At 62.0% G+C, this 57671-nt stretch carries 41 protein-coding genes and 3 pseudogenes (2 of these 44 cut by a window edge); 31 read left to right on the top strand and 13 right to left on the bottom strand.

Annotated features, from left to right (window positions below; all coding sequences use genetic code 11):
• The 13 genes from glgA to K1567_RS02445 form a co-directional block, all read left to right on the top strand.
• Positions 1 to 192 carry the 3' end of a glycogen synthase GlgA gene (gene glgA / locus K1567_RS02505; RefSeq protein WP_080758739.1) on the top strand. It extends 1362 nt beyond the left edge of the window, so 192 of the gene's 1554 nt are visible here — the last part of the coding sequence; the start codon falls outside the window, past its left edge; it ends in the stop codon at positions 190 to 192.
• A gap of 19 nt (positions 193 to 211) precedes the next feature.
• Positions 212 to 1960 carry a malto-oligosyltrehalose trehalohydrolase gene (treZ, locus tag K1567_RS02500; protein ID WP_034113834.1) on the top strand — a complete coding sequence of 583 codons (1749 nt, stop codon included), beginning with the start codon at positions 212 to 214 and terminating at the stop codon, positions 1958 to 1960.
• Positions 1957 to 4041 (top strand): 4-alpha-glucanotransferase, encoded by a 2085-nt coding sequence (malQ, locus tag K1567_RS02495; protein WP_220698086.1) that lies wholly within the window; start codon positions 1957 to 1959, stop codon positions 4039 to 4041. Before treZ ends, malQ begins: the two co-directional genes overlap by 4 nt.
• Entirely contained in the window at positions 4038 to 6794 is a 2757-nt protein-coding gene (locus K1567_RS02490; protein ID WP_220698085.1) for a malto-oligosyltrehalose synthase, read from the top strand. The genes malQ and K1567_RS02490 overlap by 4 nt, the downstream gene beginning before the upstream one ends.
• 24 nt (positions 6795 to 6818) lie before the next feature.
• Positions 6819 to 7085, top strand: coding sequence for a DUF2934 domain-containing protein (locus tag K1567_RS02485; protein ID WP_034098099.1), 267 nt, complete (start codon positions 6819 to 6821; stop codon positions 7083 to 7085).
• Positions 7086 to 7219: 134 nt separating this feature from the next.
• Positions 7220 to 9379: a glycogen debranching protein GlgX gene (glgX, locus tag K1567_RS02480; protein WP_047883020.1), complete on the top strand. Its 2160-nt coding sequence runs from the start codon at positions 7220 to 7222 to the stop codon at positions 9377 to 9379.
• Position 9380: 1 nt separating this feature from the next.
• A complete protein-coding gene (locus tag K1567_RS02475; RefSeq protein WP_220698084.1) occupies positions 9381 to 10379 on the top strand; it encodes an acyl-CoA dehydrogenase family protein in 999 nt (332 codons plus the stop codon).
• The gene (locus K1567_RS02470) at positions 10376 to 11134 is read left to right on the top strand and encodes a PIG-L deacetylase family protein (RefSeq protein WP_220698083.1); all 759 of its coding nucleotides are present in this window, start codon (positions 10376 to 10378) and stop codon (positions 11132 to 11134) included. Before K1567_RS02475 ends, K1567_RS02470 begins: the two co-directional genes overlap by 4 nt.
• Positions 11131 to 11730 (top strand): SAM-dependent methyltransferase, encoded by a 600-nt coding sequence (locus K1567_RS02465; protein WP_220698082.1) that lies wholly within the window; start codon positions 11131 to 11133, stop codon positions 11728 to 11730. The genes K1567_RS02470 and K1567_RS02465 overlap by 4 nt, the downstream gene beginning before the upstream one ends.
• Positions 11727 to 12386, top strand: coding sequence for a glycosyltransferase family 2 protein (locus K1567_RS02460; protein WP_047883016.1), 660 nt, complete (start codon positions 11727 to 11729; stop codon positions 12384 to 12386). Before K1567_RS02465 ends, K1567_RS02460 begins: the two co-directional genes overlap by 4 nt.
• Positions 12387 to 12563: 177 nt before the next feature.
• Complete coding sequence (locus tag K1567_RS02455; RefSeq protein WP_034098109.1) at positions 12564 to 13325, top strand: PIG-L deacetylase family protein; 762 nt, start codon at positions 12564 to 12566, stop codon at positions 13323 to 13325.
• A gap of 244 nt (positions 13326 to 13569) precedes the next feature.
• Positions 13570 to 16131, top strand: coding sequence for an autotransporter outer membrane beta-barrel domain-containing protein (locus K1567_RS02450; protein ID WP_169902635.1), 2562 nt, complete (start codon positions 13570 to 13572; stop codon positions 16129 to 16131).
• Positions 16132 to 16384: 253 nt separating this feature from the next.
• Positions 16385 to 18544: a TonB-dependent siderophore receptor gene (locus K1567_RS02445; protein WP_220698081.1), complete on the top strand. Its 2160-nt coding sequence runs from the start codon at positions 16385 to 16387 to the stop codon at positions 18542 to 18544.
• 41 nt (positions 18545 to 18585) lie between these two features.
• On the opposite strand, the gene K1567_RS02440 is transcribed toward K1567_RS02445, so the two are convergent.
• Positions 18586 to 19083: a DUF2867 domain-containing protein gene (locus K1567_RS02440; RefSeq protein ID WP_220698080.1), complete on the bottom strand. Its 498-nt coding sequence runs from the start codon at positions 19081 to 19083 to the stop codon at positions 18586 to 18588.
• Between the two features lie 94 nt (positions 19084 to 19177).
• A complete protein-coding gene (locus tag K1567_RS02435; protein ID WP_371264013.1) occupies positions 19178 to 20029 on the bottom strand; it encodes an SPFH domain-containing protein in 852 nt (283 codons plus the stop codon).
• Positions 20030 to 20255: 226 nt separating this feature from the next.
• Between K1567_RS02435 and K1567_RS02430 the strand changes: the two genes are divergently transcribed.
• The 4 genes and pseudogenes from K1567_RS02430 (at position 20256) to K1567_RS02420 (ending at position 22896) form a co-directional block, all read left to right on the top strand.
• Positions 20256 to 20777: a GNAT family N-acetyltransferase gene (locus K1567_RS02430; protein ID WP_034113855.1), complete on the top strand. Its 522-nt coding sequence runs from the start codon at positions 20256 to 20258 to the stop codon at positions 20775 to 20777.
• A gap of 16 nt (positions 20778 to 20793) precedes the next feature.
• A pseudogene (locus K1567_RS27845) lies at positions 20794 to 20910 on the top strand (LysE family translocator); the annotation flags it as partial.
• A 53-nt stretch (positions 20911 to 20963) separates the two neighbouring features.
• The gene (locus tag K1567_RS02425; protein ID WP_169902637.1) at positions 20964 to 21446 is read left to right on the top strand and encodes a VOC family protein; all 483 of its coding nucleotides are present in this window, start codon (positions 20964 to 20966) and stop codon (positions 21444 to 21446) included.
• Between the two features lie 58 nt (positions 21447 to 21504).
• Entirely contained in the window at positions 21505 to 22896 is a 1392-nt protein-coding gene (locus tag K1567_RS02420; protein ID WP_220698079.1) for a hypothetical protein, read from the top strand.
• Between the two features lie 923 nt (positions 22897 to 23819).
• Here the strand turns inward: K1567_RS02420 and K1567_RS02415 are convergent.
• Entirely contained in the window at positions 23820 to 26018 is a 2199-nt protein-coding gene (locus K1567_RS02415) for an OsmC domain/YcaO domain-containing protein (protein WP_034098122.1), read from the bottom strand.
• A 163-nt stretch (positions 26019 to 26181) separates the two neighbouring features.
• Here K1567_RS02415 and K1567_RS02410 point away from each other — a divergent pair, with 163 nt between their 5' ends.
• Positions 26182 to 27747: a PAS domain-containing methyl-accepting chemotaxis protein gene (locus K1567_RS02410; RefSeq protein WP_169902640.1), complete on the top strand. Its 1566-nt coding sequence runs from the start codon at positions 26182 to 26184 to the stop codon at positions 27745 to 27747.
• Between the two features lie 42 nt (positions 27748 to 27789).
• Here the strand turns inward: K1567_RS02410 and K1567_RS02405 are convergent, their stop codons facing one another.
• From K1567_RS02405 to nirB, 3 genes are all read right to left on the bottom strand, one after another.
• A complete protein-coding gene (locus K1567_RS02405) occupies positions 27790 to 29193 on the bottom strand; it encodes an XAC2610-related protein (RefSeq protein WP_220698078.1) in 1404 nt (467 codons plus the stop codon).
• An 817-nt stretch (positions 29194 to 30010) separates the two neighbouring features.
• On the bottom strand, positions 30011 to 30376 hold the full coding sequence (gene nirD / locus K1567_RS02400) for a nitrite reductase small subunit NirD (protein ID WP_034113864.1): 366 nt from the start codon (positions 30374 to 30376) through the stop codon (positions 30011 to 30013).
• A complete protein-coding gene (gene nirB, locus K1567_RS02395) occupies positions 30376 to 32937 on the bottom strand; it encodes a nitrite reductase large subunit NirB (RefSeq protein ID WP_220698077.1) in 2562 nt (853 codons plus the stop codon). Before nirB ends, nirD begins: the two co-directional genes overlap by 1 nt.
• A gap of 507 nt (positions 32938 to 33444) precedes the next feature.
• Between nirB and K1567_RS02390 the strand changes: the two genes are divergently transcribed.
• From K1567_RS02390 to K1567_RS27835, 3 genes and pseudogenes are all read left to right on the top strand, one after another.
• Positions 33445 to 37452: a bifunctional nitrate reductase/sulfite reductase flavoprotein subunit alpha gene (locus tag K1567_RS02390; RefSeq protein WP_220698076.1), complete on the top strand. Its 4008-nt coding sequence runs from the start codon at positions 33445 to 33447 to the stop codon at positions 37450 to 37452.
• Positions 37453 to 37589: 137 nt separating this feature from the next.
• Positions 37590 to 38687 (top strand): annotated as a pseudogene (locus K1567_RS27840) (cache domain-containing protein); the annotation flags it as partial.
• A gap of 87 nt (positions 38688 to 38774) precedes the next feature.
• Positions 38775 to 39542: a methyl-accepting chemotaxis protein gene (locus K1567_RS27835; protein WP_371263998.1), complete on the top strand. Its 768-nt coding sequence runs from the start codon at positions 38775 to 38777 to the stop codon at positions 39540 to 39542.
• Positions 39543 to 40158: 616 nt separating this feature from the next.
• Here K1567_RS27835 and K1567_RS02380 read toward each other — a convergent pair.
• The gene (locus K1567_RS02380; RefSeq protein ID WP_220698074.1) at positions 40159 to 40311 is read right to left on the bottom strand and encodes a hypothetical protein; all 153 of its coding nucleotides are present in this window, start codon (positions 40309 to 40311) and stop codon (positions 40159 to 40161) included.
• Between the two features lie 178 nt (positions 40312 to 40489).
• On the opposite strand from K1567_RS02380, the pseudogene K1567_RS27830 reads away from it, so the two are divergent.
• A pseudogene (locus K1567_RS27830) lies at positions 40490 to 40699 on the top strand (methyl-accepting chemotaxis protein); the annotation flags it as partial.
• A 273-nt stretch (positions 40700 to 40972) separates the two neighbouring features.
• On the opposite strand, the gene K1567_RS02370 reads toward K1567_RS27830, so the two are convergent.
• Genes K1567_RS02370 through uvsE form a run of 3 tightly spaced genes read right to left on the bottom strand, consistent with a single transcriptional unit; the run spans position 40973 to position 43289 of the window.
• Complete coding sequence (locus tag K1567_RS02370; protein ID WP_310794490.1) at positions 40973 to 41764, bottom strand: nucleotidyltransferase domain-containing protein; 792 nt, start codon at positions 41762 to 41764, stop codon at positions 40973 to 40975.
• Positions 41761 to 42240: an ATP-binding protein gene (locus K1567_RS02365; protein WP_169867746.1), complete on the bottom strand. Its 480-nt coding sequence runs from the start codon at positions 42238 to 42240 to the stop codon at positions 41761 to 41763. The genes K1567_RS02370 and K1567_RS02365 overlap by 4 nt, the downstream gene beginning before the upstream one ends.
• A gap of 20 nt (positions 42241 to 42260) precedes the next feature.
• Positions 42261 to 43289, bottom strand: coding sequence for a UV DNA damage repair endonuclease UvsE (gene uvsE, locus K1567_RS02360; protein WP_220698073.1), 1029 nt, complete (start codon positions 43287 to 43289; stop codon positions 42261 to 42263).
• Positions 43290 to 43485: 196 nt separating this feature from the next.
• Between uvsE and K1567_RS02355 the strand changes: the two genes are divergently transcribed.
• Together K1567_RS02355 and K1567_RS02350 are read left to right on the top strand one after the other, a co-directional pair.
• Positions 43486 to 43902 carry a DUF2231 domain-containing protein gene (locus K1567_RS02355; protein WP_220698072.1) on the top strand — a complete coding sequence of 139 codons (417 nt, stop codon included), beginning with the start codon at positions 43486 to 43488 and terminating at the stop codon, positions 43900 to 43902.
• Complete coding sequence (locus K1567_RS02350; protein WP_034098150.1) at positions 43899 to 45191, top strand: sorbosone dehydrogenase family protein; 1293 nt, start codon at positions 43899 to 43901, stop codon at positions 45189 to 45191. Before K1567_RS02355 ends, K1567_RS02350 begins: the two co-directional genes overlap by 4 nt.
• Before the next feature lie 42 nt (positions 45192 to 45233).
• On the opposite strand, the gene K1567_RS02345 is transcribed toward K1567_RS02350, so the two are convergent.
• On the bottom strand, positions 45234 to 46631 hold the full coding sequence (locus K1567_RS02345; protein ID WP_220698071.1) for an MFS transporter: 1398 nt from the start codon (positions 46629 to 46631) through the stop codon (positions 45234 to 45236).
• Between the two features lie 789 nt (positions 46632 to 47420).
• On the opposite strand from K1567_RS02345, the gene proP reads away from it, so the two are divergent.
• The 3 genes from proP (at position 47421) to K1567_RS02330 (ending at position 52124) form a co-directional block, all read left to right on the top strand.
• The gene (gene proP / locus K1567_RS02340; protein ID WP_034098154.1) at positions 47421 to 48923 is read left to right on the top strand and encodes a glycine betaine/L-proline transporter ProP; all 1503 of its coding nucleotides are present in this window, start codon (positions 47421 to 47423) and stop codon (positions 48921 to 48923) included.
• A 51-nt stretch (positions 48924 to 48974) separates the two neighbouring features.
• Positions 48975 to 49481: a GAF domain-containing protein gene (locus tag K1567_RS02335; RefSeq protein ID WP_034098156.1), complete on the top strand. Its 507-nt coding sequence runs from the start codon at positions 48975 to 48977 to the stop codon at positions 49479 to 49481.
• A 90-nt stretch (positions 49482 to 49571) separates the two neighbouring features.
• Positions 49572 to 52124, top strand: a complete 2553-nt coding sequence (locus K1567_RS02330; protein WP_220698070.1) for an EAL domain-containing protein — start codon at positions 49572 to 49574, stop codon at positions 52122 to 52124.
• 9 nt (positions 52125 to 52133) lie between these two features.
• On the opposite strand, the gene K1567_RS02325 is transcribed toward K1567_RS02330, so the two are convergent.
• Positions 52134 to 52955 (bottom strand): helix-turn-helix domain-containing protein, encoded by an 822-nt coding sequence (locus K1567_RS02325; RefSeq protein ID WP_169902649.1) that lies wholly within the window; start codon positions 52953 to 52955, stop codon positions 52134 to 52136.
• A gap of 101 nt (positions 52956 to 53056) precedes the next feature.
• Here K1567_RS02325 and K1567_RS02320 point away from each other — a divergent pair, with 101 nt between their 5' ends.
• Positions 53057 to 54268, top strand: a complete 1212-nt coding sequence (locus K1567_RS02320; protein WP_034098162.1) for an MFS transporter — start codon at positions 53057 to 53059, stop codon at positions 54266 to 54268.
• Positions 54269 to 54374: 106 nt separating this feature from the next.
• Positions 54375 to 55535 (top strand): GGDEF domain-containing protein, encoded by a 1161-nt coding sequence (locus K1567_RS02315; RefSeq protein WP_034098163.1) that lies wholly within the window; start codon positions 54375 to 54377, stop codon positions 55533 to 55535.
• Positions 55536 to 55594: 59 nt separating this feature from the next.
• Here K1567_RS02315 and K1567_RS02310 read toward each other — a convergent pair whose 3' ends face one another.
• Positions 55595 to 55909 carry a DUF2834 domain-containing protein gene (locus K1567_RS02310; RefSeq protein ID WP_034113880.1) on the bottom strand — a complete coding sequence of 105 codons (315 nt, stop codon included), beginning with the start codon at positions 55907 to 55909 and terminating at the stop codon, positions 55595 to 55597.
• 83 nt (positions 55910 to 55992) lie between these two features.
• Here K1567_RS02310 and K1567_RS02305 point away from each other — a divergent pair, with 83 nt between their 5' ends.
• Both K1567_RS02305 and K1567_RS02300 read left to right on the top strand, forming a co-directional pair.
• On the top strand, positions 55993 to 56781 hold the full coding sequence (locus tag K1567_RS02305) for a helix-turn-helix domain-containing protein (RefSeq protein WP_220698069.1): 789 nt from the start codon (positions 55993 to 55995) through the stop codon (positions 56779 to 56781).
• 54 nt (positions 56782 to 56835) lie between these two features.
• Positions 56836 to 57671: the 5' end (the start) of an amidase gene (locus K1567_RS02300; protein ID WP_034113882.1), read on the top strand. It continues 874 nt past the right edge of the window; 836 of the gene's 1710 nt are visible here — the first part of the coding sequence; it begins with the start codon at positions 56836 to 56838; the stop codon falls past the right edge of the window.

The raw sequence follows: 57671 nt of genomic DNA, 5'->3' as shown, positions 1-57671 counted from the left end.
AACGAATCCACGGTGGACAGCTACAAAGCCGCCCTCACCCGCGCCTTCAACGTGTTCGCCTACCCCGGCCTGCTCAACGCCATGCGCTGCCGCGCCATGACCCAGCCGTTCAACTGGACCCAGGCGGTCGAACCCTACGCCGAGCTTTACGAACAACTGGTGGCCAAGGCCCTGGGGAAATCAGCTAAATAATCAAGGGAGGTCTCTATAGATGCCGTTACGGACTCTGGAAACCTGGCCCCACGGCGCAATCATGCTGGACGCGCAACACACGCGTTTCGCCTTGTGGGCGCCAGACGCGTTTTATGTCAGCGTTGAATTGGAAAACGGTAAATCCATCGCCATGCTGCCCCAGGCCGATGGATGGTTCGAAGTTGAACTCAAGTGCCCGGCGGGCACCCGGTATCGCTACAACATCGACGGGGAGCAGGATGTGCCCGATCCAGCGTCCAGGGCCCAGGCCTCGGACGTTCATGGTTGGAGCCTGGTGGTCGACCCGCTGGCCTACCACTGGCGCCAGCCCAACTGGCAAGGCCGCCCCTGGCACGAGGCGGTGATCTACGAATTGCACGTCGGCGCCCTGGGGGGGTACGCCAACGTCGAGCAACACCTGCCGCGCCTGGCCGAGATGGGCGTGACCGCCATTGAACTGATGCCCTTGGCGCAGTTCCCTGGCGAACGTAACTGGGGCTATGACGGCGTACTGCCGTATGCCCCGCACTCGTCCTACGGCACCCCGGAACAACTCAAACACCTGATCGACAGCGCCCACGAACACGGCCTGGCGGTGATCCTCGACGTGGTCTACAACCACTTCGGCCCCGATGGCAACTATCTGGGGCAGTACGCGGCAAGTTTCTTCCAGGAAGACGTGCACACCCCGTGGGGCGCTGGCATTGATTTCGAGCGCCGTGAAGTGCGGGATTTCTTTCTTGATAACGCCTTGATGTGGTTGCTCGAATACCGTTTCGACGGCCTGCGCCTGGACGCCGTGCACGCCATCGACAACCCCGGTTTCTTGCAGGAACTGGCGCAGCGCGTGCGCCAGCAGGTCGATACCGGCCGTCATGTGTGGCTGGTGCTGGAAAACGAACTGAACCAGGCCAGCCTGCTCAAGCACGACTTCGATGCGCAGTGGAATGACGACTTCCACAACGTGTTGCACGTCCTGCTGACCGGCGAAACCGATGCCTACTACAGCGACTTTGCCCAAGACCCTACCGCCAAACTGGCAAGGTGCCTGGGTGAAGGATTTATCTACCAGGGCGACACCACTCGCCATGGCCATGCCCGCGGCGAGCCGAGCGGTGGTCTGCCGCCGACTGCTTTTGTTGCGTTTCTGCAAAACCACGACCAGATCGGCAATCGCGCCCTCGGCGAACGTCTGCACCAGCTTTGCCCGCCCCAGGCGCTCAAGGCCGCGACCGCCCTGCTGCTGCTGTCGCCAATGATTCCGTTGATGTTTATGGGCGACGAAGCCAACGCCGCCGAGCCGTTCCTGTTCTTCACCGACCATCACGGCGAGCTGGCCGAAGCGGTGCGTGAAGGTCGGCGCAATGAATTTGCCGACTTTGCCGCGTTCCAGGACCCTGAACGCCGCGAACACATCCCGGACCCGAATGCGCTGTCGACCTTGCAACAGTCCATGCCAACCCTGGCCGACCAAGACCACGTGGCGTTTTACCGCGAGCTGTTAAGCCTGCGTCATCGCCATATCGTCCCGCACCTGCCTGGCAGTGTGGCGCTGGGTGCCCAGGTACTTGGCGACGCAGCGGTCAGCGCGCGTTGGCGTCTGGGTAACGGCAGTGTGTTGCAGATCGATCTGAACCTCAGTGCCACTGCCTTGGAACATTCCACGCCGCCGCACCCGATTATTTTTGAAACGCCCGCCGGCGACGGCACACGCCTGCCGCCGTACAGCGCACGCGTCACCCTATCCCCTGCTGGAGAACACCCTTGAGCGAAGCGAAACTGGAAATCCTCGCCAGCCGCGCGGGCCTGGCCGTCGATTGGATCGACGCCAACGGCCGTCCGCAACACGTACAACCCGACGCCCTGCGCGCGGTGCTCAAAGGTCTTGGCCACCCGGCCGACACTGATGCAGAAATCGAAGCCAGCCTGGTCGAACTGGAACAGGCCCAGCAGAGCATACATCTGCCGCCATTGTTGACCGTCGACAGCGGCGCGAGCTTGGATCTGGCGCGCTACTTCGAACCAGACACCCTGTGCCGCGTGCACTTGGAGCAAGGCGAAACCCTGGAGCTGCGGCTGGACGGCAACGCCGTGCTGCCCGGCGTGATTGCCTTGGGTTATCACCAAGTGCAGATCAACGACCAGACGTTCACCCTGGCCGTGGCCCCCACCCACTGCTACAGCGTGGCCGAAGCGGTGGACAGCCAACCCGCCCGCGCTTGGGGCATCAGTGCGCAGCTCTACGGCTTGCGCCGCCTTAACGATGGCGGTTTCGGCGACACCCTGGCCCTGGAACACCTGGCCCGCGCAGCCGCCGAGCGGGGCGCCGATGCCCTGGCCATCAGCCCGATGCACGCGATGTTCAGCGCCGACCCGCAGCGTTACAGCCCGTATTCGCCGTCGAGTCGGCTGTTTCTTAACAGCCTGTACGCTTCACCGGCTTGCATCCTCGGCGAGCGCGAAGTGCGCAATGCCATCGAAGCCCTGGGCATCGCCGATCAGTTGCACGACCTCGAACAGCTCGACCTGATCGACTGGCCTGCCGCCGCCCAGGCCAAGCAGCGTTTGCTGCGTGCGCTGTATGAAGATTTCCGCCACGGCCATCACCCGCAACATGCTGACTTCCTGAGTTTCCGTCAGACCGGCGGCGAGGCCCTGGAAAACCATTGCCGCTTCGAAGCAGTGCAAGCCATGCGCGCCGCCGCTGGTGAAAGCCTCGACTGGCGCCACTGGCCCGAAGAGTGGCGCACCCCGCAAAGCCCGGCATTGGCAAAATTTGCCGAGGAACACCGTGAGGAGATCGGCTTCTACGCCTTTGCCCAATGGCTGATCGCGCGGTGCCTGGAGCGCGCCCAACAAGCGGCCCGTGGCAGTGGCATGGGGGTTGGCCTGATCGCTGACCTGGCGGTGGGCGCCGACGGCGGCGGCAGCCAGGCCTGGAGTCGCCAGGACGAGTTGCTGGCCGACCTCACAGTGGGGGCGCCGCCCGACATCCTCAACCGTGCTGGCCAGGGCTGGGGGATTTCCGCGTTCTCCCCCGAGGGTCTCAAGCGCCATGGCTTCCGTGCGTTTATCGAAATGCTGCGGGCCAACTTCGCCCATGCCGGCGGCTTGCGCATCGACCATGTCATGGGCCTGCAACGCCTGTGGGTGATCCCCATGGACGCCTCGCCCAAAGAAGGTGCGTACCTGTATTACCCTGTGGACGACATGCTGCGTCTGCTTGCGCTGGAGTCCCATCGTCACCAGGCCATTGTGCTAGGCGAAGACTTGGGCACCGTGCCGGACGGCCTACGCGAAAAACTCATCGGCCGCTCCATACTCGGTATGCGCGTGCTGCTGTTCGAACAAGGCCACGATGGCCAGTTCAAGCCGATTCTCGACTGGCCCGACAACGCCCTCGCCACCACCAGCACCCACGACCTGCCGACCCTCAACGGTTGGTGGCACAGCCGCGACATCGACTGGAATATCCAGCTCGGCCTGATCGACGCGCCCACCGTGGAGCAATGGAGCGAACATCGCCTGCGCGAACGCCAGGCGCTGCGCCAAGCCCTTAGCCAGGACCCGCAGAACTTCGTCGATGAGATCCGCAACGAAACCGACCATATGATCGACGCCAGCGTGCGCTACCTGGGCCACACCCGCGCGCCGCTGGTGCTGTTGCCGCTGGAGGATGCCCTGGGCATCGAAGAACAAGCCAACCTGCCCGGCACCACCGATACCCATCCCAATTGGCGCCGCCGCCTGCCGGGCGAGGCCGCGAGCCTGCTCGACAACGCCGACGCCGCGCGCCGCCTCGAACTGCTGGCGGTCGCGCGTAACCAAGCCTATGAGCGTGACCGATGAAAGCACTGCCCTTGCGCGCCACTCAGCGCCTGCAATTCCATAAAGGTTTCACCCTGGACGACGCGGTGCCGCTGGTGCCGTATTTTGCCCAACTGGGTATCAGCCACCTGTATGCCTCGCCGTTGCTCAGCGCGCGCGCCGGCTCCATGCACGGTTACGACGTGGTCGACCCGACCCGGGTGAACCCTGAACTGGGCGGTGAGGACGCGTTGCGCCGCCTGGTCGCGGCCCTGCGTGAACACGACATGGGCCTGATCCTGGATATCGTTTCTAACCACATGGCCGTGGGCGGCGCCGATAACCCTTGGTGGCTGGACCTGCTGGAATGGGGGCGTCTGAGCCCCTACAGCGAATTTTTCGATATCCAGTGGCACTCTCCCGACCCGCTGCTCAAAGGCCAATTGCTGATGCCGTTCCTGGGCAGCGACTACGGCGAAGCCCTGCAAAGCGGCACCTTGACCCTGCACTTCGATGCTGACCACGGATCGTTCTACGTCGAGCATTACGAACATCGCTTCCCGATCTGCCCACGGGATTACGCGTTGATCCTGGGCAACGACGAACCGCTCAAACCACTGGCGGACCGTTTCGCTGCCCTGGCCTATCAGGACGATGCCTACGCCGAAGCCGCCTGGCTCAAACAGGCCCTGGCCGAGCGCGCCACCGAGGTACTGCCGGCCATTGAGCAGCGCTTGGCCCAGTTTGACGGTCGCCAAGCCGAGGGCTTCGAACGCCTGCATCAACTCTTAGAGCAGCAAGCCTATCGCCTGGCCAGCTGGCGCACGGCGGCGGACGATATCAACTGGCGGCGCTTCTTCGACGTCAATGAATTGGGCGGCCTGCGCGTAGAGCGCAGCGCGGTGTTCGAAGCCACCCATGGCAAGATTTTCGAGCTGATCAGCCAAGGCCTGGTGGATGGCCTGCGCATCGACCATATCGATGGCCTGGCCGACCCGCGCGGTTATTGCCGCAAGCTGCGCCGCCGGGTCGATACGTTGTCCCCCGAGCGGCACCTGCCGTTTTTTGTCGAGAAGATCCTCGGCGAAGGCGAAACCCTGCGCGAAGACTGGCAAGTGGACGGCACCACGGGCTACGAATTCATGAATCAGCTGTCGCTGTTGCAGCACCAGCCCGAAGGCTTTGAGCCCCTGGCCGAGCTGTGGACGCGCCTGAGCGAGCGGCCTTCGGCCTTTATCGAAGAGGCCCGCCTGGCGCGCCAACAGATCCTCAACGGCTCCCTGGGCGGCGATTTCGAAAGCGTGGCCCAGGCGCTGCTGCAAGTGGCGCGCGACGACGTGATGACCCGCGACCTGACCCTCGGCGCCATCCGCCGTGCATTGCAGGAGTTGATCGTGCACTTCCCGGTGTACCGCACCTACATCAGCGCCCGTGGCCGTAGCGCCGCCGATGACAAGGTGTTCCAACAGGCCATGGACGGCGCGCGCAGCACGTTGAGCGAAGGCGACTGGCCAGTGCTCGACCACCTGCAAAAATGGCTCGGCGGCCAGCCTTGGCGTGATCGCCCAGTGGGGCGCGAGCGCAAGATTCTCAAACATGCCTGCGTGCGCTTCCAGCAGCTCACTTCCCCGGCCGCCGCCAAGGCCGTGGAAGACACCGCGTTCTATCGCTCGGCGGTGCTGCTGTCGCGTAACGATGTGGGTTTCAGCACCGAGCAATTCAGTGCGCCGTTGGCCGACTTCCATCAGGTCAACCAACAGCGCCTGCTGGCGTTCCCGGACAACCTGCTGGCCACCGCGACCCATGACCACAAACGCGGCGAAGACACCCGCGCGCGCCTGGCGGTGCTCAGTGAATGCGCGCCGTGGTATGTGGCTCAAGTTGAACAGTGGCGTAGTCTGGCCGCCCCGCTGCGCGACGATGCCTGCGCGCCGTCGGCCGGTGATGAGCTGATCCTCTATCAAGTGCTGGTGGGCAGTTGGCCGCTGGATCTGGACCCTGGCGCGTCGCTGGAGACTTACCAGCAACGCCTGTGGCAGTGGCAGCAAAAAGCCCTGCGCGAAGCCAAGTTGCAAAGCAGCTGGAGCGCGCCCAACGAAGCTTATGAACAAGCGGTCGAAGCCTTCCTGTCGCGCCTGCTGTTGATCGAAGCCGGTCGCCCGTTGCGCACCGCGATTGCCGCCGCAGCCCAAGCCATCGCTCCGGCCGGCGCCCTGAATGGACTGGCGCAAACCTTGCTTCGCATGACGGTGCCGGGTGTACCGGACTTGTACCAGGGCGCCGAGTTCTGGGACTTCAGCCTGGTGGACCCGGACAACCGTCGTCCGGTGGACTTCAACGCACGGCAACAAGCGCTGAACACCCCGCCGGGCACCGATCAACTGCTGACCCACTGGCACGACGGGCGCATCAAACAGGCGTTGATTGCCCAGGTGTTGGGCTTGCGCAGCGCCCAGCCCGAACTGTTCCGCCACGGCAGCTACACACCGCTGGAGGTACTCGGTCAACACGCCGACCGCGTGGTTGCATTCAGCCGCGAACACCAGGGCAAACAGCTGGTGGTGGTGGTACCACGCTGGTCCCATGCGCTGCTTGAAAACGGTGTGCAGCCTCTGATTCCTGCGCAGGTTTGGGGCGATACCCGGGTGAAATTACCGTTCGCCGCGTCAACGCAAAACTGGAAGGGACTTTTTCAAACAGGCGCAGTCACACCAAACAAGGAGCTGTTGATCAGCACTGCCCTGGGGGAATTCCCGGTCAATGTCTTTATCAATTCTGATGATCAAGAAAGCTGAACATTTTCTGTGAGGAGCATTGCGATGAGCACTGAAGACAAACGTATCCGCGAATTGGCGCATCAGATCTGGGAGTCCGAGGGTAAGCCCCATGGTCAGGACGCACGTCATTGGGAGATGGCGCGCAAGCTGGCCGAATCCGAAGCCTTGACGCCGAGCAAGCCCAAGCCGGCCGCCAAGCCTAAAGCCACCGCCAAGCCTGCGGCAAAGCCCAAGCCCGCTGCGGCAGCAAGCAAGCCCGCCGCACCGGCGACCAAGAAACCTGCGGCGCCGAAAAAGCCCAAGCCGTAACCAGCCTTTCGACGCCCAACCCTCCCGCCGACGCTGTCGGCGGGGGTTTAACTTCACACTCGATCTCGTTCGCTGAAAATTCGTCAGCACGGCCGCTCTCGGCCCGAAAAAAGACCCCTTGCAGGAGCAACACCATGAGCAAACCGGATAAAACCCCATCGACGCCGGGCAATGAGCCGTCGCGGATTCGTGAAGGTTTGCCCTTCCCCCTCGGCGCCACCTGGGATGGCCTGGGCGTCAACTTTGCGCTGTTCTCGGCCAACGCCACCAAGGTCGAACTGTGCCTATTCGACGACAGCGGCGAAGTCGAACTGGAGCGCATCGAGCTGCCGGAATACACCGATGAAATCTTCCACGGTTACCTGCCCGACGCCCACCCTGGGCTGATTTACGGCTACCGCGTATACGGCCCTTACGATCCGGCCAACGGTCACCGCTTCAACCACCACAAATTGCTGATCGACCCCTACGCCAAGCAGTTGGTGGGCGAACTCAAATGGTCCGAAGCGCTGTTCGGCTACACCATCGGCCACCCGGATGACGACCTGAGTTTCGACGAACGCGACAGTGCGCCCTTCGTGCCCAAGTGCAAGGTGATCGACCCGGCCCATACCTGGGGCAACGACCAGCCGGTGCGGGTGCCATGGGACCGCACGATCATTTATGAAACCCACCTGCGCGGCATCAGCATGCGTCATCCCTCCGTGGGCGAATCGGTGCGTGGCACCTGCGCCGGCCTGATGGAAGACGATGTGCTCAAGCACATTCGCCAACTGGGGATCTCCTCGGTCGAGCTGCTGCCGGTACACGCCTTCGTCAATGACCAGCATCTGCTGGAAAAAGGCATGACCAACTATTGGGGTTACAACAGCATCGCGTTCTTTGCCCCCGACCCACGCTACCTGGCCAGCGGCAAAATTGCCGAGTTCAAGGAGATGGTCGCGCACCTGCACGAGCAGAAGCTGGAAGTGATCCTCGACGTGGTCTACAACCACACCGCCGAAGGCAACGAGCGTGGCCCGACCCTGTCCATGCGCGGCATCGACAACGCCTCCTACTATCGCTTGATGCCCGATGACAAGCGCTTCTACATCAATGATTCCGGCACCGGCAACACCCTCGACCTCAGCCACCCATGCGTGCTGCAAATGGTCACCGACTCCCTGCGCTACTGGGCCACGGAAATGCATGTGGACGGTTTCCGCTTCGACCTGGCGACGATTCTCGGGCGTTATCGCGACGGTTTCGACGAGCGCCACAGCTTCCTTGTGGCCTGCCGTCAGGACCCGATACTGCGCCAGCTGAAAATGATTGCCGAACCCTGGGACTGCGGCCCCGGCGGCTACCAAGTGGGCAACTTCCCACCGGGCTGGGTGGAATGGAACGACCGTTTCCGCGATACCGTGCGCGCCTTCTGGAAAGGCGATGACGGCCAATTGGCGGACTTCGCCGGGCGTATGACGGCGTCGGGCGAAATGTTCAACCATCGCGGGCGCCGGCCGTACAGCTCGGTGAACTTCATCACCGCCCACGACGGTTTCACCCTGCACGATTTGGTGTCGTACAACGACAAGCACAACGAAGCCAACGACGAAAACAACCAGGACGGCAGCAATAACAACCTGTCCTGGAACCATGGCGTCGAAGGCCCTACCGACGACCCGGAAATCAACGCCCTGCGCCTGCGCCAGATGCGTAACTTCTTCGCCACCCTGCTGCTGGCCCAAGGCACGCCGATGATCGTCGCCGGTGACGAGTTCGCCCGCACCCAGCACGGCAATAACAACGCCTATTGCCAGGACAGCGAGATCGGTTGGGTCAACTGGGACCTGGATGACGACGGCAAAGCCCTGCTCAAGTTCGTCAAGCGCCTGATCAAGCTGCGCCTGGCCTATCCGATCCTGCGTCGTGGCCGCTTCCTGGTGGGCGATTACAACGAAGACATCGGCGTGAAGGACGTCACTTGGCTGGCGCCGGATGGCAACGAAATGAGCACCGAGCAATGGCAAGACAGCAATGGTCGTTGCCTGGGCATGTTGATGGATGGCCGCGCTCAGGAAACCGGTATCCGCCGCGCTGGCGCAGACGCCACCTTGTTGCTGGTGGTCAATGCCCACCATGACATGGTCAATTTCCGTCTGCCGCCGGTGCCCGAAGGTGAGTTCTGGACCTGCCTGCTGGACACCAACGACACGACGATCAAGGCTCAGGAGCGCTTTAACTTCGATCACGAGTACGCCGTAACCGGCCGCTCACTGCTGCTGTTCGAATTGCAGCGCGACGACGAGGTGTGAGATGAACTGGCAGGGAAGCCTGGATAGCGGCCGTGCTTATGCCGACACCGAGGCGCTCGGCGCAGCCCTGAGGGCCTTGGTGGCCCAAGGGCTGGACCGGTTGCCGCTACCCGGCGGCGGCCAGACCCTGGAGCGGTTCAGGCGTCTGGCCTATGTGGCCGCGCACGACTTGCGCCTGTGCAAGTTGTTCGAAGGCCACACCGATGCCTTGGCGATCATGGCCGAACTCGGCAGCCCCCCGACGCCCCAGGGCAGTACCTGGGGCACATGGGCCGCCGAACCGCCCACGGCCAAGGTGCGTGTACAACACGACGGCCATTGCTTGCGGGTGCACGGGCGTAAAGCCTGGTGCTCCGGCGCGGCGGTGGTCAGTCATGGATTATTGACCGCCTGGGATGAGCGGGACCGCCAGCAATTGGTAGCGGTACTCATGCAACAACCGGGCGTGTGTGTGACCGATCAAGGCTGGCATGCCGTGGGCATGGCGGCCACCGGCAGTGTCGAGGTTGTCTTCGACAATGCCAGCGCTGTTGCCGTGGGTGGGCCTGGCGACTACCTCGCCCGCCCCGGTTTCTGGCAAGGCGGCGTCGGTATCGCGGCGTGCTGGTATGGCGCGGCGCAGCAACTGGGCCAAGTGCTGCAGCAGCACTGTGCGCGGCGCGCCGAGCCCCATGCCCTGGCGCACTTGGGCGCAGTGGACAGTGCGCTACACGCCGCCGCCTGCGTGTTGCGCGACGCCGCCGACCGCATCGACCGCGCGCCCAAGGCCGACGCCAGGGAGCTGGCCCAACGGGCACGCGCCTGCATCGAGGACGCCGTCGAGCAGGTGATCCGCCATGTCGGCCGTGCAGTCGGTGCCGGGCCGTATTGCCAGGACCCGCACATGGCTCAATTGATGGCGGATCTGCCGGTGTACGTGCGCCAGAGTCATGCCGAACGCGACCTGGCAGCCCTGGGCGAATGGGTCGCCGGCCAATCCAACGAGAGGTGGCAGCTATGAAAGCCAACCCGATCGTCGGCCAGGGCACGCCGTTGCAGCACTGGCAGACGTCACCGCGCCTGGCGGCGTTGCCCCCTATCAGCGTTGAGGAATTGGTCCCGGAAGGCCATCGCGCGATGATTATCGCGCCCCATCCGGACGACGAAGTGCTGGGATGCGGCGGGCTGTTGCAGGGCCTGGCGGCGCTGGAGCGGCCGATCCAATTGATCTCGGTGACCGACGGCAGCGCCAGCCACCCCGGCTCGCAACGTTGGCCGGTGGAGCGATTGAGCGTGGTGCGCCCGCAGGAGTCGGCCCAGGCCCTGCATCGCTTGGGGGTGCCGCTGCACAGTCTCAAATGGCTGCGCGCAGGCTTCAGCGACAGCCAAGTAGCAGCGCGGGAGGACGAGTTGGTGGGGTTTATTCAGCGCTATCTCAAGCCCACCGACGTGCTGTTCACCACGTGGCGCGAAGACGGCCATTGCGATCACGAAGCGGTGGGCCGCGCCAGCGCCAAAGCCGCCGAAGCAGTGGGCGCGCGACTGTACGAGTTGCCGGTATGGACCTGGCACTGGGCAACCGCCGAAGACGCCCTGGTGCCCTGGCACCGCGCGCGCAAAATCCCCCTGACCTGTGCAGCGGTGGCGCGCAAGCGTCACGCCATCCATGCGTTCGCCAGCCAACTGGAGGGTGATCCGCAGATCGGCTTGCCGCCGGTCCTGGCCCCCTATGTGGTGGAACGCTTGCTGCAACCTTTTGAAGTGGTATTCGTATGAGTGTGGCCACCCGGTATTTCGATCAACTGTTCGCCGGCAACGATGACCCCTGGGCCTTTCGTCAGCGTTGGTACGAGCGGCGTAAACGCGCCCTCACCCTGGCCCTGCTGACCAAGCCGCGCTACGCCTCGATCTTCGAACCTGGCTGTGCCAATGGTGAGCTGAGCGTTGAGCTGGCCGCGCGCGGCGATCGTTTGTCGTGTTGCGATACCGCCGCGGCCGCCGTGGCGCTGGCGCGTACTCGGTTGCTCGGATTTACCCATGCCCAGGTGTACCAGAGCCGTTTGCCGCAAGAGTGGCCCACGGGCCGATTCGACCTGATCGTGCTCAGCGAACTGTGTTACTACCTGGACGCCGATGACTTGGGTCGGTTGATCGAGTGCGCGCTGGCCAGCCTGACTGCCGACGGGCAGATCCTCGCCTGCCATTGGCGCCCGCCCATCGACGGTTGCCCGCTAACCGCCGAGCAGGTGCATGCCATGTTGGACCAACGCCTGGGCATGCCCCGTGTGGCCAGCCACCCAGAACAGGATTTTCTCCTCGACCTGTGGAGCCGCGACGGTACCTCGGTCGCCACCCTTGAGGGCTTGCGATGATCGGCATTCTGATCCCGGTGCATAACGAACAAGCGCTGTTGGCCGAGTGCCTGGATGCCGCATTGATTGCCGCGCGGCACCCGGACTTGCTGGGCGAACCCGTGCAGGTGCTGGTCATGCTCGACAGCTGCAGCGACGCCAGCGCCACCATCGCCCAGACGTACCCCGTGCAGTCTCTGGAGGTGCATGCGCGCAATGTCGGGCATGCCCGTGGCGTCGGCGCGCGGCATTTGTTGAATCAAGGCGCACGCTGGATCGCCTGCACCGACGCCGACAGCCGCGTGGCACCGGACTGGCTGGCCGCGCAGTTGGCGTTGAACGTAGACGCGGTATGCGGCACGGTCACGGTGGATGCCTGGAGCGAGGGTTTCGATCCGGCCGCCCAGATCCGTTATCACCAGGGTTACGAAGCACGGGACGGCCATCGGCATATCCACGGCGCCAACCTTGGGGTAAGCGCCGGTGCTTATGTGCGCGCCGGTGGGTTCGAGCCCCTGGCCTGTCATGAAGACGTACATCTGGTACGCGAACTTGAGCGCTGCGGGGCATCCATCGCGTGGAGCCACCGCCCGCAAGTGATCACCAGCGCGCGTCTGGACGCCCGTGCCAGGGGCGGTTTCGGCGACTTTCTGAAGAGCCTGGTGCTGGCTTCTTGAAAAAAAAACCGGGCCTGCCTGAAAACCGCCGCAACCTTGTCTATGCTCATGACGCCTTGCTGGTAATTCAAGGTTGGATTGCCAAGCACCCATCACGGCGGAGTCTGTGGTGAGGATAAAAGAGTCGTGCCGTCAACGGCTGACGACCGCGCATCAACCGACAAGGATGTGACATCCATGAAGCCTGCCTCTCTGAGCGAAGGCCGTCGCGGCCCTCCGCAAATCTGGAACAGTGCGCCGCAGTTGGCGCTGCTCGCCCCGGTCGCGCCGTCCACCCTGGTGCCGCCTGGCGCACGCGTGGTGATCATCGCGCCCCACCCTGGGGACGAAGTTCTTACCTGCGGTGGTTTATTGCAACTGTTCAGCAACCTGGAACACCCGCTGCAACTCATTTCCATTACCGACGGCAGCGCCAGCCATCCTGGCTCCCAAGTATGGCCGGCTAGCCGTTTGAGCGTGGTGCGGCCCCAGGAAAGCGCTGAAGCGTTGCGCCGCTTGGGCATGCCATTGCACAGCCTGAAGTGGATTCGTGGCGGCTTCAGCGACAACGCACTGGCCGCCCGTGAACCCCAACTAAGCCAATTTATCGCGCGTTACCTGCACCCTGGCGACGTGGTGTTCACCACTTGGTGCAACGATGGCAACAGCGACCACGACAGCGTCGGCCGCGCCGCGGCCAGAGCCTGCGACCTGGTGGGTGCGCGATTGTATGAGGTGCCCGTTTGGGCCTGGCATTGGCCGGCCTGTGAAAGCGCGATGATCCCTTGGCAGCGTGCGCGCAAAGTGCGCCTGGACACCTGGAACGTGGCGCGCAAACTCCATGCCGCCCACGCCTATGCCAGCCAGTTGGCAGGCGACCCTCAGATCGGCCTGGCACCGATGCTGGCGCAGGTGCTGCTGGAGCGGATGCGCGAGCCTTATGAGATTGTGTTTGCCTAGCCAGACACTCGTCTATACCTGTTATTTCTGACAGTGGCGCCTCACGCGACGTGTGACTAAGGTGGAAAAAACTGCACAGGCTCAGATGCAGTCGAGAAAGCCATGCCAACCCGTTGCATTGGCCGGTGTTTTCGAACAGGTAACCCGTATTCCCTGCCTCGTATCGCTCATCACGTTGTCATGGCATGACCCGCCCCTAGCCTTCAGGCGACTGGGGCAAGCCCCTCTCGAATGAGGTCGGATCATGCGCACATGGAAACGCTCCTGGTTTTACTTGGGCATTGCCTCAACCTTTGCCCTGATCATCTTGCCCCCGCCTGCTCACGGCGCCTGCTCAATCAACAACACGGCGGGCGACGATATCTCCACCTGCGACAGCGGTACCGCTCCAGGCTTTGCCGACACCGGGGGTAATAACACCCTCAATATCAGCGGCTCGGGTCGGCTCACCAGTAACGTGACGTTCGGCGCCAACAACGATCTAGTGGACATTAACGGACCTACCGCAGGTATCACGGGCAACCTCTCCATGGGTGACGGCAGCAATATCTTCCGCTCCATCCTCGGCGATATCACCGGCTCGGTCAGCCAGGGCGGGGGCCGGGATATAGCGCAGATCAGCGGCGGCAACGTGCGTGGAGCCTTCACTCAGGGCGCCGGTATCGACGATTTTGCAATGAGCGGTGGCACTGTCGCGTCGCTCGCTCAGGGCGACGGACTCGACACGTTCAGCATGAGTGGCGGCACCATCACCGGCGCCTTCGAAGATGGGGACAACGCCAAGATGTCCGGCGGCACCATCGGTCGCGTCGACATGAAGCTGGATAACAATACGTTCGATATGTCCGGGGGCAGAATCATAGGCAACCTGGTGACCGGTTTCGGCCTGGACACCATTCTGATTTCGGGTACGGCCTTCGTAGGGGGCAATATCAGCGTCAGCGGCGGCGATGACAGGGTGGAAGTCTCAGGTGGCGACGTCAACGGACGCATACTGCTGAGCTTTGGTAATGACACTTTCGAGTGGTCGGGAGGCAACCTGCACTCCTTCGTACTGTTGGCCGATGGCGACGATAAAGCCCTGCTCAAAGGTCTGGTCAACACACAACTGGCCCCTGCCCAACTGATCGACGGTGGCCTTGGCAATGACACGCTGACCTTGGACAACACCAAGGCCGCAGATCCGGGCTTGTTTCCCAATTGGGAAACCATCCAGTTGGACAACGGCTCGCAGTTGACACTGGGCGGCACGCTCACCTTGGGCGACAGCGCCACAGGCACCGGCAAACTGACAATCGACGGCGCCAGTCAACTGTTGGTGAACACCGGTGTGATCGCGCCGTTCACCGACGGCCAAGCCGTCAACGTCACCAACAGCGGCACCATCGATATGACCACCGGCAGTTCCAGTACCGCCGACAGCTTGACCATCAATGGCAATTACACCGGCAATGGTGGGCAGCTCTTGTTGCAAAGCAAGCTGGACGGCGACGGTTCGCCCAGCGACAAACTGGTGGTCAGCCAGGGCACGATGCAGGGCAATACGCTGATCAACGTCACTAACCTGGGCGGCACGGGGGCGGCCTCGTTACAGGATGGCATCCAGGTGGTGCAGGCCCTCAACGGTGCCACCAGCAGCGATACTGCCTTCACACTCGGCAAACCGGTGTCCGCTGGCGCCTTTGATTACTACTTGTTCAAAGGCGGCGTCACGGCGGGAACCTCAGAAAACTATTACCTGCGCTCAAGCATCCCACCCGTACCGATCGACCCGGTGATTATCGGCCCGTTGCCGGGGATCATCCCTGGCGAACCGCCGCTGCCGCCGAACCCCGGAGTCGACCCACTGCCCATCTACCGCCCCGAAGTGTCGGTTTATGCCGTGTTGTTCCCAGCCGTGCAACAGGTCGTTCAGGCCATGCTGGGCACTTATCACGAACGCCTGGGCGACCAGCTTCAGCAACAGCAAACCGGCGCCTTCGCGGCCGGTTGGGGCCGGGTATATGGCAACAGCAGCCGACAAAGCTACGCCGGCACCGTCAGCCCAACGCTGGACAGTTCCGTGTCCGGATTCCAGGTGGGCACCGATGTCTACGCCGGCGTCCTCGACAACGGCTTGCAGCAGCGCGCCGGCTTTTTCGTCGGCCACAGCACCCTCAAGGGCGACGTCAAAGGCTTCAGTGACGCGCGCCAGGACCAGGACACCGGTAACACGACCTTGCGCGGCGACAGTCTGGGCGTGTACTGGACGCTGCTCGGCGCCAACCAGGCGTATCTGGATCTGGTGCTGATGGGCACACGCTTCGACGGTCACAATGAATCGGACCGTGGGGTGAAGATGAAGACCCGCGGGCACGACGTCACCGCCTCCGCCGAAGTCGGTTGGCCGCTGCCGATCAACGACACCTGGATTGCAGAGCCCCAGGCTCAGGTGATCATCGGCAAGACCAAGCTGGAACGGCAGAACGACGGGGTTTCCGATGTATCTTTCAACGCCGACACCCGCGTCACCACGCGCCTGGGCGTGCGCCTGCGCGGTGAGTATCAGGTCAGCGGTATGCCGTTCGAACCCTATGCCAGGGCCAATGTGTGGCACACCAGTGCGGGGCAGAACACCGTCACCTTTGACCACCTGACGGACATCGACACCGAGCAAAAGTCCACCACCCTGGGCCTCAGCGTCGGCGCGAGCCTGGAGGTGGCGAAAGGCATCAGCCTGTACAGCGAGGTCGGTTACAACCGCAATCTGGACAGCAATACCTTCAACGGGCGCCAAGGCACGCTGGGCCTGCGCATGGAGTTTTGACCAACCGGCGGCGCTGGCCGGCGCAGTGCCGGTCAACGGCTGGGGTCAACCCTTTCGGTCGAGGATGCGACCCTTCACTTCGTGCCCTCTTCAGCTGAATAGCGGCCAAACGCCACATGCGCCGATGTGAAAAATTCGTTAACTAATTCTTCCCTAAGGCTTTTTCCTACAGACTGAATCTGCCAGACTAACGCGAATAGTTCTCAACATATTTCTTATTGGCCACGGACGGCACTCGGGGAGAGTCAGTTTCATGTCTGTGCAATCACACGGTGGCAATGGTTTTTCACTCAGTCTGATGACATTGGCGGTCTGTCTGGCCACCACCCACCTGGCTTACGCCGCCGATGCAGAAGCACCGGCCACCACGCTGGAACTGGGCGCCACGCAAATTTCCGGCGAAGGCCAATTGGGCCAGACCACCGAAGGCACCCAGTCCTACACCACCGGCTCGATGAGTACCGCAACCAAGCTGCCACTGACCTTGCGCGAAACCCCGCAGGCCGTGACCGTGATCACCCGTCAGCGCATGGACGACCAAGCGATGACCAGCATCAACGACGTGGTCAACGCCACGCCTGGTCTGTTTCTGAACTACTCCGACGGCCCTGGTCGGCAGACCTACACCTCCCGGGGCTTCGACATCGATAACCTGATGTATGACGGTATCCCCAGTGGCTACAACGGCGCGTCGGTCGGTGCGCAGCCGAACCTGGCGATGTTCGACCGCGTTGAAGTGGTGCGCGGCGCCACCGGCCTGGTCACTGGCGCGGGCAACCCGTCGGCCGCCATCAATATGGTGCGCAAGCGCCCGCTGGATGAGCAGAAAGTCACCCTCACCGGCGCAGCCGGCAGTTGGGACGATTATCGCGGCGAATTCGACGCTTCCAGCCCGCTCAACGACAGCGGCACCCTGCGCGGCCGAGTGGTGACGTCGTACCGCGACGCCAACAGCTTTATCGACAAGGCCGAAAACAGTCACGGCCTGTTTTACGCTGTCACCGAAGCCGACCTGAGCGAAGACACTACCCTGACCTTGGGCTTCTCCAACCAGAAGGACAAAACCAATTACTTCTGGGGCGCCTCGATGATCGGCCAGGACGGCCATCACCTCGACCTGCCGCGCTCCTACAACCCCGGTACCGATTGGGAAAACAAGGATCAGGAAATCAACACGGTCTTCGCCGAACTGCGCCAGCGCCTGGCCAATGACTGGAACCTGCAAGTCAACGCCAACTACGCCGAACAGAACGCGCTGTTTTCCGGCTCGTACCAATCGCGCTGGGTCAACAACTCCCTGGCACGTACGGTTTACCAGGCCAAGTACGACGAAAACCAGGCCGGGGTCGACGCCTTTGTCAGCGGCCCGTTCCAGGCATTCGGGCGCAGCCATGAACTGGTGGTCGGCGCGAGCAAACGCATCTACGACATGACCACCCACAACTACAGCCCCTACGACCTCAACTGGCCACTCACCGCAGGCAAGCCGGATTTCGTCCATACCAACAACCAGCGCGAAGTCACCACCCAGGACAGCGTTTACGTCACCACACGCCTGAGCCTGGCAGACCCGTTGAAGTTGATCCTCGGCGGGCGCCTGGACTGGTACGACTACGATAACCGCGATGGCGACGGCGACTTCCACGTCACCCGCAACCTTACGCGCTACGCCGGCCTGATCTATGAGCTGGACGATCACCACTCGGTATACGTCAGCTACAGCGACATCTTCACCCCGCAAAAAGAAAAGGACACCGGCGCCGCGCCGCTCAAGCCCATCGTTGGCAAGAACTATGAGGTCGGCATCAAGGGCGAATACCTGGGCGGCGCTCTGAACGCTAGCGTTGCGCTGTTCCGCATCGACCAGGAAAACCGCGGCGTGCAGGTGGTGGTGCCGAACTGCCCGCAGGCCTCATGCTACGAAGCCTCCGGCGAGATCCGCAGCCAGGGTATCGACTTCGAACTGCAAGGCGCACTGACCGAAAACTGGCAGGTCGGCGGTGGCTACACCTACGCACGCACCCACACCATCAAGGACGACGCCAAGCCGCAGTCGGTCAACAAACAGTTCGACACCGACGTCCCGGAACACCTGTTCAAGCTGACCACCCGCTACAACTTCCAGGGTCCGCTGGAAAAACTGCGGGTGGGCGGCAACATCTCCTGGCAGAGCCGCCTGTACAACGATATCCCGTTGGCCAATGGCAGTACCTACCGCCTGCAACAAGGCGCCTACGCCGTCACCGACTTGATGGCCGGCTACAAGGTCAACGACCACCTCGACCTGCAGGTCAACGCCAACAACATCTTCGACCGGCGCTACTACTCCACCATCGCCAACTCGGCGAGCTACGGCGGCGATGCCTACGGCAACCCGCGCAACATGATGCTCACGGCCAAGTACAGTTTCTGAGGCTTCAGGCAACACGCGTCGACGGGCACCCCCCGCCGGCGCTAGCGCTGACGGCGGCAACGCATCAGCGTTGCCCGCACCACCAGCTTGTGAAACGGGCGAATCAGCAGAATGTAGATACGCCCCAGCCGGTTGTGGGTGTGTACCGCCGTCGTGGCGATCAGCACTTCACCGCGCTCGTCGCGCCGTCGAAGCAGCGAAAGACGAAAATCCAGGTGGCTGTCATTTTCCCCCAGCACCATCTCGTCAGCGGTCTGCTCCAGCACCGGGAAAAAGTCGATATGGGCTTTATCCGAATGGGCGCGACGCACCTCGCCGGAGGTCCGCACGCCCAACGGCCCCATCACACCATCACGGATCGTGATCAGCACCTTGAACCACACAGGCGGCGAACCCAAGGCGCGTACGGCGAGGTCATTGATGGAGACGTCAGCCGCGTCGATAGGCACGACAAAACTATCAAGCAACTGCGCGTTCGCGTACCAGTCACGGATCAGGCTTTCTGGCGGTGGATCGATAGGCCGGGCAAGCAAGGTCATGTGAGGGGTTTCCCTGAATGAATGCAGCTGATTCGTGAGCGTGGTCGGCAGTCCGGGCGCCATCGGGGGCAAGCCCCCTCCCACATTCAAAACGTTATCGATCGACCTGCTTGGCGTCGATAAACGGCACCGTACTGTTTGGCAGCATGGTGGTCGGCAGTACGCCGTTCCAGCGCTCGGCCTTGGTCAATTCGATCAGGTTCTGGTTGCTGGCCAGAGCCTTGGCGCGGGCCTGGATCGCGTCGGCTTCGGCGTTGCCGCGCAAGCGCGTGGACTCGGCATCCGCCTTGGCCTGGGCCAATTGCGAGTCAGCCTCGGCTTGAGCCTGGGTCACCCGGATCTGCGCCTGCACCTGCTCGGTCTGCAGCATTTGCTCGCGGGTTTTGACTTCCACTTCGGCTTTCATGCGCAAGGCAATCGAACGCTCGTAGTCATCGCTGAAATCGATGTTTTCGATCTGTACGCCGTCGATCACCACTGGCCCGACCACCGAATCGCGGATGGCCTTGGTCACATCCGCGACGAACTTGCCGCGGTTTTGCACCGCCGACACCGCGTTGTACTGGCCGAATACGTTTTCCACCTGGGTCGGCACCTGACGGGCGATCAGGCGGTCACGCACGCCATCCAAGTCCTTGTAACTGGTGTACACCTTGGCGACATCGCTGGTAGGGATGTGCCAGGACACCGAGACCTGCAACTTGGCGGTCTGCTGGTCCTTGCTGTACGCCTGGAGGTTGGCGTACTGGGTAGCCTGGCTTTGAATGCTGATAAACCGCACCGACTCAATGAACGGCAGCTTGAACGACAGGCCCGGCTCCACCACGCCTACCATCGCACCGTTACGCAACAGCACACCCCGCTCGGTCTCATCGACCGTGAACCAACTGGTGGCCAGAGACACCACCACGACCAAACCCACCGCTGCAGCGGCATAAGTAACCATTTTATTGTTCATCGAAACGTCGCGTCCCTTCGTTAAGTTGGCGGCACGATACCCTGAACCGCGTCCCAGGTGGGAGGATAACCAGGCAAATTTGCCGTACTGATAGCAGCGTCACAGTCCTGAAACTGCGCGTCGTGCTTGCCCCAAGCCCGCGTTATTCCGTCGTCAACGGACGGCCTATTGAAATACCCCGCTAGTGATACGTGTCCGCACCAGGAGCCGATCAATGATTCGCAAAGCACTGCCTTCCGACGCTCGGGCCATTGCCCAGGTGCATATCAACAGCTGGCAGCACGCCTATCGTGACCTGATGCCTGCCCATTACTTGGATTCACTGGACGCAACCCTGGCTCATCGCGAATCCAACTGGCGACGCGCGCTTGAGTTGGGAGAATCGAGCGTATGGGTGGCGCAACTGCACGAGCAGGTTGTTGGTTGGATCTGCGTGGGCGCCAGCCGTGACGAAGACTGTGTCGGGGGCAATGTGGGTGAGGTCGAAGCCCTTTACGTCGCCGCCGGCCATTGGCACACCGGCGTCGGGCAGGCCTTGTGGAACGCCGGTGTGCGAGCGCTGAAGGCGCAGGGGTTTGAGCGACTGACACTTTGGGTACTGAGCGGTAACGAACGGGCTCGGCGTTTTTATCGCCGGGTGGGCTGTATAGAGGAAATCGGCAGCCAGCGTCCGCTTGAGCGGGGTGGCGTCAAACTGGGAGAGGTGAGGTACGGCTTGTCCTTACCCGCACTATAAATTTGTGGTGTGCAGGCTTGCCCTGCGCTTGAAATGGATCTCCATCTGCCTCTACGCCTGGCAAGCGTTTTTCAATTGCCGCTGTGTGGGGTTGTTGTCGGCGGCGGCATCCGTGCTGCTGATGGCACGCTAGGCTTGAAGCGCGTGGTCTAGACTATCTCCACCCCTTCACCTTGGAGAACGAGCATGCCCAGCAAAATCACCCTCTGCCTCTGGTACAACGGCACGGCCGAAGAGGCGGCGCGCTTTTACGCCAAGACGTTTCCAAACAGCAGCGTAGACGCCATATACAAAGCACCGGGCGACTACCCGTCGGGCAAGCAAGGCGATGTGCTGACGGTAGAGTTCACCGTGATGGGCCTCCCGTGCCTGGGGCTGAACGGCGGGCCGATATTTCCTCAGACCGAGGCATTTTCGTTCCAGGTGGCCACGGATGATCAGGCCGAGACCGATCGCTATTGGCACGCGATCATCGACAACGGCGGTCAGGCCAGTGCCTGCGGATGGTGCAAGGACAAGTGGGGAGTGTCGTGGCAGATCACACCGCGGGCGTTGACCCAGGCGATCGCCCACCCCGACGCGGCCACCGCCAAGCGTGCCTTTGACGCGATGATGGGCATGGGTAAGATCGACATTGCTGCCATCGAAGCGGCCGTGAAAAAAACCTAAAGATTCACCCCCGGCGGCCGTCATCCTGGCATCCCCGAATGGACTCAATGAGGTTCTTGTGCGCGTTTTGACTTCTGTGTTGCTGGCCGGTGGCATCGCCACCCTGTCCGGTTGTGCCACCCAGTCCGGCAAAGTCGAGCAGATGCTCGCCGACACCCTGGCTCAACCATTGGTGGAGAACAGCATCATGCGCGAAGGCGACTTGCTCAGCTTCGAGCTGCTGATGCCCGACGCTACCGGCGGCGTGCGGCGCACTATGCAGTTCGAAGCGGCGTGCTCGTCCAAGCAATTGCACCTGCTGTACCTCGATGGTTCCCAACGCGTGTACCCGCTCAAAGCCGGGCGCTATACCGAGGCGCGCAAGCTGTCTGACACGCTGTATGCCACCTTGGCCGCCAACCAGACATTTGTCCGCGCCTGTGCTGAAACGCCCAAGCCCGACTGGCGCCTGGTCAGCAAAGATGCGCGCGATAACTGGGTACTGCTCGACGCCGCCAGCGTCAAGACTGTGCAGGGTGAAACCCGTTTCTGGGCCGCCTTCGATAACCCGACGGTGCTCAACGACCTGCCCTACGACGCACCTTATGCGCAAAAACGCCAGCACTTCGCGGTGTCCTGCTCCAACGGCACGTACAAGGAACTGGCCGGCTACGATCTGGACGTGCGCAACCGCGTGAGCGATGGCCGGGTCGACAGTTTCCCAACGCCACAGCCCATCGCGGGCAGCGACGCCGACTATGCGCTGTTGTTCGACACCGTATGCGTCACCCCCGAGAAAATCGCCAAGCTGGCCCCCTTCAAGCCGCGCCTGAAAGCGCCGGCCGTCATCGCCCTGTCGTCGGTGCAGCCCCAGGTGCTGGCCGCGCTTGCGCCCTTCAACCAGGACAAGCCCGCGCGCACCTTGAAGTATGTGCACTTCACCGGCACATCGACCCTCAAAGGCAAGACGTCCAACAGCACCAGCGAGCACTTCATCAGCCAGGACAAGGCCAGTGGTCAACTGCAGATCGTCCATCGCGGCGATGGCTATCAGTCCCAGTCAGTGAGCTGGCGCAACCTGGTATCGCTGGTGTCGAAGACAACGTACGGCGGCACCGGTATGGCGGAAAGCTCGACCTTGACGCAGTTAAGCTTGACCGGCAATTGGCAGGCCCTGCCGGTCGGCGAAACCGTGGTCTACCAGACCACCCGCTCGACACTCAACAGCCTGGTGGGCAGCTATAACAAGGTGCAGATCAACCGCTGCGTCGTCGAACGCGAATTACCGGCCCGCGAACTCAACCCCAATCTGCTGGGGAATGCCAAGGCCTTGGCATGCCGCACCGATGACGATAAGTACAACCGCGTCGAACATGTGTACTACCTGAGTGATTACGCCTACTTCTACGAATCGAGCACGGACAAGAACGAGTTTTTCTACGCCGATACACGCATCGATAAGTTCGAATAACAGGTAACACTTCAGCGCCTGGCTTTGGGGCCGCTGCGCAGCCCAGCGCAAGCAAGCTTGCTCACCACAGGGAAGCGCGGTGCCACCAATCTTTGCTGAGTGGTTTCTTGTGCTGAGCGGTTTCTTTTGCCGCGCAGGCCTTTTGTGGTGAACAGACCTTTTGTGGTGAGCGGGCTTGCCCCGCGTTGGGCTGCGCAGCAGCCCTCTCCCATCCACCGCGTCCTTTCAGGTCAAACCCACCGCCTGGCTTTGGGGCCGCTGCGCAGCCCAGCGCAAGCAAGCTTGGTCACCAGAGGGAAGCGCGGTGCCACCAATCTTTGCTGAGCGGTTTCTTGTGCTGAGCGGTTTCTTTTGCCGCGCAGGCCTTTTGTGGTGAACAGAACTTTTGTTGTGAGCAGGCCTTCTGTGGTGAACAGACCTTTTGTGGTGAGCGGGCTTGCCCCGCGCTGGGCTGCGCAGCAGCCCTCGCCCATCCACCGCGTCCTTTCAGGTCAAACCCACCGCCTGGCTTTGGGGCCGCTGCGCAGCCCAGCGCAAGCAAGCTTGCTCACCACAGGGAAGCGCGGTGCCACCAATCTTTGCTGAGTGGTTTCTTGTGCTGAGCGGTTTCTTTTGCCGCGCAGGCCTTTTGTGGTGAACAGAACTTTTGTGGTAAGCAGGACTTCTGTGGTGAACAGACCTTTTGTGGTGAGCGGGCTTGCCCCGCGCTGGGCTGCGCAGCAGCCCTCGCCCATCCACCGCGTCCTTTAAGGTCAAACCCACCGCCAGGCTTTGGGGGCCGCTGCGCAGCCCAGCGCAAGCAAGCTTGCTCACCACAGGGTGGCGCGGTGCCACCAATCTTTATGCTGACCACAGGGAATCGGGGCAAGACACACTCATTGCGGCGCGCCTGCTTTCTTTGGTGAGCAAACTGCGCAAAAGGCTTATCGGATGGACACCGCCGCTCGCGCGCTATGCAGTTTTTTATAGCTGTCGATCAGGCGCAAATGCCGGTCCAGCCCTTCGAGCTTCATGCTGGTCGGGGTCAGGCCATGGAAGCGCACGCTGCCGTTGACCGAGCCGATCACAGCGTCCATGCGTTCGTCGCCGAACATGCGCCGGAAGTTAACTTCGTAGTCCGCCAGTTCCAGATCGTCGTCCAGTTCCATCTCCAGCACGGCGTTGAGCGCCTGGTAGAACAACCCGCGCTCGGCGGTGTTGTCGTTGTATTGCAGGAACATCTCCACGCACTCCTTGGCCTCTTCGTATTGGCGCAAGGCGAGGAAGATCAGCAGTTTCAGTTCCAGGATGGTCAGTTGGCCCCACGCGGTGTTGTCGTCGAACTCAATGCCGATCAGGGTAGTGATGTCGGTGTAATCGTCCAATTCGCTTTCGATCAAGCGCTCAACCAACGCCTCCAGTTCTGCATCGTCCAAGCGGTGCAGGTTGAGGATATCGGCGCGGAAAAACAGGGCCTTGTTGGTGTTGTCCCAGATCAGATCTTCCACCGGATAGATTTCCGAATAGTCCGGTACCAGAATCCGACAGGCCGTGGCGCCGAGGTGTTCGTACACCGCCATATAGGACTCTTTGCCCATATTGTCGAGAATGCCGAACAGCGTCGCGGCCTCCTCGGCGTTGGAATTTTCACCCTGGCCGGAGAAGTCCCATTCGACAAACTCGTAATCCGACTGCGCACTGAAGAAGCGCCACGACACCACGCCGCTGGAGTCGATAAAGTGTTCGACGAAGTTGTTTGGTTCGGTCACCGCCTGGGCTTCGAAGGTCGGCTGCGGCAGGTCGTTCAGGCCTTCGAAACTGCGGCCTTGCAGCAGTTCGGTGAGGCTGCGCTCCAGCGCCACTTCCAGGCTCGGGTGTGCGCCGAACGAGGCGAACACGCCGCCGGTGCGTGGGTTCATCAGGGTCACGCACATCACCGGGAACTCACCGCCCAAGGACGCGTCTTTGACCAGCACCGGAAAACCCTGGGCCTCCAAACCCTGAATACCCGCCAGGATGTTCGGGTACTTGGCCAGCACCTCGGCAGGCACGTCCGGCAGGGCGAATTCGCCTTCGATGATTTCGCGCTTCACCGCCCGCTCGAAGATCTCCGACAGGCACTGCACCTGGGCTTCGGCCAAGGTATTGCCGGCGCTCATGCCATTACTGAGGTAGAGGTTTTCAATCAGGTTGGACGGGAAATACACCACCTCGTCATCGGAGCGACGCACGAACGGCAGCGATACGATGCCGCGCTCCTCGTTGCCGGAGTTGGTGTCGAACAGGTGCGAGCCACGCAGTTCGCCATCGCGGTTGTAGACCTTCAGGCAATAGGCGTCGAGAATTTCCGTCGGCAGTTCATCGTTCGGGCCGGGCTGGAACCAGCGCTCATTGGGGTAATGCACGAACGCCGCGTTGGCCAGCTCTTCGCCCCAGAACTGATCGTTATAGAAGAAGTTGCAGTTGAGCCGCTCGATGAACTCGCCCAGGGCCGACGCCAGAGCGCTCTCTTTGGTCGCGCCCTTGCCGTTGGTGAAGCACATCGGCGAGTGCGCATCGCGGATATGCAGCGACCACACGTTCGGCACGATATTGCGCCACGACGCGATTTCAATCTTCATGCCCAGGTCAGCCAGGATGCCGGACATGTTGGCGATGGTCTGTTCCAGCGGCAGGTCCTTACCGGCGATATAGGTACCGCCGTCGGACAACGCGCTGGGCATCAACAAGGCCTGGGCGTCGGCGTCGAGGTTGTCTACTTCTTCGATCACGAATTGCGGCCCGGCTTGCACCACTTTCTTCACGGTGCAGCGGTCGATGGAACGCAGGATGCCTTGACGGTCCTTATCGGAGATGTCCGCCGGCAACTCGACCTGAATCTTGAAAATCTGGTTGTAGCGGTTTTCCGGGTCGACGATGTTGTTCTGCGACAAGCGGATATTTTCGGTGGGGATATTGCGCGTCTGGCAGTACAGCTTCACGAAGTACGCCGCACACAGCGCCGACGACGCCAGGAAATAATCGAAGGGGCCCGGGGCCGAGCCATCGCCTTTGTAGCGAATGGGCTGGTCGGCAATCACCGTGAAGTCATCGAACTTGGCTTCAAGTCGGAGGTTGTCGAGAAAGTTGACCTTAATTTCCATACGGGCACACCAGAATAACGGGCTAAACAAAAATGGCCGCCATTATGGGGTTTTTCCTCGGGAAGTTTCAGGCTTTTGACCAGCGGCGGATCAATTGCCAAATGAATATTAACTTTTTGTGACTTGCCGCCGATGGAGTGGGCGCAACCAGGGAGTAGTCCGAATGCGCAACAATCAGCCCGTAACACAACGCGAGATTTCCCTCGCGCCGCAGCAGAAACTCATCTCCGCCACCGATGTGCAGGGCATGATCACTTACTGCAACGATGCCTTTGTCGAAATCAGCGGCTTTGAACGTGACGATCTGATCGGTGCGCCCCAGAACATCGTGCGTCACCCCGACGTACCGCCGGCCGTATTCGCGCACATGTGGAGCGCGCTCAAACAGGGCTTGCCCTGGATGGGCATCGTCAAGAACCGCTCGAAGAACGGCGACCATTATTGGGTCAACGCCTACGTCACACCGATATTCGACGGCAGCCGGGTGGTCGGTTTCGAGTCGGTGCGGGTCAAGCCCACTGCCGATGAAATCCGCCGCGCCCAGGCTCTCTATCAACGGATCAGCCAAAGCAAAACCGCTGTACCGCGCCAAGACGCTTGGCTGCCCCATCTATTGAGCTGCGTGCCCTATATGGCCAGCGGTATTGCCGGCAGCCTGGCCGGGTTGTTTCTCAGTGCGCCAGTGGCGGTCGCGGTCGCCGTGGCGGTGGCGGTGCCCATCGGCCTGCTTTGTTCGAGCGCGCGCCAAGGCAGCACCTTGCGCCTGCTGCAAGGGGTCGAGCCGTCCACCTCGGATGCGTTGATCGCGCAGATGTACAGCGACGCTCGCGGCCCGCAGGCACGTTTGGAAACCGCCTTCCAGAGCCAGAACGCGCGCCTGAAAACGTGCCTCACCCGCCTGCAGGACAGTGCCGAAAAACTCAGCGCCCTGGCCGCTCAATCCGACCAACTGGCTTCCGCCAGCTCCCGGGGCCTGGACCGTCAGCGCGTGGAGACCGAACAGGTCTCGGCCGCCGTCAACCAGATGGCCGCCACCACTCAGGAGGTCGCCAGCCATGTGCAACGCACCGCCGACGCCACCCAGCAAGCCAACGTATTGACCGGCCGTGGCCGCGACGTGGCGCGCGATACTCGCCAGGCCATTGAGCGTTTGTCGGCGGTGGTCGGCGAGACCGGCGTCACCGTGGCGCAACTGGCCCGCGACAGCGATGAAATCGGCAGCGTGGTCGATGTGATCAAAGGCATCGCCGACCAGACCAACCTGCTGGCACTCAACGCCGCCATCGAAGCAGCCCGCGCCGGTGAACAGGGGCGCGGCTTTGCCGTAGTGGCCGACGAAGTCCGTCAGTTGGCCCAGCGCACCACGCAATCGACCACTCAGATCCATGGGCTGATCACGCAGTTGCAGGCGTCCTCCAACAACGCCGTGCAGAGCATGCAGAACGGCCAGCGCCAAGCCCAGGAAGGCGTGGCGTGGGTGCTGGAGGCCGACCAGGCGTTGGTAGGCATCAGTGAGGCGGTGTCCCATATCACCGACATGACCACCCAGATCGCCGCCGCCACCGAGGAGCAAAGCGCGGTGGCCGAAGAGATCAGCCGCAATATCACCACCATTGCCGAGCTGGCCGATCAGACCTCGGTGCAGGCCCGCCAATCGACAACCCTGAGCAAGGAGCTGACCGACACCGCGTCGACTCAGTACGCGCTGGTCGAGCGGTTCAATCGCTAGGCCAAATCTGTAGTGGTGCGCGGGGATGCATCCAAGGCAGCGTCAAGGCTGCCGGCGATACATCCCCGTCAGGTAGTCGGGAAAGTCCGGCTCCGCGTTGTGCTTGATCACAGCAAAATCCTTTACCAACTGAATGTGATACGGGCCGGTGCCTTTGGCGGCCAGAGGCGCGCGCACGATGATCAGATTGTCGGTTTCCATGGGCACACGTTGTTGCGTGGTGACAATGGGTTTGCCGGTGCCGGTGTCGTTGAGGGTCACGCTGAATTCAGCCACTTCCCGGCCTTGGGCGTCGCGCTGCGGCAGGATCTTCAGGTCGAGGTCACCGTCGCGACCCAGGTAGTCGTCGCGCATCTGATAGTGGCCGCTGCGTTGGTCGCGGGCTACGTCGCCGTACTTGGCGTACTCCGGCTCTCGGTCCACGGCGTGCAATTGCACCGTCAGCTCAGACGCGCCCTTCTTGCCGCTGCTGACCCAGGTACCGCTGTAATCGAACGGTTCGACGCTAGCGCGGGTGATTTGCCAGGTGCCGCTCTGATGCCCATCCTCGGTCGATTCGTGCAGGTAAACGAAGGGTTTGTCCTCGTAGTCGCCCATAGACCCCACCAGTTTGATCGGCTTGCCATTGCCACTTTTGGTGTAGCGCACTTCGCCGATCAGTACCTCGCCTTGCTGCTGATACCAGAGCTGCACCGGGATCTTGCCGTTGAGGGTGCCGGCGAGCATCTGTGGGTCTTCGTTGACCGGCCCTTCCAACCGAGGGGTTTCGTGCCATTGGCCGTCCTTCCATTCGCCAGTGGTGCGCAGCACGTAGCCCTTGGGCATGCTGGTGTCGTCATCGTCGCTGGCCGGTACTTCCTGCTGCGTATACGCGCTGAGTCGTACCAGCTCGCCGTTGCGCATTTGCCAACGGCTGGCGCGAGTCCAGCAGCAGCCACGGTCGGTCTGCGAATGGATGATGCCGTCCTTGGGGGTGACCGAGAACATGCCGCCGGAGGTCTCGTTCGCCAGGTCCGTAAGGGGGCGGTTGAGCACCCAGCGCGGTTGCTGGGGGTCTTGCAGGTACACATCGTAGTTCGACTGAAAGCCTGCATCGGCGCCGTCGCCGTTGCGAATCGCCAGGTCCTGGCGGCCGTCCTGGTCGATATCGGCGAAATACACCACGCCGTTTTCGCCGACCAGGCGCCAGTCCAGGGTCTTGCCGTCGCCATCGAGCGGCACTCCGGCGGCGGGTGTGGAAAATTGCTGGAGGATCGCCAGGGAGGTTTTGTCGCGCAGCGTAATCAGCGCCGGCGCCAGTTGCTGCAAGTCCTGCGGCACATCCGGGAACAGCACTTCGACAAGAAACTGGCCGCTGGGGTCATTCAGCGAAAACGAGCGGGGTTCGGCCATGGCCGTGGCCGCGAACATCGTAGAGACAAGCACTGCGCTGACGAGCGAACGCATGTAAAGCATCCTTGCTGAAATCCGGGGGCCGCAGTGTAAAGGCAAACCGTGAACAAATCGCTGATGGCGCGCGGTGCGCTGCTATGTTGCGTGTTTCTGACGCGAAGGGGATGCCATGGAACCGTTAGCCGACAACAAGCCCCACACAGATAAAACTGTGGGAGGGTCTTGCCCCCGATGGCGGCGTGTCAGTTGGCTTATCCATTACTGAGCCAGCCTGATCGGGGGCAAGCCCCTCCCACATTTGGCTCTGTGCTGTCTGGGCTAATTGCGTTTCAAAGGTCAGGTTTGCAGCAGTCCAGCTCCGCCCAGCACCAAGCCAGATGCAGATAAAAACTGTGGGAGGGGGCTTGCCCCCGATGGCGGCGTGTCAGTTGGCTTATCCATGACTGAAACAACCTGATCGGGGGCAAGCCCCCTCCCAAATTGGGCTCTGTGCTGTCTGGGCTCATTGTGTTTCAAAGGCCAGGTTTGCAGCAGTCCAGCTCCACCCCCCGACACCAAGCCCGGCACAGATAAAACTGTGGGAGGGGTCTTGCCCCCGATGGCGGCGTGTCAGTTGGCTTATCCATTACTGAGCCAGCCTGATCGGGGGCAAGCCCCCTCCCACATTGGGTTCTGTGCTGTCTGGGCTCATTGTGTTTCAAAGGCCAGGTTTGCAGCAGTCCAGCTCCGCCCAGCACCAAGCCAGATGCAGATAAAAACTGTGGGAGGGGGCTTGCCCCCGATGGCGGCGTGTCAGCTGGCTTATCCATGACTGAAACAACCTGATCGGGGGCAAGCCCCCTCCCACATTGGGCTCTGTGTAGCTCCGGATTCAGCAGGACACTTGCACCTCCACCACCCCACCCTTCAACCGCGCCGGCCATACCCGCAGGCGTTGGTGCGGGGTTTCCAGGCACTGGCCGTCCTGCAAGCGGTAATGCTGTTTGTAGATCGGCGCGGCCACCACCAGCTCGCCCTTGATGTTGCCCACCAGGCCACGGCCGATCACGTTGGCGCCGGACTCCGGGTCGTGGTTGTCGATGGCGTAGAGCGTCTGCGCTTCGGCGTCAGGCAGGTAGAACAGCGCGACTTGCGCGCCATCAAGCCACACCACCACGCCGGAATTGCGGACCAGGTCGCGCTCATGGCAGACGTTTTTCCAAATGGCAAGTGTGCGTTGGGTATTGGACTGGCTCATCAGGCAAGCTCCTCGGTGACAGCAATCAGGTTGAGTTCGGCGGCCATGATCGGGCGGCGCTGGCCGCGTTCCTGGACGAAGTGGATGTCCGGGTCTGGGCGCTTGTCGTTGACGAAGGTGCGGAAGCGTTTGAGTTTTTCCGGGTCCTTGAGGGCGTTGGCCCATTCGCATTCATAGCGGTCGACCACCAGTTGCATCTGCGCTTCCAGCTCGGCGCCCAAACCCAGGCTGTCGTGCAGGATCACGTCCTTGAGGAAATCCAGCCCGCCTTCCAGGCTTTCGCGCCAGACCGAAGTGCGTTGCAGCTTGTCGGCGGTGCGGATGTAGAACATCAGGAAACGGTCGATGTAGCGGATCAGCGTGGCGTCGTCGAGGTCGGTGGCGAACAGTTCGGCATGGCGCGGGCGCATACCGCCGTTGCCGGCGATGTAGAGGTTCCAGCCCTTCTCGGTGGCGATCACGCCCACGTCCTTGCTCTGGGCTTCGGCGCATTCGCGGGTGCAGCCGGACACCGCGAACTTGAGCTTGTGCGGCGAGCGCAGGCCCTTGTAGCGGTCCTCAATCAGCAGCGCCATTTTCACGCTGTCTTGCACGCCGTAACGGCACCAGGTGCTGCCGACGCAGGATTTGACCGTACGCGTGGACTTGCCATACGCATGCCCCGTCTCGAAACCGGCGGCGATCAACTCGCCCCAGATATCCGGCAGTTCGTGCAGTTGCGCGCCGAACAGGTCGATGCGCTGGCCACCGGTGATCTTGGTATAGAGGTTGTATTTCTTCGCCACCTCGCCGATCACGATCAGCTTCTCAGCAGTGATCTCGCCCCCCGGAATCCGTGGCACCACCGAGTAGGTGCCGTTCTTCTGCATATTGGCCATGAACGTGTCGTTGGTGTCCTGCAACGGCACCAGCGACGGGTCCATGATCGGCTGGTTCCAGCACGACGCCAGGATCGAGCCCACCGCTGGTTTGCACACATCGCAGCCGGTGTGGCCACGGCCATGCTTGGCCAGCAGTTCGTCGAACGTGATCACCCCTTCCACGCGCACCAGGGCGTACAACTCCTGGCGGGTATAGGCGAAGTGTTCGCACAGACTCTTGTCGACACTGACGCCACGGGCCACCAGCTCATGTTCGAACACCTGCTTAAGCAGCCCGGCGCAGCCACCGCAGCCGGTGCAGGCTTTGGTCTGCGCCTTGAGCACGCCGAGGTCGCCGCAGCCGCCATCGATGGCCGCACAGATCGCGCCTTTGGTGACGTTGTGGCACGAACACACCGTGGCCGATTCCGGCAACGCACCAGGGCCGAGGGTCGGTGCGCCGGCCGACGACGGCAGGATCAGGCTGGCGGGCTCGGCCGGCAAGGCGATGCCGTTCTGCAGATATTGCAGCAGCGTGTCGTAGTAGCTGTTGTCGCCGACCAACACCGCGCCGATCACCTGCTCGCCGGCCGCGTCCACCACCAGGCGGCGGTAGCTGGCGGTGGCCTCGTCGATAAACTGATAGCTGCGCGCGCCCGGTGTGTGGGCGTGAGCATCGCCGATGGAGCCCACATCCACGCCAAGCAACTTGAGCTTGGTGGACATATCCGCGCCTACAAACGGCTCGGCGCCCTGCCCGCACAGCAACGCCGCCACGCCACGGGCCATCTGGTAGCCGGGCGCAACCAGGCCGAACAGGCTGCCGTTCCACGAGGCACACTCGCCGATTGCATAGATATGCGGGTCGCAGCTTTGGCATTCGTCGTTGATCGCCACCCCGCCGCGCGGACCGATTTCCAGCCCGGCCTGGCGCGCCAGGGCGTCCTGGGCGCGGATACCGGCGGAAAACACGATAAGGTCGGTTTCCAGAAATTCGTCGTTGGCGAAATTCATGCGATAGCGGTATTGCTCACCGGCGCTGATCGACTGCGTGGCACGGGACAAATGCACGCCGACGCCCAGCCGTTCGATCTGCGCCTTGAGCGCCAAACCGCCGAAGTCATCCAGTTGCACCGGCATCAGGCGCGGCGCGAATTCCACCACATGGGCTTCCAGGCCGAGGCTTTTAAGGGCGTTGGCCGCCTCCAGGCCGAGCAATCCACCGCCGACCACCACGCCGCGCCGCGCATTGGCAGCGGCGGCACGAATAGCGTCGAGGTCTTGCAGGGTGCGGTACACCAGGCGCGAGTCACCTTCGGCGCCTTCGATGGGCGGAACAAACGGGTACGAACCGGTGGCCAGCACCAGTTTGTCGTAGGTCACGCGGCCCTGGGCGGTGACCACCTGGCGCTGGGTGCGGTCGATGTCCAGCACTTGCACGCCAAGGTGCAAGGTCACCCCCGGGGTCTGGTACAACGCCGCGTCGGATAACGCCAGCGACTCGGCATCGCGGCCGGTGAAGTACTCGGACAAATGCACGCGGTCATAGGCACGCATCGGCTCTTCGCTGAACACATGCAGTTGGTAGTGATCCAGCGCGCCGCGTTCGATCAACTGCTCCACGCAGTGATGACCGACCATGCCATTGCCGACGACGATCAGGGTTTGCAGCTGGTTCAAACTGGCGTTATTGGCGTTCATATAAGCACCCGACAAAGCTCATCACGGTTTGAAAAAAAGCAAAAAAAACGCCTGAAACCTTACGGTTCCAGGCGTCTTTGCCTGTTCTTATACGGTTGGCATCGGACGACTTCGCCGATTCCACCGCTATTGCCCATGTTGTCGATCGTCGTTGACCGAAGGGGGTTGTCGGGGATCTTGCAGGCTCTGTGCCAACCTGTCGTGACCCCGTACTCACGGCCTCAACGCCGGTTCAAGCCTTGCGACCACGCCTCCAACTGGTGCGCGGCGCGTCATAAAAGGGCACGGGACGCTTGCTCCCGCGCGTCGGCACAACGGCAGCAAGCGCCGTCGGCACCGTCAGTAAGGCCTGTGCAGGAACATGGCGCGCCGCTTGCTAGGTACAGCGCAACAGAGCAGTCAACGCTGATTGCCCATCCACGACAAAGGCGCCGTGTAATCCCCGTTTCCAACGGAGGGTTACGCGGCGCTTTTTTTTGCCGGGCAGAAAAGGTTCGAGGGTTATCGATGGCAAACCAACACGTACGCAGTGTGTGCCCCTATTGTGGCGTGGGCTGCGGCATCGTCATGCAGGTCCAGGACAACACAGTGGTCAAGGTGATCGGCGACCCTGACCACCCCACCAACGCCGGGCGCCTGTGCACCAAGGGCACTACCTGCGGGCAAGCCATCGCCGAGTCCGGGCGCATGGAAAACGCTTACTTGCGCCAGGCCCGCGACCGTGACCCAGTACGCATCGCCATGGACGAGGCCATCGCCAAGACGGCCGGGCGCCTGCGAAACGTGCTGGAGCGACATGGCCCCGATGCCTTGGCGTTTTACGTCTCCGGGCAGATGTCACTGGAGGCCCAATACCTGGTCAACAAGTTGGCCAAGGGTTTTGTGGGCACCCGCCATATCGAATCCAATTCACGGCTGTGCATGGCCAGCGCCGGCAGCGGCTACAAACTGTCCCTGGGTTCCGACGGGCCGCCGGGCTCCTATGAAGACTTCGACCGCGCCGACCTGTTCTTCGTAATCGGCGCCAATATGGCCGACTGTCATCCCATCCTGTTCCTGCGCATGATGGACCGGGTCAAGGCCGGGGCGAAGTTGATCGTGGTCGACCCACGGCGCAGCGCCACCGCCGACAAGGCGCACCTGCACCTGCCGATCAACCCCGGCACCGACCTCGCATTGCTCAACGGCTTGCTGCACCTGCTGGTGAAAAACGGCCACACCGACCCGGCCTTTATCGCCACCTTCACCGAGGGTTGGGAGGCCATCCCCACGTTCCTGGAGGACTATTCGCCGCAGCAGGTCGCCGCCATCACCGGCCTGGCCGAAGCCGACATTCGCCAGGCCGCCACCTGGATCGGCGAGGCCGCCGAGTGGATGAGTTGCTGGACCATGGGCCTCAACCAGAGCACCCATGGCACCTGGAACACCAACGCGCTGTGCAACCTGCACTTGGCCACCGGCGCCATCTGCCGCCCGGGCAGTGGGCCGTTTTCCCTCACCGGCCAACCCAATGCCATGGGCGGGCGCGAGATGGGTTATATGGGGCCGGGCCTGCCGGGGCAACGTTCGATGCTGGTAGACGCCGACCGCGCCTTTATCGAAGACCTGTGGCAGATCCCCGCCGACCGCCTGCCGCGTCAGGCCAGCGACGGCACCGTGGCGATGTTCGAGCAAATGGCCGCCGGGCAGATCAAAGCCTGCTGGGTCATCTGCACCAACCCGGTGGCCAGCGTGCCGAACCGGCAAACCGTGATCGATGGGCTGCAGGCCGCCGACTTGGTGATTACCCAGGACGCGTACCTCGACACCGAAACCAACCGCTATGCCGACATCCTCTTGCCCGGCGCGCTGTGGGCCGAAGCCGAAGGGGTAATGATCAACTCCGAGCGCAACCTGACCCTGATGCAACCAGCCGTACAGCCGCCGGGCGACACCCTGGCCGACTGGCAGATCATCGCCCGGATCGCCTGTGCAATGGGCTATGCCGAGGGGTTCACCTACGCCGACGCCAGTGAGGTGTTCGAAGAACTCAAACGTGCCTGCAACCCCGCCACCGGCTATGACCTGCGCGGCGCCAGCTATAAGCGTCTGCGCCAGACACCGCTGCAATGGCCGCTGGCATCGGCCGAGTCGGCGCCACGCAACCCGATCCGCTACCTCGCACACGGCACGCTGCGCTTCGCCACCGCCAGCGGCAAAGGTCAGTTCTTTGCGCGCCCACACCTGCCACCGGCGGAGCTGCCCGACGATGCCTTCCCGTTCGTGCTCAACACCGGTCGCTTGCAGCACCAATGGCACACCCTGACCAAGACCGGCAAAGTCGCCACGCTGAACAAACTCAACCCCGGCCCCTTTGTCGAGATCCACCCCGATGACGCCGCGCGCCTGGGCCTTCAGACCAAGCAGCCAGTGCAAGTGCGTTCGCGGCGCGGCTACGCGGTATTGCCTGCGTTGATCAGCGACCGCGTGCAACCGGGCCAATGTTTCGCGCCCTTTCACTGGAACGACGTGTTTGGCGAACATTTGGCGATCAACGCGGTGACTTCGGATGCGGTCGACCCGATGTCGTTGCAGCCGGAATTCAAGTGCTGCGCCGTCACCCTGGAACGTGTCGAGCTGATCGACCATCAGTTCCTCGACTCGCCCACCCAGGCGGCCACCGACCTTCCCCTTTGCGCAAAGGAACCCGCCATGTCGCGCATCGACGCCTTCGCCGAAATCGCCGGCCTGCGTAGCGTCATCCCGCCGCCCTTGAGCGACAGCGAACGCACCTACCTCGCCGGCTTTGTCAGTGGCATGCGCGCCGACAACGCACGCCAGGCCGGTGGTGTGCCGGTGCTACCGCCCACGGCGCCGTTGGCCGACGAGGCGCGGCTGTGGGTCGACGGTTTGCTCGGCGGGCTGTTCAGTCGCGCCTCGCCGGCCAGTGTCGGCACACTGCCCGCCTCCCCCGCCGTGACCTTGCTCTGGGCTTCCCAGACCGGCAATGCCGAAGCATTGGCCGAGCGCTGTGCCCAGCGCCTGCGTGAGGCTGGGATCAGCGTCGAGCTGAGCGCAATGGCGGATTTCCCGGCGAGCCGACTGGCAAGCACCCAGAACCTGGCATTGATCAGCAGCACCTTCGGCGACGGCGACCCACCGGACAATGGCGAAGGTTTCTGGCACAGCCTCAGCCGTGTCGAAACGCGCCTGGAGTCCCTGCGGTTTGCGGTGCTGGCCCTGGGCGATCCGAACTACGAGCAGTTCTGCAAGCACGGCAAACGCCTTGACCAACGCCTGCTGGAGCTGGGGGCCACCCGCCTGTTGGAGCGCGTCGATTGCGACACCGAATTCCAAGCGCACGCCGATGCCTGGCTGCTGCGCTTGCAGCACAGCCTCAACCCGGCCAAGGCGCCGGCAGCCGCCACACCCGCCGGCAAGACCAAGCTGTACGGTTCGCGCCTGCTGCTCAACCGCCATCTCAACCCCCATAGCCGCCATAAAGAAACCCGCCAGTTCGCCCTGGACCTGGCCGACTCCGGGCTCAGCTATGAAGCCGGCGATGCCCTCGGCGTGCGGCCGCGCAACTGCCCCGAACTGGTCCACGAACTGCTCGAATTGACCGGCCTGAAGGCGTCGGCCAGCGTCACTATCGACACCTTCGGCGAGGTCTCGCTGCAACAGGCGTTGACCCAGCACTTCGAAATCGCCCGGCCCAGCAGCGAGACCCTGGCGTTTATCGCCGAGCGCAGCGCCGATGGAGGGCTTGAGCAGTTATTGCGGCCCGAGCACAAGGCCGAATTGAACGACTGGCTGTGGGGTCGGCAATTGGCGGACGTGCTACACGCCTACCCCATTGAGTGCTCGGCGGACGATTTGCTGAGCACCCTGCGGCGTCTGCAACCGCGCCTCTACTCGATTGCGTCCAGCGCCAAGGCCCACCCCGGTGAAGTCCACCTGACCGTCGCAGCCGTGCGCTATGGCAAACGCAAAGGCGTGTCCTCGACCTTTCTCGCCGACCGCGTCGGCGACGGCGAAGTGCCGGTGTTCGTGCAGCCGTCCAAACATTTCCGCCCCCCCAGCGACGGCGATGTGCCGATGATCATGATCGGCCCTGGCACCGGCGTGGCGCCGTTTCGCGCGTTCTTGCAGGAGCGCCGCGCCCTCGGGCACCCGGGGCGTAACTGGCTGTTCTTCGGCGAGCAGTACGCCGCCAGCGACTTTTATTACCAAGACGAGCTGCAAGGTATGCAGCGCGACGGCCTGCTCACCCACCTGAGCCTGGCGTTCTCCCGCGATCAGGCGCAAAAAATCTATGTGCAGGACCGCATCCGCGAGCAAGGCGCCGAGCTGTGGCGCTGGCTGCAGGACGGCGCCAAGGTGTACATCTGCGGGGACGCCAGCCACATGGCCAAGGATGTTGACCAGGCGCTACGCCAGATCGCGCAAACCCACGGCGGGCTGAGCCCGGAGCACGCCGTGGACTACTGGCGCCAACTGAGTGAGCAAAAACGCTATCTGCGTGATGTGTACTGATTGGATACAGAACAATCGTCGATTGTATTGTGTACAAAAAACCCTAAAGGTTTACCAAGAGCGCGCCGAAACAGCAGTGATAGCAAATCGCCTCGCCTCGTTCAGGGGGCGTGGCGATTTGGCCGCCCTCCACGCTGATGGTCGTCTCGATGAAAATAAAAAATAAGCTTGTGCTGGCTTTTGTCTCGGTTGCGTTTATCCCAGTGAGCCTGGTGGCCGTCATCTCAGTGATGAACACCCGGACCCAGGCGGTGGATCAGTTCATCGACGGCAGTACCCGGGAAATCCGCCAGATCGATGGCAATATCCGCCAGTTCTTCGACGGCACACTGCAGAACGTCGATCAAATGGCCACGGATTCTGTATACACCTCGGTCAACACTCTAAAAAATTACCAACCCGCCGACGCGGCCGCTCAACCGCTGCCCGCCGAAGCGCAAACGGTGATCGAGCGCTTCGCCCGCTATGGCGCCACCCACCCGGCGGCGGCGATCCTGTCCATCGGTCTGGAAGACGGCACCTACGCCAAATGGCCGGACGATCCGCAACTGGCCAAATACGACCCGCGCGCACGCCCCTGGTACAAAGCGGCGATGGCCAGCCCCGGCAAGACCGTGCGCACGCCGGCCTATTACTACGATAAAGACGACGTGGCCCTGGTAGGCACCGCGCGCGCCATGCTCGACAGCGCCGGCAAACCCAAAGGGGTATTCGTAGTCAGCGTGTCGCTGAAGAACCTGACCGAACTGGTCAAGAGCATCAAGCTCGGCGACAGCGGTTACGTGATGTTGATCGAGGACGGCGTGGTGCTGGTCGACCCACGGGACGCCGCCCACAACTTCAAACCGCTGAAAGATTTGGGTACGGCCTACGCGCAATTGGCGCAAACCACGCAAGGCTCCACCGAAGTTGAGATCGACGGCGTGCGCTACATGGCCAACGTGTGGACTTCTCCCGGCCTGGGGTGGCGTTATATCGGCCTGATCGAAAAAAGCGAAGTGATGGCCGAGGCCACGCGCATGACCTATCTCACCGCGGTCATCGTCGGCGTGCTGGTGTTGATTTTCGGCCTGATCGCCGCAGCGTTCTCCAAAGTGATCGTCAAGCCGATCGGCCAGGTCAGCACCGGCTTGCAGTCGATTGCCGAGGGCGAAGGCGACTTGCGCCATGAGCTGCGGGTACACGGCAAGGACGAAACCGCCGAACTGGCCGGCTGGTTCAACAAGTTTCTCGCCGCCATTCGCCAGTTGATCCAGCACATCGGCGCGGCCTCGGCCAATTTGCATAACGCTTCGAAGGTCAACAGCGAGGTGGCCCACAACATGAACGAGGCTGCCGGTCGCCAGCGTGAGGCGGTAGAACTGGTGTCCACTGCATTCAATGAAATGGTGGCCACCGCCAACGAAGTCGCCCGCTCCTGCAGCGGCGCGGCCGAATCCGCCGAGAATGGCCACCGCCGCGTGGCCGAGGGTAAACAGCAGATCGAAGCGACCACCGACAACGTCAACCGCCTGGGCCGCCGCTTGAGCGAATCGTCCCAGGCCATGGTCGAGCTGGAGGCCGGCAGCCGCAGTATCAACCAAATCCTCGGCACCATCCGCGCGATTGCCGAACAGACCAACCTGCTGGCACTCAACGCTGCCATCGAAGCGGCCCGTGCCGGCGACCAGGGCCGCGGCTTTGCCGTGGTGGCCGACGAAGTCCGCGCCCTGGCCAAGCGCACCTCCGACTCCACGGGCGAGATCGAGCACCTGCTCGGCACCCTGGAAACCAAAACCCAGGAAGTCACCCAGAAGATGGACAGCTGCATGGACCTGTCCAAGGCCAGCGTGTCGTCCATCGAAAACGCGCGGGACAGCTTCGAAGGCATCCAGACCTCGGTCAACGAAATCCGCGACCAGAACCTGCAAATCTCCGCCGCCGCCGAGGAACAACACAGCGTGGCCGAAGAGATCAACCGGCATATCCAGCAGATCTACGACGAAGCGCGTTTGGTGGAAAGCCTGGCCAACTCGGCCCAGGATGACTCAGGGCGCCTGTCGAAGCTGTCGGATGAGTTGAATGGATTGGTGGGGCGGTTTAAGTCCTGAGGAGGGTTTCGCGCTGGCGTGAAACTCGCCAGCCCAGAAATACCCAGCGCATGCAGGAGCAGGCGGTCTTCTGCCCTGCTCCGACCCTGCGTGCAAGAACGTGCGACGCTGAGCGCTCTCCAAGTAAGTGAAAGTATTTACTGGGTGACGTTTACTGCCCCGTCAACAGTATTTAGATCCATTCACCCTGCGTTTAGATTCAACAAAACCATCAGTTATTTCGAAAAAAGCTTACACCCTGTCAACTATGACAGTAGTTGCAACCTTATAGATTGAGTACTTTACAAGGGACGAAAAAAATCGTCTCACCACTTAAAAACTCATGTTAAAAGGATAATTGCCATGACACTCTCAGCCCCCGTATTCGACCCGCCAGGCTATAAAAGAGACTGCGTTTACGTTCAAGGAAAGGGCACTCCCAGAACTAACATCGCTATCTTTCAGGCCAATAGCGGCAACCAACTCGCCAATGTTTTTTGCGATGAAAACGGGCACTTTTCGGCCATACTAAACATCAATGCCATCCCCGGTTTCACGAGCGGCGAACTGACTATAACTGCTAGATCGGCACTCGCCAGTGACCAATCAAACTGGGGACCAAACCAAACCTTAATCGTCAGATAATAACTTCAACCAAAACCACCTGAATGGCGACTATCGTAGCCCTGCCTATGTCGATACGGGCCTTAGTTGTAAATTGTAGAGCCTGATTGTTAGCTGCATCTTCAAGGCAGAGCGTTTTATAGCTGAACGTTTTTTCATCAATCATACGGAGCCTTCAGCTTTCGTAGCCGCCATTCAACTTTCTGCTAGACAAATAGTACTGACTGTTGCGCCTTGAGTGATCCGACGCAGGCCTTATTTACATTCATACGAGGAGACTCTGTTATCTTCAAGTGGCCTGGGATTGCCAATACTCGTAGAACGCCAACGATGCCCTCGGCACCATCCGCGCGATTGCCGAACAGACCAACCTGCTGGCACTCAACGCTGCCATCGAAGCGGCCCGTGCCGGCGACCAGGGCCGCGGCTTTGCCGTGGTAGCCGCCGAAGTCAGCGCCCTGGCCAAGCGCACCTGCGACTCCACGGGCGAGATTGAGCACCTGCTCGGCGCCCTGGAAACCAAAACCCAGGAAGTCACCCAGAAGATGGACAGCTGCATGGACCTGTCCAAGGCCAGCGTGTCGTCCATCAAAACGCGCGGGACAGTTTCGAAGGCATCCAGACCTCGGCCAACGAAATCCGCGATCAGAATCTGCAAATCTCCGCCGCCGCCGAGGAACAACAAAGCGTGGCTGAAGAGATCAACCGGCATATCCAGCAGATCTACGACGAAGCGCGCTTAGTGGAAAGCCTGGCCAACTCGGCCCAGGATGGCTCAGGGCGCCTGTCGAAGCTGTCGGATGAGTTGAATGGATTGGTGGGGCGGTTTAAGTCCGGAGGGTTTCGCGCTGGTGTGAAACCAACCACTCCACAAATACCTGCAACCGCGCGCAGAACTGATCGCCCGCGGCGCCAGGGTTGCGCGCTTCAAACAGAAAGAACGCTACCTGGGTGACCATCGCCGGGTGGCTCTGGAGGAACATCGCCACATGCTCTTCCAGTGTTTGTGGCCACATCGTTGCCGCTTCCGAGCGCAATATCTGCGTCGCCCTGATCAGTTTGCGCGACGCTTCACGCTGCAAGCGCAGCCGATCCGCCTCGATAACCGTTTGCCCGATAGCGCAGATATAGGTGTTCAATACCGAATAGACGTCACCATTTAACGCCAGCGCGATTTCTCGGCATGGGCGAAACCGCTCGAAATGGACGCAGAGGTCATTGCCCCAAATACAACGACACTGATGCTTGAGCCAGAACCCCCAAAGGTTGCGGTTTTCAACCGCCATTACCTGCGCACGCTCGCCGATATCGAAGTCGACTTTGGTGACGTGCGGGTGACGCCGTTCAAGTTCACGGCGAACGCGTTCCAATTGCTCTGCTACCTGCGGGGTCTGCGGCTCGCGCAGCACCAGTGTAAGGTCCAGGTCGGACTGACCGGGCGTCGCGTCACCCCGTGCGACGCTGCCGTAAACGTACAAGCCATCGAGCCCCAACGTTTGCTGGGACAGCAGTGAGCAGGCATCCGCCAGCACCGACTGATATTCAGGCTGCACGGGCGCCTGCGCAACGGAGCGGATAAAGCCCTCGGCGTCCAGGCCTTGTGATACTGCAACGCTCACGGCCGATGCACCTCAATCACCAGCCCCTCGACCTCGCTCGGCACACAGAAATGCCGGGTGATCAGGTCAAACTCGGCGTCGGTGGCGGCAAAGTCGTGTTCGCCGCCGGCATTGCGCGCATGCAGGCGGGCGCGGCAGGTAGCGTCGTCCAGTTCCAGGTAATGCAGGCAGTGCGGCACTTGGGCGCTGTGGGCCAGGCTCAACAGCCATTCGCGATTGGCCAGGGTGTTGGCCGGAAAATCCAGCACCACATTGACGCCGGACTTGAGCAGGTCGATTACCAGTGGCCCCACCACCCCACGCATGCGTTGCGCACAGCGCAGGTAGTCAGCGATGGACAACACCTCACCGGGGTACAGTTGCGCCAGCCACGTGTCTTCGCTGATCAGGATCGCACGGTGTTCAGCCACCAGGGGCCTGGCCAGTGTGGACTTGCCGGAGGCGATCTTGCCGCACAACAGGTGCAGAGTGGGCATGGGAGCAAACTCCTTTTTCTTCACGTGGCCTGGGATTGCCAATACTCGTAGAACGCCAACGATGCCACGTTCTTATCCTTGGCCTCCAGCATGATGTCGAAGCGATCCAGAAACTGCAGGGCGTAGTCGTTGGTCCAGCGGTTCCACATCTGTTCGCTATGGGCGTACAGGTCGCGCTTGGACACCACCTGCAACAGCGCATCCATCTCCAGCTTGCGTTCGGCGTCGAAACCCAGGTCTTGCAGACGCTCCTGAGGCTGGGAGTAGTGCATGGTCGGGCGCACGCCGCGCCAGCTGTCGATCACTCGGGCGACCCGTGGGGAGTCGGGGTCAATGTAGGCCTCCTCATGAATCCAGCAATGGTGGATATCGAGTACCACCGGGGCCAGATCGGCAACTTGCAGGCAGTGGTCCAGGCCGTAGGTCTTTTCATCGTTTTCGAAGGTAATGCAGTGACGCGCCACCTCCGACAGCCGCGCCCACACCGCGCGGGTACCCTCCACGCCCAGGCGGCCGGCGATATGCACGTTGCATTTGAGATCCTGGAAGCGCCGGCCATAGCCCATCATGCGGATCATATCGGCGTGGTACTCAAATTCGGCCACGCTGTTTTCCACCACATTGGGGTTTTCCGAGCCGAGCACGCAGTACTGGCCGGGATGAAACGACAGGCGAATGTCCGAGGCCCGCGCCAACTCGCCGATGGCGGCGAAGCCTTCGATCAGTTGCTGTTGGATGGCCGGGTCGTGGTAGACGGCCGCCACTTTGGGGTGGCTGTAAAACGGCAGCAGATCGCTGCTCAGGCGCAACATGCGCAGAGTCGGCGGCAGCGTGGCGACGTACGCCAACAGCTGCAATTGCGCCGCCAGGTTGTGGGTGACCACCTCCACCAATTTGTCCCGGGCGACGCTGGGGTCGACGCTGTCCATCCAGCGCAACGTAGTGGTGCGCGGGTTGAATGGGCCTTCGATAAGTTTCAGGGCGCCGGTCGAGAGCTGGCGGTCGGGGTGCTTGTATTGGCAGGCAAAGCCGATGCGAGGGTAGGTCATGGAAGGGCCTGGGCTGAGTGAGGGCGAGATCATAAGGGCTTGGGCCGAGGAACACGCAACGCGGTTCATAATATTTCGACACGTATCCTCGGCATAACATCTATGAACTTTCCTAGAAATGACGTGCTCCTTTCCTATGCGAAGTCATCGCATCCCTGAGCCCAGGGCGCCGAACAAGTAAGGAGCCGCTTACCCCATGACTACCCTCCCCACCTACCCCGATAGTCGGCCAGGTCCGTTGCACGCGACCTTGCTGGCCGGCGGCGTGCCGCTATTTTTGGGCGCGTTGCTCAGTGACATTGCCTACGCCCAGACCTTTCAGATTCAGTGGGCCAACTTCGCGTCCTGGCTGATTGCCGGTGCGCTGGTTTTCTGTGGTTTGGCGCTGCTGTTCGCGTTGGTCAACCTGCTGCGCGCGACCCACAAAGCCGGGCGGCCCGTCATTTATGTGCTGCTGCTGTTGGTCACTTGGGTGCTGGGGTTGATCGATGCGTTTCAGCACGCCAAGGACGCTTACGCCATGATGCCCGCCGGCCTAGTGCTGTCGGCCATTGTGACCGTGCTGGCGATCCTCGCCACCTGGACCGGCCTGCGCACCGGAGGTGCCCGATGAAAACCTGCTTCCCATTGACCGTGCTCAGCGCCGCCCTGCTGCTGAGCGCTTGCGGCGCCGAAGGCGACAAAACCCAGGCCCGCGGCCCCGACCCCAAACTGCCGGAACAACAGAGCAGCCTGCTGCCGAGCATGAAAATCGCCGAGCCAACCCCATGGGGCGAGCAGAAACCCACCGTGCCGGAGGGTTTCAGCATCACGGCGATCGCTACTGACCTTGCCATCCCACGCCAGACCCTGGTACTGCCCAACGGCGATATCCTTGTCGCAGAAGGCCGTGGCGGCAGCGCGGCCAAGCTCAAGCCCAAGGACGTGATCGCCAGCGTGATCAAGGCCCAGGGCAACACCCAGGTCAAGAGCGGCAACCGCCTGACGCTGCTGCGCGACGCCGACGGCGATGGCACTTATGAACTCAAGACCGTGTTCGCCGACAACCTCAACGCGCCCTACGGCCTGGCCTTCGCCGACGGCAAACTGTACGTGGCCAACCAGGATGCGCTGGTGCGGTTCGACTACAGCGATGGCCAGACCAAGGCCAGCGGCGCGCCGGTCAAAGTCACCGACCTGCCGGCGCAGATCAACCACCACTGGACCAAATCCCTGGCGGTGAGTGCCGACGGTCGTCAGTTGTATGTGGGAATCGGTTCCAACAGCAACATCACCGAGCGGGGCATGGAAGTGGAGATCGACCGTGCCATGGTCTGGCAGATCGATGCCCAGACCGGCGCGCATAAACCCTACGCCACCGGTTTGCGCAACCCCACCGCGCTGACGATCCAACCGGATTCCGGGCAATTGTGGACAGTCGTCAACGAACGCGACGAACTCGGCCCCGACCTGGTGCCGGATTACCTCACCTCCGTGCGTGAAGGCGCGTTCTACGGCTGGCCCTACAGCTACTGGGGCCAGAACGTCGACCCACGGGCGCAACCGCAGAACCCGGCTAAGGTCGCGGCGGCGATCAAACCCGACTACAGCCTGGGTTCCCATGTGGCCGCCCTGGGCGTGGACTTTTCCATCCCGGCCATGGGCGAACGCTTTGCCGACGGTGTGTTCGTCGGCGAGCACGGCAGTTGGAACCGCGATCAACCGGTGGGCTACAAGGTGATCTTCGTGCCATTCAAGGACGGTAAACCGGCGGGCGAGCCCGTGGACTTCGCTACCGGTTTTCGCGGTGATGATGGCAAAACCCGAGGGCGTCCGGTGGGGGTGACGGTGGATCCGAAAGGCGCATTGATCATCGCCGATGACTTGGCCAACACCGTGTGGCGGGTAACGCGCAACCGTTGATCGCGCACTGCCGGAGCGGTCCGACCGCTCCGGCAGGTTCACTTACAGGTCAGTGATCTCCTTGTGGCGCGGCACCAGCGCTTTCATCACGCTCCACGCAGTGAGGTAAGCCAGGGCGCAGATCGCGAACATGATCATGTAGCCGGTGTGGATGTCATTGATGGACTTGTAATAGTCGAACACCCAGCCGCCGATCTTGGTCATCACCACCCCACCCAGCCCACCGGCCATGCCGCCGATACCGACCACGGAGGCCACGGTCTTTTGCGGGAACATGTCGGAAACCGTGGTGAAGATATTGCACGACCATGCCTGGTGCGCCGAGGCGCCCACGCCGATCAACAGCACCGGCACCCAGAAGCTGATATAGCCCAAAGGCTGCGCCAGCAACACCACCAGCGGGAACAGTGCGATCACCAGCATGGCCTTCATGCGGCCGTCATAAGGCGCGTCGCCACGGGCCATAAAGTAGCTGGGGAACCAGCCGCCGCCGATGCTGCCGACCATGGTCATGCTGTACAGCACGGCCAGGGGCATCACGATATCGGCGCCTTTCATGCCGTATTGCGCCGCCAGGTAGGTGGGCAGCCAGAACAGGAAGAACCACCACACGCCGTCGGTCATGAACTTGCCGAAGGCAAAGGCCCAGGTCTGGCGGTAGGTGAGCAACCTGAACCACGAGACTTTTTTGCCAGTGGCCGGTGCAGTGGCGAACGGCTGCACGGTCTGGTCACTACGGATGTAAGCCAACTCCTCGGCCGAAAGGCGCTTCTGATCCTCAGGCTTTTTGTACAGCCCGACCCAGACCGCCACCCACACGAAACCGAGCATACCGATCACCATGAATGCCGCTTCCCAGCCCCACAAACCGGCGATCAGCGGCACGCAGATCGGCGCCAGGATCGCACCGACGTTGGCACCGGAGTTGAAGATACCAGTGGCTAGGGAGCGTTCTTTCTTGGGGAAGTATACGGCAGTGGCTTTGATCGCAATCGGGAAATTACCCGCCTCGCCAATGGCCAGTACCGCGCGGGACAGCATAAAACCGGCGATCGAAACCGGGATCACTGCCAGGCCGATAGCACCGCTGATAGCGGCGATGCCCTCGCCCATCGGCACGGAAAACGCATGCATGATCGCGCCGGTGGACCAGATGCCGATGGCAATCACGTAAGCGGCCTTTGTGCCGATCTTATCGACGAAGCGCCCGGCGAACAGCATCGAAATCGCGTACACGAACTGGAACACGGCGGCGATGTTGGCGTAATCGGTATTGCTCCAGCCGAACTGCGTCGACAACTGCGGGGCCAGCAGGCTCAGCACCTGGCGATCAAGGTAGTTGACGGTGGTGGCGAAAAACAGCATCGCGCAGATAGTCCAACGATAGTTGCCGACGGCCTGGCCGACACGATGGGCGTTGATGGGCTCGCTTAGATTCATGGCATCACTTTTTATTTTTGTTAGATAGGACATATGTAACGTCATATGTCGTCGTACAACTGCGACTTTTATATCGGGCCGTGTGGATGCTGTCAACGTGGTTTTTCGGGTAGAGGAGTCGGTCTCGCGCAGGCAAAGTCATATGATGACGAGGCTGATGATCACCGTTTCAACCTGTTTAGGCGATTCTCAGGGTTGCGGACGCCTTGGGCATCGCCAGCGGGAGAAACGCGGTGTGCTGTCGAGGGTCTGCTGCGCAGCCCAGCGCAGGGCAAGCCTGCTCACCACAACGTTATGTGTCAGCCTCTGCGCCTCTGATATGCCCTTATCCGAGCATCGGTATCCACACATCCTCGGTGAAACATAACCTGAGAAAATGCGATTTTTGTGGTGAGCGGGCTTGCCCCGCGCTGGGCTGCGAAGCGGCCCCAAAACCAAGCCCCTCGGTGTGCCCGATAAAACCACAGAGTCTGAAGTGGGGCCGCTGCGCAGCCCAGCGCAGGGCAAGCCTGCTCACCACAAATGAGTGTGGCGTGTATATGACCCCTGCTGCATAGCGCCGCGGGGTTCAACAGGGTCGCCGAAGATCGCGAATAATCCCTGCACACTGTTACGGCCTGACTCGCAGCGGGGCATTCGGTGCCTGCTGCTGAGGGGTAAGGCCGCCGACCTCATCCATAAAAAAACCCAAATAGCGGTGAATTATTTCGCATGCACTTGTATCTGAAGTGACAGAGCGGTGCTGTCGCAGTGATAGCACCTCCCCTGTTCTGTTTTAGAGTGATCCGCATGAAATCACGTAAGAAAAGCGTCAATCCCATCGGATTGAATGACATCACCATTGTCGATGACACCAAGATGCGCAAGGCGATCACCGCCGCTGCACTGGGTAACGCCATGGAATGGTTCGACTTTGGCGTCTACGGGTTTGTCGCCTATGTGCTGGGCAAGGTGTTTTTCCCGGACGCTTCGCCCAGTGTGCAAATGATTGCCGCACTGGCTACATTCTCGGTGCCGTTCCTGATCCGTCCTTTGGGTGGCCTGTTCTTCGGCGCCCTGGGGGACAAATACGGACGACAGAAGGTGCTGGCGGCGACCATCGTGATCATGTCGCTGAGTACCTTCGCCATCGGTCTGATCCCCGGCTACGCCACCATCGGTATCTGGGCGCCGATCCTGTTGCTGCTGTGCAAAATGGCCCAAGGTTTCTCGGTAGGCGGTGAATACACCGGCGCGTCGATCTTCGTTGCCGAATATGCGCCGGACCGCAAGCGCGGCTTTCTCGGCAGTTGGCTGGACTTCGGTTCCATCGCCGGTTTCGTGCTCGGCGCGGGTGTGGTGGTGCTGATTTCCAGCATCCTCGGCGAAGAGCAGTTTGAATCCTGGGGCTGGCGCCTGCCGTTCTTCCTCGCCCTGCCCCTGGGCATCATCGGTCTTTACCTGCGCCACGCGCTGGAAGAAACCCCGGCGTTCCAGCAACACATGGACACCCTCGAACAAGGCGACCGCGAAGGTCTGTCCCACGGCCCGAAAGTGTCGTTCAAGGAAGTCGCCACCAAGCATTGGCGCAGCCTGTTGACCTGCATCGGCATTGTGGCGGCCACCAACGTGACGTACTACATGCTGCTCACCTACATGCCGAGCTACCTGTCCCACAACCTGCACTACAAAGAAAACAGCGGTGTATTGATCATCATCGCAATCATGGTCGGCATGCTGTTCGTGCAACCGTTCATCGGTTTTGTCAGTGACAAAATCGGCCGCAAGCCGTTCATCATTGCCGGCAGCGTAGGTTTGCTGTTGCTGGCCATTCCAGCCTTTATGCTGATCACCAGCGGCAAGATCGGGCTGATCTTCGCCGGCCTGCTGATCCTGGCCGTTGTGCTGAACTTCTTTATCGGCGTGATGGCGTCGACATTGCCGGCGATGTTCCCTACGCACCTGCGCTATAGCGCTCTAGCCAGCGCCTTTAACGTCTCGGTGCTGATCGCCGGCTTGACCCCGACCGCCGTCGCCTGGCTGGTGGAAACCACCAATGACCTGTACATGCCCGCCTACTACTTGATGGCGTTTGCAGTGGTCGGTCTGATCACCGGGGTGACCATGAAAGAGACCGCTAACCGCCCCCTGCGCGGCGCGGCACCGGCGGCCTCGGACATGGAAGAAGCCAAGGAGCTGCTGCAAGAACACCATGACAATATCGAGCAGAAGATCGAAGATATCGACGCCGAGATCGCCGAACTAGAAGCCAAGCGCGAAAACCTGGTGCAACAGCATCCTCGTATCAACTAAGACCTGTCCGCGCGCGGTGGCCCCAGCCACCGCGCCTTTGGAGTGTTCAGCATGCTTTCCAGCGTCACCGCACCACTGTCATTGCTCAGCCCAGAAGAACGCGCCGCCATCGCCGAAATCGAAGCCACTACCAGCATCCTGCAACTCGTCACCCGCCTGACCGGCATGCGCTTTGCCGGCATCGCCAAATTCACCGACCTGGAATGGGTCGTGTGCTCGGTGCATGACCCTTTCGACATGGGCATCCACCCGGACGACGTGCTCGATCTGGAAACCACCCTGTGCAGCGAGTTTTGCATCAACCCGCAGACCCTGTTCATTCCCCAGGTCAGCCAGAACGGCCGCTTCGCCGCGCGCCCGGTGGTCAAGCAGTACGCCATCGAGAGTTACGCCGGCACGCCCATCTTCCTACCCGATGGCCGCCTGTTCGGTGCGCTGTGTGCGCTGGACTCCAAGGCGATGCTGTTCGACGACCCCAACCTGGCCGAAACCCTTAGCCTGTTTGCCCGCCTGATCGGCTGCATCTTCTTCGCCAACCTGACGGCCCATGAGCGCTAGTCGAAGCTGCGCCTGAGCGGCTAAATATTTCGCCGAGGGCGCCGATAGCCTGTCATATCCATGACTTGCAGCGACGCTCTGCGGGAAATAATGCCGAATACTCTAGCCCCTATCGTCCGTACCCTGTCCACCCGCACCAGCCTGTCGCTGACCCGCACGTCACTGCTCAATTTCATGGCCTTGCTGGCCTGTGTATTCGCGGCGGCGGCTTACTCGCTGGTGTACATCGCCCACGATCTGGACCACACCGAACAGTCGGAAAGCGCTTTTTATACGCGCAAAGCCGTGCAATCGATGGAGAAGTCCCTGCGCCTGACCGTCAAGGACTATGCGTTCTGGAGCGATGCCTACAAGCACCTGCACGTCACGGTAGACACCGATTGGGCCTTCGTGCGTGAAAACGTCGGGCCGACGCTGTATCAGGACTTCGGCTTCCAGGGGCTGTTTGTGGTCGACGATGCAGACCGCACGGTGTATGCGGTGGTCGAGGGCCAGATGCAACACCTCGAACTGAGCCAATGGCTGGAGCAGCCTATGGCCCAGATTCTGGAACAGGCCCGCGCCGGCGCCGATGAAGAAATCCCGGTGACGCGGTTTATAAATGTGCGTGGCACCCCAACACTGATAGCCGCTGCGGCGATTACCCCCGGCACCGACCCCACCGTGGAAAAAGACGGCCGAAAGCCTTCTGTGCTGGTGTTTGTAGACCTGCTCACCGCCGACAAACTGGCCCTGATCGGCAATGAGTTCGGCATTCACAATCTGCACATCGCCACGCCTGACGACATCGGCAATGTGTTGCTGGTGCCCCTGGGTAACAACGGCGACGCCGGCAGCCTGCATTGGGAGCCGGAGCGCCCCGGCCTGCGGCTGATGGCGGTCGGTCTGCCGCTGCTGGGCCTGGCGGCGCTGCTGGTGTGTCTGATGGCCTGGGTGATTTCCCGCCGGGCCACGGCGGCGGCGCAGGCGCTGGACGCCAGCCACGCCTCGCTGCAAGACAGCCAGAATGCCTTGGCCACCAGCGAAGCGCGATTTCGCGATGTGGTGGAGGCCAGTTCCGATTGGGTCTGGGAGATCGATGGCCACTGGCGGTTCACCTACCTGTCGGAACGTTTTCAGAGCGTCACCGGCCTGGACCGTCACGCCTGGATCGGCGCGCCCATGCTCGACCTGCTTGGCTCCGAGGCCGGCGTGCTCTTGCAATGGCTGGGCAGCCCGGACCGGCATCCAGACCTCAGCGTGCAGTGTCGTTACCTAGACGCTCAGGGCCAGGAACGCATGACGCGCCTGGCCGCGCGACAAATGCCTTGCGGCGGCTTCCGTGGCACCGCCACCGACGTCACCGAAGAGGTCGAGGCCCGGCGGCGCATCGAGTTCCTGTCCCAACACGACGCCCTCACCGGGCTGGCCAACCGCACGCGGCTGCAAGCCTTCCTCAATGGCAAGCTCAAGACCCTGCCGTCGCCTGACCACCCGCTGGTAATGCTCAGCCTCGACCTGGACCGCTTCAAACCGGTCAACGACCTGCTGGGGCATGCCGCCGGCGACCGGGTGCTCAACGAAGTATCCCGGCGCCTGGCCGATTGCGTGCGCCACGGCGACTTGGTGGCCAGGGTCGGCGGTGACGAATTCGTGCTGATCCTCAGCGATGCCGGCAACCAGAACGAAGTCGAGAACCTGTGCCGGCGCCTGATTGCCTCCATCGAACAAGCCGTGCGTATCGATGAGCAGGAAGTGTTTATCAGCGCCAGCATCGGCATCGCGCTGGCGCCCAACGACGCCAAAGACGTTACCGAACTGCTGCGCTATGCAGATATCGCGCTGTACGAAGCCAAGTCCGCCGGGCGCAGTACTTGGCGCTTTTATTCCGGCGAAATGAACACGCGGATCATCGAGCGGCGCCGCCTGGAAAGCGATCTGCGGTTCGCGATCAAGCATGCAGAACTGCGTTTGCACTTCCAGCCGCGCTATCGCATCGCCGACGGGCAAATGGTCGGGGCCGAAGCCCTGGTGCGCTGGCAGCACCCGGTGCGCGGCCTGATCGCGCCGGACACGTTTATTCCGATTGCCGAAGAGTCCGGACTGATCCTGGCGCTGAGCGACTGGGTCTTGGAAACCGCCTGCGCCTATGCTGCGCGCTGGCCCGACCTGTTGTTTGTGTCGGTCAACCTGTCGCCCACCGAGTTCCGGCGCGGCAACCTGGTGGAACGCGTGAGCCTGGCGTTGCAGGAGTCGGGGATCGACCCGGCGCGGGTCGAGCTCGAAATTACCGAGAGCGTGATGCTCGAAGATGCCGCCGTTGCGCTGGAGGTCATGCACGCCCTCAAGCAGCTCGGCGTGCGCATCGCCATGGATGATTTCGGCACCGGCTATTCGTCCCTCAGCTACCTGCGCGCGTTCCCGTTCGACGGGCTGAAGATCGACCGCAGCTTCCTCAATCGTCTGGAAGAAAGCGAGGACGATAAAGCCATTATTCAGGCCATCGTCGGCCTGGGTCGCGCGCTGTCGTTGACGGTGACCGCCGAAGGCATCGAGACCGCCGAGCACTTGGCGATGCTTAAATCGGTGGCCTGCGACGAAGGCCAGGGCTACTACCTGAGCCGCCCGCTGGATATCACTGCGTTCCATGGTTTGCTGGGCTGACCCGCCGAGCTAGGTGAAAAACTGACTCGGCGTCTTGCCGAATTGCTTTTTGAACATGCTGGTGAAGGCGCTGGGGCTTTCGTAGCCCAGCGTCAGGGCCACGTCGATAATCTTCTCGCCCAGCGCGATGCGCTCCAACGCCAACAACAGGCGCGCCTGTTGGCGCCATTGGCCGAAGGTCATGCCGGTGTCCTTGCGGAACAGACGCTGGATGGTTTTCTGGTCCAGCGCCAGGCGCGCGCTCCAGTCGGCCACGGTGGATGCATCGCCCGGATCGTGTTGCCAGGCCGCGCAGATCTGCTGGATACGCGAATCAGCCGGCTGCGGCAGCGACAGCGGCAAGGCCGGTAACAGGGCCAGTTCATCCAGAATCAGGTGCATGATGCGCGCATCCCGCGAATCCTCGGCGTACGGCGGTTTAAGGCTGACCGATGCCTTGATCAGCTCGCTCAGCAGTGGTGAGATGCTCACCGCTTTGGTCTCGCTCGGCAAATTCGGGAAGCTGCCGGGGCGCACGAATACGCTGCGCATTTTCAGCGCGCCCACACAGCGCAGGGAGTGAACGTGGCCGCTGGGCATCCAGAAACCGCGATGGGGCGGTACCGTCCACTGGTTGTGCGCCGAACGCACGACCATCACGCCCTCGGTGGCGTACAGCAGTTGGTGCTTCTCATGACTGTGGTCGGGGATCACCCAGTTTTCCGGGTAGTCGGTGGCCGAACTGATGACGGCCCAGTCGCCTTCATCGATCTCCCGCAAGAATGTATCCAGTGATTTGATCATTTCGCCCTTTTTGCGATGATTGCCGCCCCAATTTCGCGAGACAGGCATTTGCGCCGAATCTAGCATAAACACCGCGTCTAGATATGGAGCAGCGGTTCATAGCACCGCTGCCCGCTTTCACTGTTTGCTGCCTTGTATGGAATGCCTGCATGTCGACCCTGACCGCCTCACCTGCCGCCGCCTCAAGCCCACCCCAAGCCAGCCCACTGGTGTTGCGCGTTATTGGCGCGTGCGCCCTGGCGCACTTGATCAATGACCTGATCCAGGCCGTGCTGCCGTCGATCTACCCGATGCTCAAGGCCAACTATGGGCTGAGCTTTACTCAGGTGGGCATGATCACCCTCACCTTCCAACTCACCGCGTCGCTATTGCAGCCGTGGATCGGCTATCACACCGACCGGCACCCCAAGCCGTGGCTGCTGCCGGCCGGCATGGTATGCACCTTGGTCGGCATCCTGCTGCTGGCGTTTGTCGGCAGCTTTCCGGCGATCTTGTTGGCCGCGGGCCTGGTGGGCGTGGGCTCGTCGACCTTTCACCCGGAAACCTCACGCGTTGCGCGCCTGGCCTCGGGCGGGCGCTACGGCCTGGCGCAATCGACGTTCCAGGTCGGCGGCAACACCGGCAGCGCATTCGGCCCACTGCTGGCGGCGGCGATCATCATCCCGTACGGCCAGGACCATATCGCCTGGTTCGGCCTGTTTGCCGTATTCGCCATCGGTGTGCTGTATGGCTTGAGCCGCTGGTACCGCAACCACCTCAACCTGTTCAAGCTCAAGCAAGGCAGCCAGGCCACCCATGGTCTGTCCAAAGGCCGCGTGACCTTCGCTTTGGTGGTGTTGGCGGTACTGGTGTTTTCCAAGTACTTCTACATGTCCAGCCTGACCAGCTACTTCACCTTCTACCTGATCGAAAAATTCCAGCTGTCGGTGGCCAACTCCCAGTTGTACCTGTTCCTGTTCCTCGGCGCGGTGGCGGCGGGCACGTTCTTCGGCGGGCCGATCGGCGACCGCATCGGGCGTAAGAAGGTCATCTGGTTCTCGATCCTCGGCGCCGCGCCGTTCACCTTGGCCCTGCCCTACGTCGACCTGTTCTGGACCGCCGTGCTCAGCGTGGTAATCGGTTTTATCCTGGCCTCGGCGTTCTCGGCCATTGTGGTGTTCGCCCAGGAACTGGTGCCGGGCAATGTGGGCATGATCGCCGGTATCTTCTTTGGCCTGATGTTCGGCTTCAGTGGGATCGGCGCAGCCTTGCTCGGCCTGCTGGCGGATAACCACGGTATCGAATACGTCTACAAGCTGTGCTCGTTCCTGCCGCTGGTGGGGATACTCACGGTGTTGCTGCCGTCGACCAAAGGGGTCTGACCGCCGGCCATCGGATGGCGGTATGCCATTACGGTTTGTGTTCTGAAAAACCTGTGTGTGCGCTTACAATTCGCGTTTAAACGCACACCAGGCAGTTCTGCACGCTATGACGCTCGACCCTCCCACGATTCTGGCCCTGACCGTCGCCCTGGCGGCCGCGGCTGCGCTTTACCTGTTGATTGAATGGCGCAGTGTGCGCGAACCGTCCTTGCTGTATTGGAGCGCCGGTTTCGCCACCATCACCGTCGGCTCAACCCTGGCGCTGCTGCGCATAAACGGCTACCTGGTGATCGGCATCTGGTTCGCCAACGGTTTGCTGGTGAGCGCACATTTTCTGTTTTTGCTCGGGGTGGCGCGGTTCACCCAGGTGCGCCTTTCACCGCTTTGGGCACTGATGCTGGTGGTGTGGCTTGGCATGCTGATGCTCCCGGCCGACCTGCCGTGGTCCAAAGCCATGTTGGCGGTGCAGTCGCTGTTGGTGGCCTTGCCGACCTTGCGCGCCAGTTTCCTGCTGCGTCCCCATGGCAAATCCCTGAGTGTCGGTGCGGTGCAACTGCGCTATGTGCTGCTGATTCATGGCGCCTTCTACGTGGCCAAGGCCGTGTCGGTGGTGATCCCCGGCACGTTGATCGACCTGGCGGCGTTCAAGGGCGAAATCATCCAGGTGTCGCTGGTGGAAGGCGCCATGGCGATCATGCTGATCGCGTTGTCCATGACCGGCTCGGAACGCTACCGCCGCGAACAGCACATCGCCCGCCTCGCCGCCCGCGACCCACTCACCGCCCTCTACAACCGCCGCGCCCTCGACCTGCGCGCACCACGCCTGCTGGCCCAGGCCTCGGCGGCGCAACCGGGGGCGTTGCTGCTGATCGACATCGATCATTTCAAAGGCGTCAACGACTTGCACGGCCACACCGCCGGTGACCGGCTGTTGATAGCATTGAGCGAAATGATCCGCAGCGTCACCCCCGACGGCGCCCTCGCCGCGCGCCTGGGCGGCGATGAATTCGTCATCCTGCTCAACGCCACCAGCGCCGAGCGGGTCGTCGACCTGGGCAACCGCCTGCGCGGGCAATTCCAGCAACTGGCCGGCCAACACTTCGCCACGCCGCAACCGGTCACGCTGAGCATCGGTGCCCTGCTCTTCGAGCAACCACCGGCCAGCCTGGCGGCGTTGATCGAACAGGGGGATGCCACGCTGTATGAATCCAAGCGAGGTGGGCGTGACCGGATTCAGTTGGTGAGTGGGACGGGGGCTGGCGCTTGAAGCGCCGACTGTTGTGCTGAGCCTGTTCGCTACCGCAAGCAGCATCTGCCAGACCGGAGCTATCTGCGCGCCGGCGGAGTAAAACCCTTCACCACGAGATACAACAACGGCCCCACCGATACGAATACCGCCGTCAGCAGCCAGTACGGCAGCACCGACATCATCGGCCGCCCACGCCGACGCGTATCGCGATACATCCACACGCACGCCAGCACCGCCATCAAGTACAGGTCAATAACCACCTGCGCCGTGTCCGGGCGCGACAGCAGTTCCCGGCCAAAAGCCCATAGCGATTGCTCGGCAGTGAGCAGAATCACAAGGGTATACAGGGAAAACCCCAGCAACGCGGCGAGGGCAGTGAAAGGTTTGTGCATGGTCTGCTCCTTGATGTGATCGAGCATTACCCTAGTGATAAGGTGACGCTCCTCGCAATGACCAAGGAGGTCATGAATTGTCCATGGACACCCCGTTGACTGCCGGCGCACAGCTGCGCCAATTACGCCGCCGCGCCAAGCTAAGCCAGTTGGAACTGGCGCTGATCACCGGAGTGTCCCAGCGCCATCTCAGTTGCGTCGAAACCGGTCGCGCCAAAGCCAGCCCCGGCACTTTGCATAACCTGCTGACCGCGCTGGACGTACCGCTGGAGCAGTGCAACCGCGTGTTCCTGGCCGCCGGCTACGCACCTCGCTACCACGCCACCCCGCTTGCCGCGCCCGGCATGGCGGCGATTCGCGAAGCCGTCAGCCATGTGCTGCACGCCAACAACCCCGCGCCGGCGATCCTGTTAGGCAGTCATTGGGAGGTACTGGCCGCCAATGCAAGCACCGGGGTGTTGTTTGAACTGGTCGGGATCGCGCCCCCAGCCACTGACGGCCTGAACCTGCTGGCCACCCTGCTACAACCGGGCGGCCTGGGCGACCACTTGATTAATGCCGAAGAGATCCGCAACGTGGCTTGGCAACGCGCCAGTCGTGAAGCAATGGGTAACCCGGGGTTGGCCGCGCTGCTGGACGGTTTGCCGGCGCCGGACGTCACCGAATTGCCAGCGTCTATGCCGCCGCTGGTGTTGACGCGCATCCGTTCGCGTCGGGGCGGGTTGAACTTTCTATCGACCTTCACCACCTTCGGCATGCCCCAGGACATTACCCTCACCTCCTTACGCATCGAACACCTGATCCCCGCCGATGCGCACACTTGGGAAGTAATGCGCGGCGCCTATGCGCACTATTCCGCGCTGGTTTTGTGAAATATCTGTCCGTAGACTGCCGCCATACCTCCCATCTGAAGGCGGCGAAAAAACGTGATGCAAGTTACCGAAGTTTCCATTGCCCAACTGCGCGCGGCGCTTGAATCCGGCCAGACCACTGCCGTTGAACTGGTCAAGGCTTACCTGGCGCGGATCGATGCCTATGACGGCCCGCAAACGGCTACCGCACTTAACGCTGTGGTGGTACGCAATCCCCAGGCTCTGGAAGAGGCCCAGGCGTCCGATGCGCGCCGGGCCAAGGGCGAAACACTCGGACCGCTGGATGGCATTCCTTACACGGCCAAGGACAGTTACCTGGTCAAAGGCCTGACAGCGGCCTCCGGTAGCCCGGCGTTCGCCAAGTTAGTGGCCTATCGCGACGCGTTCACCATCGAACGCCTGCGCGCCGGGGGGGCGATCTGCCTGGGCAAGACCAATATGCCGCCGATGGCCAATGGCGGCATGCAGCGCGGTGTGTACGGCCGCGCTGAAAGCCCCTACAACGCTGACTACCTCACCGCGCCGTTCGCCTCCGGTTCGTCCAATGGCGCCGGCACCGCGACAGCAGCCAGTTTCGCCGCGTTCGGCCTGGCTGAAGAAACCTGGTCGAGCGGCCGCGGCCCGGCCTCCAACAATGGCCTGTGCGCATACACGCCTTCCCGTGGAGTGATTTCGGTGCGCGGCAACTGGCCGTTGACCCCAACCATGGACGTGGTGGTGCCGTTTGCGCGCACCATGGCTGACCTCCTGGAAGTGCTTGATGTGGTGGTCGCCGAAGACCCCGATACCCGTGGCGACCTGTGGCGCCTGCAACCCTGGGTGCCGATCCCCAGCGTCGCCTCGGTGCGCCCAGCGTCCTACGCACAATTGGCCGCCAGCCCGTCGGACCT

The sequence above is a fragment of the Pseudomonas sp. S5F11 genome (assembly GCF_019641515.1).
Classification (GTDB): domain Bacteria; phylum Pseudomonadota; class Gammaproteobacteria; order Pseudomonadales; family Pseudomonadaceae; genus Aquipseudomonas; species Aquipseudomonas rhodesiae.
This window is presented reverse-complemented; position numbering and strand designations above follow the sequence as displayed.

Bases quoted from the DNA above. Each gene is read 5' to 3' on its own strand.
- treZ (WP_034113834.1), top strand. From the start codon at position 212: ATGCCGTTACGGACTCTGGAAACCTGGCCCCACGGCGCAATCATGCTG.
- K1567_RS02490 (WP_220698085.1), top strand. From the start codon at position 4,038: ATGAAAGCACTGCCCTTGCGCGCCACTCAGCGCCTGCAATTCCATAAA.
- K1567_RS02485 (WP_034098099.1), top strand. From the start codon at position 6,819: ATGAGCACTGAAGACAAACGTATCCGCGAATTGGCGCATCAGATCTGG.
- glgX (WP_047883020.1), top strand. From the start codon at position 7,220: ATGAGCAAACCGGATAAAACCCCATCGACGCCGGGCAATGAGCCGTCG.
- K1567_RS02475 (WP_220698084.1), top strand. From the start codon at position 9,381: ATGAACTGGCAGGGAAGCCTGGATAGCGGCCGTGCTTATGCCGACACC.
- K1567_RS02470 (WP_220698083.1), top strand. From the start codon at position 10,376: ATGAAAGCCAACCCGATCGTCGGCCAGGGCACGCCGTTGCAGCACTGG.
- K1567_RS02465 (WP_220698082.1), top strand. From the start codon at position 11,131: ATGAGTGTGGCCACCCGGTATTTCGATCAACTGTTCGCCGGCAACGAT.
- K1567_RS02460 (WP_047883016.1), top strand. From the start codon at position 11,727: ATGATCGGCATTCTGATCCCGGTGCATAACGAACAAGCGCTGTTGGCC.
- K1567_RS02455 (WP_034098109.1), top strand. From the start codon at position 12,564: ATGAAGCCTGCCTCTCTGAGCGAAGGCCGTCGCGGCCCTCCGCAAATC.
- K1567_RS02450 (WP_169902635.1), top strand. From the start codon at position 13,570: ATGCGCACATGGAAACGCTCCTGGTTTTACTTGGGCATTGCCTCAACC.
- K1567_RS02445 (WP_220698081.1), top strand. From the start codon at position 16,385: ATGTCTGTGCAATCACACGGTGGCAATGGTTTTTCACTCAGTCTGATG.
- K1567_RS02440 (WP_220698080.1), bottom strand. From the start codon at position 19,083: ATGACCTTGCTTGCCCGGCCTATCGATCCACCGCCAGAAAGCCTGATC.
- K1567_RS02435 (WP_371264013.1), bottom strand. From the start codon at position 20,029: ATGGTTACTTATGCCGCTGCAGCGGTGGGTTTGGTCGTGGTGGTGTCT.
- K1567_RS02430 (WP_034113855.1), top strand. From the start codon at position 20,256: ATGATTCGCAAAGCACTGCCTTCCGACGCTCGGGCCATTGCCCAGGTG.
- K1567_RS02425 (WP_169902637.1), top strand. From the start codon at position 20,964: ATGCCCAGCAAAATCACCCTCTGCCTCTGGTACAACGGCACGGCCGAA.
- K1567_RS02415 (WP_034098122.1), bottom strand. From the start codon at position 26,018: ATGGAAATTAAGGTCAACTTTCTCGACAACCTCCGACTTGAAGCCAAG.
- K1567_RS02410 (WP_169902640.1), top strand. From the start codon at position 26,182: ATGCGCAACAATCAGCCCGTAACACAACGCGAGATTTCCCTCGCGCCG.
- K1567_RS02405 (WP_220698078.1), bottom strand. From the start codon at position 29,193: ATGCGTTCGCTCGTCAGCGCAGTGCTTGTCTCTACGATGTTCGCGGCC.
- nirD (WP_034113864.1), bottom strand. From the start codon at position 30,376: ATGAGCCAGTCCAATACCCAACGCACACTTGCCATTTGGAAAAACGTC.
- nirB (WP_220698077.1), bottom strand. From the start codon at position 32,937: ATGAACGCCAATAACGCCAGTTTGAACCAGCTGCAAACCCTGATCGTC.
- K1567_RS02390 (WP_220698076.1), top strand. From the start codon at position 33,445: ATGGCAAACCAACACGTACGCAGTGTGTGCCCCTATTGTGGCGTGGGC.
- K1567_RS27835 (WP_371263998.1), top strand. From the start codon at position 38,775: ATGAACGAGGCTGCCGGTCGCCAGCGTGAGGCGGTAGAACTGGTGTCC.
- K1567_RS02380 (WP_220698074.1), bottom strand. From the start codon at position 40,311: ATGATTGATGAAAAAACGTTCAGCTATAAAACGCTCTGCCTTGAAGAT.
- K1567_RS02365 (WP_169867746.1), bottom strand. From the start codon at position 42,240: ATGCCCACTCTGCACCTGTTGTGCGGCAAGATCGCCTCCGGCAAGTCC.
- uvsE (WP_220698073.1), bottom strand. From the start codon at position 43,289: ATGACCTACCCTCGCATCGGCTTTGCCTGCCAATACAAGCACCCCGAC.
- K1567_RS02355 (WP_220698072.1), top strand. From the start codon at position 43,486: ATGACTACCCTCCCCACCTACCCCGATAGTCGGCCAGGTCCGTTGCAC.
- K1567_RS02350 (WP_034098150.1), top strand. From the start codon at position 43,899: ATGAAAACCTGCTTCCCATTGACCGTGCTCAGCGCCGCCCTGCTGCTG.
- K1567_RS02345 (WP_220698071.1), bottom strand. From the start codon at position 46,631: ATGAATCTAAGCGAGCCCATCAACGCCCATCGTGTCGGCCAGGCCGTC.
- proP (WP_034098154.1), top strand. From the start codon at position 47,421: ATGAAATCACGTAAGAAAAGCGTCAATCCCATCGGATTGAATGACATC.
- K1567_RS02335 (WP_034098156.1), top strand. From the start codon at position 48,975: ATGCTTTCCAGCGTCACCGCACCACTGTCATTGCTCAGCCCAGAAGAA.
- K1567_RS02330 (WP_220698070.1), top strand. From the start codon at position 49,572: ATGCCGAATACTCTAGCCCCTATCGTCCGTACCCTGTCCACCCGCACC.
- K1567_RS02325 (WP_169902649.1), bottom strand. From the start codon at position 52,955: ATGCCTGTCTCGCGAAATTGGGGCGGCAATCATCGCAAAAAGGGCGAA.
- K1567_RS02320 (WP_034098162.1), top strand. From the start codon at position 53,057: ATGTCGACCCTGACCGCCTCACCTGCCGCCGCCTCAAGCCCACCCCAA.
- K1567_RS02315 (WP_034098163.1), top strand. From the start codon at position 54,375: ATGACGCTCGACCCTCCCACGATTCTGGCCCTGACCGTCGCCCTGGCG.
- K1567_RS02310 (WP_034113880.1), bottom strand. From the start codon at position 55,909: ATGCACAAACCTTTCACTGCCCTCGCCGCGTTGCTGGGGTTTTCCCTG.
- K1567_RS02305 (WP_220698069.1), top strand. From the start codon at position 55,993: ATGGACACCCCGTTGACTGCCGGCGCACAGCTGCGCCAATTACGCCGC.